This is a genomic window from Phreatobacter sp. (genome assembly GCF_016793595.1).
Lineage (GTDB): Bacteria > Pseudomonadota > Alphaproteobacteria > Rhizobiales > Phreatobacteraceae > Phreatobacter.
The window spans coordinates 1-53,983 of the sequence record NZ_JAEULY010000008.1 but is presented as its reverse complement, the minus strand read 5'-3'; the positions used below and the strand labels follow the sequence as shown (position 1 = coordinate 53,983).

The following is a 53,983-nucleotide window of genomic DNA, read 5'->3' as shown; positions in this document are numbered from 1 at the left end:
GCAGGTTGTCGATCTTCGCCGGCTTCTCCAGTGCGTTGAGCGCGCGCTGGATCGCCTCGTGGCTAAGGTCAGGCCGAATGCGCGCAATGCCATCGGCGAGGAACGTCACGCCCGCCGCGCCGAACCTGCCGATGAGCCGGCCGCGCGTCGAAGCGATGACCGCATCAGGAGCGTCTGCGATGCGCAGGATGACGAGGTCCGTTGGACGAGGCAGGTCGCCGAATGCGCGGCGTCGTCCGGGGTCTGCGAGCACGATGGCCAGCGCGTCGTAGCTTGCCACGACCATCGGTTCGTCGCCGAGACGGGCGAGCGCCCGTGTCGAGCCGAGATCGAATCCCCAGACCTCGCGCAGAACATCGCGTCGAGCGCGCGAGGCGAGGTTGGTCGCGAGCCAGGCATCGACAACGCGGCGACGCTTCTGCATGCCCCGCAGGGCGAGCGCCGTGTAGTGCAGGGTGTGGGCCGGTGCATCGCGCAGGAAGTCGGCGAGGCGAGGCTCGATCTGGCAGAGCTGCCAGAGCGGCCGGCCCGCCCAGTCGTAGCGCTTCTGTAGCGAGGCCAGTGTGAGCGCTGAACGTCGTCGCGCGGAGCGGAGGCTGCGGTTGTTCGACTGAGATTCCGGGCGAGCGAATGCAATCCCTGACATGGGAGGTTTCCTGTTCGATTGTGAGGGAGGTCGGGGCGTCGGCGCTAGCCGAGGCGCTTGTCAGCTCAGCGTGGCAGTTGGTTAGTGGTGCCGCGGTTCGATGCGATAATGCTCACCACTCCTCGATGAGCATGATGGTCATGACGCGCACCGTGACGGAAGCGTCGGCCGGGTTCTCAGAGCCATAGGTGAGCGAGGGATCGTAGCAGTCGATCTTGAACGCGATCGTGGCTCCCGCATGCTCGAACGAGCCGAAGTCGTGCTCGCCATACGGGTCGTTGTCAGTGTGAAACTCTTCAAAGACCCTGATCCTCTCCAGGATGGTCTGTTGCGCTTCGCCGCCGAGCGCGAGAATGCCGCGCGTCAGCATCACCTGGCCGCCGGTGAAGGTCGTGCGGAACGTATCGTTGAGGCAGCGGATGATCGTCGTGCGCGCGGCATCGGCGAGGGAGACCGCATCCTGATCGCCGCCGGTCGTGACGGCGCTGCCGAGATCGTTGTTCATCATATGTTCCTTTCATGGGTTGAGGGAGTGAGGCAATCGAAGCGTCTGATGATCGCGAGCGGAGAGCCGTCTCGACCGTGGAGAACGATGCTGGCATCGGGTCTGACGGCGTGCGGCTCGCGGCGGCCGCCTTGATCGAGATGCGTCTGTGGAACGCCGGCGGCGGCGAGGGGGCTGCGATCGGGATCTTGAGGCAGGGCTTCGTTGAAGTGCGACGCACCGATCACGGGGATGCCGCCAAGAGCCGCCGAGGCGCCTGCAATGCCGTGGCGCTGCCAGTATCCGTCAGCGCCCGGCCGGATGAAGTTATGGATCGCGATGAGAGCAAGGTCCGGTGGGTGCGCTGCCATCAATGCGCGACAGCGGGCAAGGAAATAGCGGCGCAAGGCGATGGACGGCCGGTGGAGCCCGTTCACGCGATCACGAGCGAGGCGCATCGCCGTCAGATCGGCATGGCGTTCGTGGATAATACCGCGCACGCCGAAGGCATCGTAGCAGCCGAGCAAGACCGCACGCCGGCCGCGAGGCAAAACCACCATGCGCGACGGGCTGCTGAAATCCTCCTCGTAGACGGGGTAGACCGGGCCCCAGCCATCGGTGTCGCCGTTCGCAGGGAAGGTCTTGCGCGTCAGCGCGACGAGCTCGCCGTCGCGCCAGGCGGCCACCATCTGGTCGCCGCCGATGCGGCGGTTGAGGGGTTTGAGATCGATACCGACGACCAAAAACGGAGGGCCTGCCCTGCCGGCCAACCGCCGGCTCAGCTCGCCCAGCGCCCTCACCATCGGCCGGCTGAGCAGAGCCTCGCGGCGCGCGGTCTCGTCAAGATGGCCGATGGGGTCTGGCAGCCGGAGGAATCCTCCAGGCAACAACACCGCCTCGACGTCGCCCCAGCCGCTCAGCGCGATCGCATCGATGATTCGTTCGGCCATCGCGACACGCGCGTGAGGGTCTGGCGTCGGGCGGCGGTGGAAGCCACGGATCGAGACGCTGACGATCGAACCGGCCGAAAGGGTAGGGGTAGAGGACGCCGCGCCTCTTGGCCGCCGTCGTGGCATGTTTGGTCGATCACGGTCTTGGACCATGGCGGATAGCTCCCGTTTGCGAGGTGAGAGGTCGTGGGAACGGCGACTGGCCCTGGCCAGGGCAGTCCCGATGCATCGGGGCTCAGATCAGGTTGACGAGCCGGCGCTGTGCATGCGTGTCGCCGTCGATATAGGTCTGCGTCGTCTCGATCGAACGGTGACCGGCAAGAAGCTGCACGTCGCGCAGACTGGCTCCGGCGCGGTGCGCCTGCCGCGCTGCCTGTGTGATAAAGGTCCGCCGTCCCGAATGCGACGAACAGCCCTCCAAGCCGAGCTCGGCATATAGCGCGACGAACCAGTTGACGATCGAGTTCGCCCGCATCGGTCCGCCACGCGCCGAGATGATGACGGGCCGTTCTGGCAGGCAGTCAGAACGCAGCCCATGCCGTTTCAGCTCGCTTAGCGCGCGCTTCAGTTCAAGATGGATCGGCACGCGCCGACCGGATCCTTTCTTCGCAATCGACGAGCGGACGTTGATGACCTCGCCGACGCGGCCGCGATCGTTGAGGACCATCGACCATGTGAGACCGGCGATCTCGCCGGCGCGAAGACCGGCGCGGAGCGATAACAGCACGATCACACGATCGCGACGGGGATAGGCATGCAGACGCACTCTCGCGAGGACGCGCACGAGCGCGCCCTGCGAGAGCACCTTGGCTTGGTGCCCGAGCATGGGGAATGTCTCCAGACGTTGAAGGAGAGCGGGGACTCAGCCGCTTTGAGGCGGCGATCAGCTCAGGACGAGGCAGCGAGACACTGATCGAGGCCTAAAAGACACAGAAATCCTGAGTTTGACGAATATAGCAAATCGTAAGAGAAATGTCAAATTATTCCATATTATCAATTAGATAGCGTTCTTCCACCGCCGCGATGTGCCTAGGCTTAATGCCTGCTGGCGAGACCGCTGCGCTCGCCGTGACAACGTCGGCTACGCGCCAGAGGCGACATTGGCTCGTAGGCTGACAGCGGACGTTCGGCTACGCGCCGCCAAAGCGGAAGTCTACGACTTTCCCAAATGCGGAAACGAACGATGCCCCGTCGTATCGCCAGATTGCAGACGTCGCTTTGGCCGATCGGCGAAGCGGGTTCTCTCCCTTCCTCCTCATCCCCTTGGCAATTCGGGCCCCAACGACCATGGTGCGATGAACCATCAATGCGAGTCGAGACGTGCGAGACCTGGCGACCAACATCATCGATTTGAGCGCCTTTCGCCGACCCTACGTTGGCAACGCCGCCTCTCCGTTTCGGTATCCCGGCGGAAAGGGGTTCCTGACTCCCTTGTTGTCTGCTGAACTTGCGAAGCGATTTGACGGATCCCGGCCCAACTTTGCGGAGCCATATTGCGGGGGGGCGGGTGCAGCTACGAATTTGCTGCTCGCGGGCGAAGTTGAGCAGCTCTTCCTGAATGACGCTGACCGACGGATTTATTCGGCGTGGCGGGCCATGCTGACCGAAACCGACCGCTTTTTAGAGAGGATCATGTCGGTCGAAGTTACGTTGACCACCTGGGACGACGCCCTCATTCGCCTCTATGAAACCTCGCTGCCAGATTACGATTTTGAGCTCGGTTTTGCTACCTTCTTCGTCAATCGGACCAGTCGCTCGGGTGTTGTTATTGGATCGGGACCTATCGGGGGATACTCTCAGGAGGGCCGGTGGAAGATTGACGCGCGCTTCAACAGAGAAGCGCTTGCGAAGCGGGTTCGCGCGCTTGGCGCGCTTCGCGATCAAGTCACCCTATCGTGCCAAGATGGCCTTGAGTTTTGTCGAGAGCTTGCCCAGCATCAAAAGCTCTCCAGCACCTTCCTTTTCATCGATCCACCCTACGTCGGGGCCGGCGGCCGTCTCTATTACGACGGCATGAGCGAGGATCGGCATCGCGATCTGGCGAACTGGCTCAGCGCAGGCAACGCTCCTCACTGGCTGCTGACGTACGACGATCACCCACTGGTACGGGAAAATTACAGCAAGTTCGAGCAAAATCTAATTGACGTTGGCTATAGCCTCAGCAGAAAGCGTTCGGAGAAAGAGCTTCTTTATCGAAGCTCCATCAGCTAAGCGCATGATCCTCAAATTCATGTACAAGTGTGGCCGTCTCCAGGTCGCTTAAAACCAACCGCGACTTGACGCCAACCTTCCTTAAATTTATCGAACGCATCGGAAATTGTAGCATCCCGAGGCCGCGAACGATTTCATCATACGAATAAAGCAAGCAGTCTTTGTCGGCGCATTTCAGCCTAATAAGCGCCGTCTCATCCTGCGGCCTGACGAAAGCACTTTGAAAAGCCGCGGGCTTCTGCCTGAAGAACCGACTGAAACGCTCCCGAGCGTCCACTCCCATGATCTTATGATCTATGTGCGACTCCTGAATGCTGGCCCCGACAAGGGACAGAAAGGCATTGCCCCGATCCTCCGCAGATCCAACACGTACCAGGCAGTCGACACCGCCATCATTCGCCGCCCTTTGCAGTTCGTTCCATTGATCGTAAGCCAGCACTTCGCCTGCGCCAATCGACGCACAGATCGATTTGAGCAGGGCGTGAAGATGCTCCGAGCTTCTGCAGCTCGATGTTAGGAATGCCGAGCCAGAAGTGTGGCCCGCAACAGCATACGCAGCGATGTTTTCGAAGACCCTAGTAAATTTCCGGAGGAATGAGGCCTGAACGGCTTTGGCCTCATCTGAATTTTGTCCATGAAATTCGACAAATCCGGCTTTGATCAAGCGATAGAACTGCAGGCAGATGTAGTTCAGTGCTGCACTTGATAAAGCCGACAGATCCTTGCGTCGTAACTCGGCATCGGCCAACACGAACGGGTAATGCTCACCCAAGGCCGACGACCTTTCCCGCACGGCCTTGGTCAAGGCCTGCGTAAAACTCTCAATCATCTCGCTTTCAGCGGTTTGCCGCTCGGATCGATAATCGTCCCGAGAAGCTTCGTCGACTACGTTGTCGATGTACCAGTCGGTGGCCTCATCAACATCGAGGTCAAGGGCCTCGGCGGATACCGATTTGATAAAGAAGGCAGCGACCTCCCAGTAAGCCAGGACATCCGACGTGACTTTGGGAGAGTTCAACACGGACAGACCGAATTTGATCACGCGTATCACTCCGTGGTGAAAACGGACTTGATCTGCCTCGTTTGAAGTTCGATGCGTTTTATCAAGGAACGCGCTTGTTCAGTGCCCTCCTCTGGAAGCTCGACGGAAACCACTGCCGCGTCGGTGGTGGCCTTCGTAAGAATAGTGGCTGCCTTGGCTAGCATCTCAAGCCAATCGTCACTTTTTAATCCAGCGACCGCTTCCGCAGAACCGAGGTCGCCGGTGACCTTCAACTCCCTCAGACCGGCATCGCTTGCCAAAACACGTTGTAGACGGGGGCGATCCGTTCCCTGCGCCTTGATGACAGACCTTTCCCCGTACAACCATGACATCAGCTGCGCCAATTCGGCGTGGTGAGTGTCCGGGACAGGGTTATCGCGGATCATGCTTTCGCTGAGCGGCGCGCGGGACAGCCCAATGAAAGCTCTGCTATCTGGGTTGTTGATCAGCGTATAAAGATGAGAAAACTCGATATCGCCCTCATCGATATCGAGCCTCTCGAATATGCCAAGGCGGCTGCACTGCAACACTATTTTGTACGCCACCAAAAGCCTGACGATCAGGCCGCGGCTATCGCCGAGCTGCTTCGTTAACGACTTCATCCGCTCATGCGGCGATTGTTGCTGGCTCAGCGACTCGTAGAAATCCACGCCAAACTTTGCTTTGGCAAGAGAAGACCAGCGCGCCGGTCCGTTAACGTGCTTGAACCCGATGTATCCCGCAGCTTCGTCGCGGCTGCGAACGATAATGACGGGCAGATTCTGACAGGTAGCGAGCTTGTCGGCCGGCAGCCGGGGTATGCGACGCCGCGCGGCTTCCTTGTTCAACAGATCGGGGTCAAGCAGGAGCTTGACCGCCGCCAAGCGCCTATTCCCTTCTAGAACGACAAGTCGACCGCCCTCCTCCACGGCGACCAACGGCTCGAAGGGTTCGTAGCCGCGTTCTGCGATCGAGTCCCAAAGCTCTTTGAGATTTGCGGTTTCGGCGAGGATTTCCAACGCCTCTGCCTCGGTGTCAGCCTGCGTCAGGCCAAAGCGTGGATTGGCCTGATCCAACGAGAGTTCGTGGGGAGACTTGTTTACAACCGGCATAATCAAACCCAAAAACAGCTTCGTGGTGCGTAAAGCATCGACAGCCAGAACGCAAAATAGCTGCTCGGCCTTAGCGAAGCGTAGCGATCTTCAAGACACAACCTAGGCCGTCTTGTTGAACCGCCCCGGGTTCGGCGGAAGCGGCTAATGAGAGAGCTCAAGAGCGGACGTTCCAGATGTCAGCTATGGGCCCAAATGCCGACTTTGGGGAGCGTTGAATCGCGACCGATTGTGCAAAAAAGGGGCGAGTCCGGTTCGTTGGCTTTCCGAGCGTGTTTCAGCGCGGAGTATCAGGGATTTTGAAGCGGTCTACGTTTTGTGGGTCAATGCGCATAAAACGCGCTTCAGACTGCAAAATACCTTATTAAATCAAAATCTTACGTGATTTTTTGGCGGACAGGGCGGGATTCGAACCCGCGATACGGTTCCCCGTATACACACTTTCCAGGCGTGCGCCTTCAACCACTCGGCCACCTGTCCGTGGAGGGCGCTGATAAAGGCGCGAAGCGCGTTTGGCAAGGATGCCGGCCGGGGGGCCCGCACCCGTTCGAAGCAGGCCCGTGGCGCGATTACCGTCTGAGGAACCAGTCCGTGAAGAAGCGGTTCGGGTCAGCCGGCCGGGCCGCTGGCTGGATGTGGGAACCGCGCGGCGCGGCATAGGCAGCGCGCGCACCGCTCTGGGGCGTCATGACACGGCCGGAACCGACCGGATGGGCAGCGCGTACTGCGCCCGGCGCGACGGCGCGCGCCTGCGACGGCATCACGGCACGGGCCGTCGCGGGAAGGCGCATCTGCGTCGCGCGGGCGGGGGTCGCCGCGACGCGCGCGGGTCCGCGGTGCGATGCCATGGCCGGCGCCGGCTGGCGGGGCGAGGCGCCTTCGATGACGATGCGGGTCGCGCCGCGCTGGCGGGCGACCATCTCGAACAGGGTGCGCGCATTGCCGGGCGCAAGGCGAATGCAGCCGTGGCTGTCGATCCGGCCGAGGCGGCCGACCATGTTGGTGCCGTGGATCGCATAACCGCCGCGGAAGAAGATCGAATGGGGCATCGGCGCCATGCCGTATTTGCGCGAGCGCCAGTTGCGCTCCAGCCGCTGCGGGCGATAGCTGCCGTTCGGCGTATTGTAGCCGGCGCGGCCGGTCGACACGGCCCAGGTGAAGCGGTGCTCGCCATCGACGACGACGCGCATCGTCTGGCTGGACTTGTCGACGCGGACGACGATGGAGGCCTCCGCCTTCGCGGCCGCGAACAGCCCGGCGACCAGCGCCAGAACGAAACCGAACATGCGCATGGATTCCCCTCCGACGCGAGACAAGACGGCACTTCCTGCGTGTAATGCTCCGAATTGATTCCGTATCGGCCGGCGGCTGTAAAGCTGACTCGGCGATTCACCTTAAGGCCGCGCCAAGGATGCATGACCGCCGGGACGGAAAGCCCGGCAAGGCGGGGCGTGCGGCGTGGCTTCCTCTGGCTTCCGCTTCGTCACGCAAGACCCACTGCAGCCGGGTCCGGGGGACAGAAATGGTTAACGAAAACCTGCATAATCTTGCCAGCCATCGACCCTCACCGGGCACGCCATGATTCGTCTCGCCACTCGCCTCGCGCTGGCCGCCACGCTGTTCGCGACCCTATCCGGGCCGGCTGCGGCCCAGACCATCGGCACGGTCAATCCTCGCCCGCTGCCGCCGCTCGCCAATCCGAACGATCCGAACCTGCCGGCGAAGGAGCTGTTCGGCCGCGCGACGACAGGCGCCCCGATGCAGGCGCGCGCCTTTGGCTTCTATTCGCGCGGCTGCTTCGCCGGCGGCATCGCCCTTCCTGTCAACGGCGAGACCTGGCAGGTGATGCGGCTCTCCCGCAACCGCATGTGGGGCCATCCCGACATGATCGCCTTCCTCGAGCGGTTCGCGCGCACCGTGCCGCGCGTCTCGAACTGGCCGGGCATCCTCGTCGGCGACATTTCCCAGCCGCGCGGCGGGCCCATGCTCACCGGCCACGCCTCCCATCAGCTCGGCCTCGATGCCGACATCTGGCTCACCCCCATGCCGCGCCGCGAATTGACCCGCGAAGAGCGCGAGATGACCTCGGCGATCAACATGGTGCGTTCCGATCGCCGCGACATCGATCCCGCCACCTGGACCGGCCAGCACCTGCGCGTCATCCGCGCGGCGGCGCAGGACCCCGTCGTCGAACGGGTGCTGGTCAATGCCGCGATCAAGAAGGCGCTCTGCCGGGAAGCGGGCTCGGACCGCTCGTGGCTGTCGAAGGTCAGGCCCGTGCCCGGCCACAACTACCACATGCACATCCGCATCCGCTGCCCGGCCGGCAATGCCAGCTGCCGGGCGCAGGATCCGCCGCCCGTGTCGGACGGCTGCGGCGCCGACCTCGACTGGTGGTTCACCGACGCGGTGCTCAACCCGCGGCCGAACCCGAACTGGCGCCCGCCGCCGCCGATCACCATGGCCGGCCTGCCGGACGCCTGCCGGCAGGTGCTCGTCGCGCGGTAGGGCCGGGGTAGAGCGGGACTACTCGGCGGGAACCGCGATCGGCTGGTTCACCGGGCGCTCCTTGATCGGGATGTTGATCAGGCCCGAGCCGATACAGAACAGGATGCTGAGCCACCACATGATCTCGTAGGAGCCGGTGCGCTCGTACATCAGGCCGCCGAGCCATGCGCCGAGGAAGCCGCCGACCTGGTGTGAGAAGAAGACAAAGCCGTAGAGCATGGCCATGTAGCGCGTGCCGAACATCAGCGCGACGAGGCCCGAGGTTGGCGGCACGGTGGACAGCCACAGGAGACCCATCAGCGCCGCGAAGATGATTGCCAGCGGCGTGCTGGGCGGCAGGGCCAGAAGCATCACCACGGCAGCCCCGCGCGCGAAGTAGATCCAGACCAGAAGCCAGCGCTTCGACATGCGCGCCGAGAGCCAGCCGGCCGTCAGCGAGCCGACAATGTTGAACAGGCCGATCAGCGCCAGCGCCCAGCCCGCGACCCAGGCCGGCATGCGCAGATCGGCGAGGTAGGTCGGGTAGTGCGTGGTGATGAAGGCGAGCTGGAAGCCGCAGGTGAAGAAACCGATGACGAGATAGACGTAGCTCGGATGGGCGAAAGCCTCCTTCAGCGTCGTCGAGATGCTCTTCTCCGCGCCTGTTCCGGTGCCGATGCCGGCGGCCGGGCTGGTGGCCAGCGCCAGCGCCAGCGGGAAGATCAGCACCGGCACCGCCGAGAAGATCAGCAGCACGACCTTCCAGCCGAACAGGTCGATCAGGAACGGCGTCAGCGGTGCGAAGACGAACTGCCCGAAGGACGAGGCGGCCGTGCCCATGCCCATCGCCGAGGCGCGCCGGCTCTCCGGCAGGAGCTTGGCGAAACAGGCCAGCACGAGATTGAAGGAGACGCCGGCGAGGCCGAGGCCGACGAGCGAGCCGGAGAGCACGTGCATGACCAGTGGCGGCAGAGGCAGCGCCATGCAGGCGAGGCCCGCGCCGTACATGATCGCACCGGCCCAGAAGACCTTGAGCGTGCCGAACCGGTCGGCAATGGCGCCCGCAAAGGGCTGGCCAACGCCCCACATGAGATTCTGGACCGCGATGGTCATGGAGAGGACGTCGCGCGTCCAGCCGTTCTCGACCGAAATCGGGCTGAGGAACATGCCGACGACGGAGCGCGGCCCGAAGGACAGCAGCCCGATCAGACAACCGCACAGGACAATCACGAAGGGCGTGCGCCAGCCATCCTGCCTTGCGGCGAGCGAAGTCGCATTCATTGGGCGAATCTCCCGAGCATCGTGCAGCTACACGGTCGGCGCCAATGTAGGTGACTGCCCGGGTGCCACAAAGCGAAAAGGCGTGATGCCACCCATGCCGCGGCGCGATGGCCTGCTGACTCAGCCTGTCAGCAGGATGTCAGCTCTCCCCCGGCGCAGCGCGGACGGCCTGGACCTGCGGCCCCGAACCCCAGTTGCGCGGCCGATAGAAGACGTGGACGCCGATCTGCTGAAGACGGTTCATGGAGCGCGCCCACCACGGTCGGACATAGGTCGCGTGGTAGTGCGTGGCATGACCGACCTCGGGCAGCCAGAGCTGGCCCGCCATCATGTCCTTGGCGATGCGCGAGGCGCGCGACCAGGGTTCGGCCTCGGTCGGCGCCAGGCTGCGCCGGCCCTCGCAGGCAAAGGTGAACTGGCAGGCGAGGTAGCGATGGGCGTTCTGGTAGACGACCCCGCAGACATCACGCGGGTAGAAGCCCGACACGGCGCGGTTCAGCACGACCTGCGCCACCGCCATCTGGCCGCGCTCCGGCTCGGAGCGCGCTTCCCAGTAGACGGCTTCGGCGAGGCAGCGCTCGGCACGGGCATGGGCCTGCCCGGACAGCCCGAGGGCGACGGCCGGATGGCTGGCGGAGGGTGCCACGAGGCGTGGCGATGCCTCCGCCGGAGGTGTCTCGCGCGGATTCAGCAAGCGCGCAAGCAGCGAATCCGCCGCGGCACCGCTCCGGTCGGTGGCGAAGGGACCGAGGATCGGGTCGAAACCGGATGCCTGATCTTCCGTCGCGGTCATGCGGAACGGAGCGCTGTCGAGCGGCATGGACGGCGCACCGAACCCTGCCCCGGCTTTGGCGAGCGGGCCGTCGCCCGTGACGGAAATGCCGGCCCGCTCGGCGGATGACGCCGGGGTCGAGGTTTCCGCAGCCGCCGGCGCTTCGGCGATTTCGTCTGCCGGAATATCCTGGGGCACAACCGCGGGTCCGGACAGGCCGAGCCGGGCAGCGGGTGGTCCGTCGTTCAGCATCTGCGCCGGCGCGGCGGAAGCGAGCTGCACGCCGCCGAGTGACAGCGGCGAATGCTCCGTGTCGGTCGCGGCCGGGTCGCGCTCGAAACGCGCGACTGCCGACAGATCCTCGGTCGGCGCCAGCAGGGAGGGGTCGCGCAGGGAACCGATGCTGAGCCGCAGTTGCGGCCGCTCCAGCAGCAGGTCGCCCTTCGCCTCGCGGTTCGGCACGGGATAGACCACGCCGCCGTCCATGCCCGCGCCAAGGGCCGGGCCGGCATTGCGGCCGGCGCGGCGCGGGTCTGCATGGATCGAGCCGGTGGTCAGGCTGGCAAGCTGCAGGCGCGGCATATCCTCGCGCGGCATCGGACTTGAGAAGGCGAAGCTCGCGACCGTGGTCGAGGGGCGCACAAGGCTCGCCACATGGCGGCGCCAGACCTGATCGATGCCGGAGCGCTTGGCGAGATAGCTGGTGAGGTCCGCGAAGGCTGCCTGTTGCGTCGACAGCATCAGGAACGAGGCCGCAAGGCCCGGGACTATCGCAGCCGAAGTCAGGACGGGCGACGACGACCGACGCAACGCACGCATACCGACGCACTCCACGCAAACGCCACGCTACACGCCCGAACAAGGGCACGATGGTCACCCATCGCTAACCTTATCGCCGAGGTAACGTTGAGAGCGGGTTAATGGGGCGCGAAAGCCGCTCATCGGCCGCCTGTGGAGCCTGCGTCTCTTCAGCCGAACCGCGCGGCGAGCCGCGTCATGATGTCGTGCTCGCGTCGAAACGGCCCCTGTCCCAAGGCTGGCCGGATCGCCGCCGTGCCGGCGGTACCAAAGCGCGTGCGGATGGCCTCCTCGACCCACTGGGCTTCCTGCGCGGCCCGACGGGCGTCGAGCCGGCCTTCGCCCAGCCATGCCCTATGGGCCTCGATGGCCCGCGCGAGATCGTCCATGCCCTCTCCGGTCGTCGATGACACCAGAACGACCGGCGCGGGCCACGCGCCGGGATCGCGGGCGACGAGGGTCAGCGCACCCTCGACATCGGCTTTCGCCCTGCGCGCGGGCGCGCCCATGTCGGCCTTGGTCACGGCGATGACGTCGGGGAGCTCCATGACCCCGGCTTTCATGAATTGCAGGCTGTCGCCGGAGCCGGGCTGGATGCAGAGCACGACCGTATCGGCGACCATCGCCACATCGGCCTCCGACTGGCCGATGCCAACGCTCTCGACCAGCACCCGGTCGAACACCGCGCGCATGATGACCATGGCGGCCACGGTCTGGTCGGAGAGGCCGCCGAGCCGGTCGCGCGCCGCCATGGAGCGGACGAAGACGCCGCGATCCTCGGGGTTGGTGGAGATGCGAGCACGATCGCCGAGCAGCGCGCCGCCGGTGCGACGGGAAGAGGGATCGATGGCGATGACCCCGACCGTCTCGCCCGCCGCGCGCCAGCTGCCGACGAGCGCGTTGGTGAGCGTCGATTTGCCGACGCCCGGCGGGCCGGTCAGCCCGAGCGTCGCGCCCTTCGCAGCGCGGCAGGCGGCGTCGAGGAAGGCGGCCAGCTCAGGCGTTCCCGCATTCGTCTCGATGGCGGCGAGGGCGGCTGCAAGTGCGCGCTTGCCGCCTGACCTGACGGCCTCAATGGAGGCAGGAACCATCGTGCCGGCTCAGCCGAGCATGGCAGTGAGGCCGACATGCAGGATGGCGCCCGCGAAGAAGCCGCCGAAGCGCCATGGCATCGACATGGGACCGTTCACCAGACCCTGGAAGGACAGGATGTTGACGCCGACATCGTAGATCAGCGCGACGGCGAGCAACCACATCAGGCCGGGCAGCGCCTGCGTCAGCGCCGGATTGGCCTTGAACAGAAGGGCAAGCACGAGGCCCGCAACCAGCATCACGCCGACGAAAACGATGCCGGCGGGCGGATAGGCGGGTCCGGTCTGGTCGGTCATGGCGGGTTCACGAGGCTCGCTTCGGGGCGGCGAGCCTCGCACAGAAAATTCTGGCCCTCCACCACGACGAAGGGTCCAGATGGCCGCAGGTTCAGGCCTGACTGGCGGCCGCCTTGCCAAGCGCCGCCTGCGCCGCGGCAAGCCGGGCGATCGGTACGCGGAACGGCGAGCAGGAGACATAGTCGAGCCCGACGCTCTCGCAGAAGTGGATCGAGGACGGGTCGCCGCCATGCTCGCCGCAGATGCCGAGCTTGATGTCAGGCCGCGTCTTGCGGCCACGCTCGGCAGCAATCTTCACGAGTTCGCCGACACCCTCCTGATCGAGCGAGACGAAGGGATCGACCTCGATGATGCCCTTGGCGAGATAGGGGTTGAGGAAGCTCGCCGCGTCGTCGCGGGAAATGCCGAAGGTCGTCTGCGTCAGATCATTGGTTCCGAACGAGAAGAACTCCGCGCTTTCGGCGATCTTGCCGGCCTGCAGCGCGGCGCGCGGCAGTTCGATCATGGTGCCGACGATATAGTCGAGCTTGGCGCCGGTCTCCTTGATGACCGCTTCCGCCATGGCGACGATGCGCGCCTTGACGAGATCGAGCTCGGCCTTGGTGGCGACCAGCGGCACCATCACTTCGGGGACGACGGGCCTGCCGCTCTTGCTTGCGGCCTCCACGGCCGCCTCGAAGATGGCCCGGGCCTGCATTTCGGCGATCTCGGGATAGGCGACCGCCAGGCGGCAGCCACGGAAGCCGAGCATCGGGTTGAACTCGTGCAGTTCCTCGGCGCGGGCCTTGAGCTTCTTCGCGTCGGCACCCATGGCGGCCGCGACCTCGGCGATCTCCGCGTCGGTATGCGGCAGGAACTCGTGCAGCGGCGGGTCGAGCAGACGGATCGTCACCGGCAGGCCCGCCATGATCTCGAACAGTTCGACGAAGTCGGAACGCTGCATCGGCAGCAGCTTGGCAAGCGCCGCGCGCCGGCCCTTCTCGTCGTCGGCGAGGATCATCTCGCGCACCGCGACGATGCGTTCCTCGTCGAAGAACATGTGCTCGGTGCGGCAGAGTCCGATGCCCTCGGCGCCGAACTTCACGGCGACGCGCGCATCGGCCGGCGTTTCGGCATTGGTGCGGACCTTGAGGCGACGCGCGGCGTCCGCCCAGCCCATCAGCGTCGCGAACTCGCCGGACAGTTCCGGCTGGAGCATGGCGACCTCGCCCTGCAGCACCTGGCCTGTCGAGCCGTCGATAGTGACGACGTCGCCCTTCCTCAGGGTCGTGCCCGCAACGGTCATTGTCTGCGCATTGTAGTCGACGCGCAGGGAGCCGGCGCCGGAGACGCAGGGTTTGCCCATGCCGCGCGCGACCACTGCCGCATGACTGGTCATGCCACCGCGCGTCGTCAGGATGCCTTCGGCGGCATGCATGCCGTGGATGTCCTCGGGGCTCGTCTCGACGCGCACGAGGATGACCTTGTGGCCGGCGGCCTTCATCGACTCGGCTTCGTCGGAGTTGAAGACGATCTCGCCGCGCGCCGCGCCGGGCGAGGCCGGCAGGCCGGTGGCGATCACCTTGCGTTCGGCCTTCGGGTCGATGGTCGGATGGAGCAGCTGGTCGAGCGAGGCGGGATCGACGCGAGAGACCGCCTCGTCCTTCGAGATCAGGCCCTCGTTCGCCAGCTCCACCGCGATGCGCAGGCTCGCCTTGGCGGTGCGCTTGCCGTTGCGGGTCTGGAGCATCCAGAGCTTGCCGCGCTCGACCGTGAACTCGAGATCCTGCATGTCGCGGTAGTGCTTCTCGAGCGTCGCTGCCACGGCGATGAACTGGGTGTAGACGGCGGGCAGGGCCGTCTCCATGGACGGCTTGTCGGACTTCGCGGCGATGCGCGCCTCTTCGGTGATGTTCTGCGGCGTCCGGATGCCGGCGACGACATCCTCGCCCTGCGCATTGATCAGGAACTCACCATAGAGCTCCTTCTGGCCGGTCGAGGGATTGCGGGTGAAGGCGACGCCGGTGGCGGAGCTGTCGCCCATATTGCCAAAGACCATGGCCTGGACGTTGACCGCGGTGCCCCAGCTCTCGGGGATCGCATGAAGGCGGCGATAGGTGATGGCGCGCTGGTTCATCCACGAGGAGAACACCGCGCCGACCGCGCCCCAGAGCTGTTCGTGCGGATCCTGCGGGAAGGGCTTGCCGGTCTCTTCCAGTACGCGTGCCTTGTACTCGCCGACGAGGTGTTTCCAGTCGGCGGCGGCGAGCTCGGTATCGAGGCTGAAGCCCTTGCGCTCCTTGTAGACGTCGAGGAGCTCCTCGAAATTGTGGTGGTCCAGGTCGAGCACGACGTTGGAATACATCTGGATAAAGCGGCGGTAGCTGTCATAGGCGAAGCGCTCGTCGCCTGCGCCCTTCGCCAGAGCCTCAACCGTCGTGTCATTCAGGCCGAGATTGAGGATCGTGTCCATCATGCCGGGCATGGATGCGCGGGCGCCCGAGCGCACGGAGACCAGCAGCGGGTTGGCCGCGTCGCCGAAGATCTTGCCGGTGAGCTTGCCGATATGGACGAGGCCGGCCTCGACCCCGGCCTTCAGCTCGGCGGGATAGCTGCGCCCGTGATCGTAGTACCAGGTGCAGACGCCGGTGGTGATCGTGAATCCGGGCGGGACGGGCAGGCCCATATTCGACATTTCAGCGAGATTCGCGCCCTTGCCGCCGAGCAGGTTGCGCATGCTCGACTGACCCTCGGCCTTGCCGTCGCCGAAGGTATAGACCCATTGCGTCATCGTCGAAGTCCCGATCTTGCGCTGCAACCGGACGATGGGCCCGGACCCGCGGCGCGTCTGTTTAGGCGCTTTCGCCGCAGCATTTCAACTGCGCGGGTCATCGACCATCCGGCTCCGGCGCTTTCATGACCGCAGGATGAAGGCTGGATGAATGCGGCGCGGCAGGATAATACTGCGTTGCAATAGGATTGCTCCGCGCCCCGTGATCAGCGTCATCATCCCCACGCTCAACGATGAACGCAGGCTCGTGCCGACCCTCGCCTCGCTCGTCTCAGGCGCGGCGGATGGCCTTGTCGTCGAGGCCATCGTGGCCGATGGCGGGTCGAGCGACGATACCGAGGCCGTCGCCGATGTCGCGGGCTGCCGCTTCATGGCCGGCCCGGCGGATCGCGGCGAGCGCCTGCAGGCCGCGGCCCGTTCGGCCAAGGCGCCGTGGCTGATGTTCATCGCACCCGGGACAGTGGTCGACGAAGGCTGGGTCCGCGAGGTGCGCAGCTTTCTCGAGGCGGCCTCGCGCAGGCCGGCCGGTCTCCGGCGCGCAGCGGTATTCGGGCTCGGCAGCGAGGACTACGGAATGGCGCAAAGCCTCGCGGCGGCTGCCGCCAGGATCGCCTTCCTCGTCGGCCTCGGCCCTAACCCGCAGCAGGGACTGTTGATTCCGGCCGAACGCTACCGCGCCCTTGGCGGGCACGCGCCCGGCGCATCGCCGGAGCGCGCCTTCGCGCGGCGGGTGGGGCGGTTTTGCACGACGGTCCTGCGGTCACGGGCTACCGCCATTTTGTTCTGACCGCAGCGCCAAGTTTACCCAACGTTATCGATCAACGGTCATTGTCGCTGGGGAAAGTACCTTCCCCTCCGTACGCGCCATGCTCCCCTCGCTCGAAAACCCGGTCGAACAGGTTCTGGCTGCAGTCGATCAGATGACGCCGCAGATGCAGCAGGCGCTCGTCGGCAGCATCCTTGCCCAATTCGGCCCCGACAGACTGCGGCCGTCCATCCGCGCGCAGGAGCGGCTCGACCGCATCGTCGCCCATCTGCTGCCACCGATGGCGATCGCCGAGCGGGCCCATTTCGCCCGCGCCTTCGGCGCGCTGGATCTCGATCTGCCGCGGACCTTCGCGGCTATCGACAAGGATGAGGAACTCGTCTCGGAAATCTCGCAGAGCCACCGGATCGCGGACGCGGCGACCATCCGGACGCTCGGGAAGCACCGCCGCTTCATCGACATGCGGATCATGGCCGGCCGCGACGACCTCTCGGCCGAGGCAGCCGAGACCCTGGCGGAGGCAGGCGACGCGCGCACGGTGCGTCATCTGGCGGCCAATGCGCGGCTCGAACTGTCACCCAGGGCTCGCGAGCGGCTCGTCACCCGTGCTTCCCACGACCACGCCCTGCAGGAACAACTCTGCGCGAGGCGCGACCTCGGCCTCGATGATGCGCGCCGGCTCGCGGCGGTCGTTCCCGACAGCATGAAGCCGCTTCTCTACGAGAAACTCGACAAGGCAGCTGTCGAAGAGGCCCAGAAGAGCGCTTCGGACGCGATTCCCGCCAAGGTCCGGCGCATGCGGCTGGAACAGGACACGCATATCGCCACCGAGGATGTACGCCGGGCGGTTCAGGCGGGGTCCATGTCGCTCTCGGAAGCGGTGACGCTGCTCGCCGTCACGGATCGGGTCCTGCCGGCGGTCGAAAGTCTCGGCGAGGCGCTCGGCATCACGCGCGATGCTCTGGTGGCGACGCTCGCGCGCGGGCGGCTGGAGCCTTTCGAGGCGCTGGGCCGGGCCGTGGCTCTCAACGAGCATGTCCATGTGTCGCTGGTGGAGGCCATCTGCCGACGCTGGCGCCGCACCGCTCCCGACCGGCGCAGCATTCTCGGTCGCTACGGCCGTGTCACCGAGGCGATGATTGATGCCGAGTTGCGGCCGCTCAAGCCTGCGGCGCCGCGCGCGGCCACGACGACGCGGATCTTCGACATCGCTGCGGAGAGCCCTGCCGCAAGCTGAACGCCCGGCTCACCCTGCATCCCCGTGCGAAACCGGGCGCGCGTGCGCCTTTAGCGGAGATTAAGGAACGTCCAGCAATATCGGCCAAAAGGTCACGAAGAATGACAGCCAAGCTCGACGAAGCCCTGGAACCGATCAATGCCATGATCGGCGCCCTCGCACCGAAGCTGCGCGGTGCGTTGGTGGAGGAGCTTGTCGATCAGGTCAGCCGCGAACGGCCCGATGCCGCCTCGCGCAAGGCGCAGGTCTTCGACAACATCGTCGCGCAGGCTCTGCGGGAAGCTCCGCTGCCGAGCCGTGTCCGCGCCTCGCCGAAGCTTGCGCGCTGTGTCGGGACCCTGCCGGAATCGACCCTGACACTCGCCGTCGACGTCGTCACTGTGGCCGAGGCCATCCTCACGGCGCCGGAACTGACCGACGACCTGCTGATGCGCGTATGCGTGCCCGAGCGACAGGAGCACATGAAGATCATCGCCCGGCGCTCGGCGCTGTCCTCGCCGCTGGCCGAGGTAATTGCCGAACATGGCGAGCCGGGCACCGTCCTGATGCTGATGCGCAATGCCGGCGCGCGGTTCTCGCGCGAGGGGCTCGATCGGATCGCGGAGCTTCACGGCAGCGATCCGACGATCCGATCGGCGCTGGTGCAGCGCGCCGACTGTCCGGCCGATCTGAGCGCCCGGATCGGCGCTGTCGTGCCGAAGGAAATGCTGACCGGCGAGGCGCTCACCGACAAGCTGGTGGAACTCTGCGCCGAGCGGGAGATTTTCGGCGCGATGGACCTGCTGATGCGGTGCATCGGCCGCGACGCCGATGCCGGCCGCAAGATCATCGAGCGCGATGACGAGAAGGCCCTCGGCGCGATCTGCCATGTCGCCGGCATCGACGCCCATACCTACGAGGCGCTGGTGGAAGCCTGGCGCGTTTCGATGGGCAAGCCGACGGCCGACGTCCACAAGGCGCCGGTGCGCTTCCGCCTGATGCGACCCGCCGAGATCGACCGCGTCATCGCGCGCCTGCCGCTGGCGCGCATGCGCGTGTCGCCGGATCTCGCTCCGGCGTGATTGCGGGCGGCTATTCCGCCGCCGCCCGATAGGGCTGGTGCGGCAGGCCGAATTCCAGCCAGACGTCCAGCAGCGCTGCCGCCAGATCGTCGACCATCGCATCGGTATGAGCCGGGCCGGGCGTGATGCGCAGGCGCTCCGTGCCGCGGGGCACGGTCGGGTAGTTGATCGGCTGGATGTAGATGCCGTGGCGACGGAGCAGGAGATCGCTCGCGGCCTTGCACTTCTCCGCGTCGCCCACCAGCACCGGCACGATATGGGTGTCGGACGGCATGACCGGCAGACCGGCCAGCGACAGCACGCGCTTGGCCCGCGCCGCCTGACGCTGCTGCAGGTCGCGCTCGGCGGACGAGGTCTTGAGATGCCGGATCGCCGCCGTCGCGGCGGCGGCGACAGCCGGCGGCATGGCCGTCGTGAAGATGAAACCGGCCGCATGGCTGCGCACGGCGTCGACCAGCGCCGCCGAGCCGGCGATATAGCCGCCCATCACGCCGAACGCCTTGCCGAGCGTGCCCTCGACCACGTCGATCCGGGACATCTGGCCGTCACGCTCGGCAACGCCGGCGCCGCGCGGCCCGTACATGCCGACGGCATGGACCTCGTCGATATAGGTCATGGCGCGATAGCGCTCGGCGAGGTCGCAAATCTCGCGGATCGGTCCGATATCGCCGTCCATCGAATAGATGCTCTCGAAGACGATCAGCTTGTTGCGCGCGGGACCTGCCGCCAGCAGCAGGCTTTCGAGATGGCCGACATCGTTGTGGCGGAAAACCTGCTTCTCGCAGCCGGCCTGCCGCACGCCCTCGATCATCGAATTGTGGTTCAGCGCGTCCGACAGGATCAGGCAGTCCGGCAGGAGCCGGGCGATGGTCGAGATGCCGGCCTGATTGGAGATGTAGCCGGAGGTGAAGACGAGCGCCGCCTCCTTGCCGTGGAGATCGGCGAGCTCGCGCTCCAGTTCGACCACGGGATGGGACGTGCCGGAAATGTTGCGGGTGCCGCCCGCGCCCGCGCCCATGCGGCGCGCGGTGCCGGCCATGGCCTCGATCACGTCGGGATGATGGCCCATGCCGAGATAGTCGTTGGAGCACCAGATGACGACCTCGCGCGCGCCGTCCGGGCCATGCCAGGTCGCGCGCGGAAAGGTGCCGACGGAGCGTTCGAGATCGGCGAAGACGCGATAGCGCCGCTCGTCCTTCAGGCGGGCGACGGCATTCTCGAAATGGTGTGAGTAGGTCATGGCTCGTTCCGGTCAGTTCGAGCCCCGGTGACGTTCGGGGGACGAACCATCATGCCGCCACCCGCCGCTTGCCGGCCTTGATCGGCATCAATCAGATGCCCGCCGTTTAGCACGATTCCAATCTCGGGCGCCATGAGGCCCGCAAAATCGTGATCCCGGCGCATGCTTGGCTGCTAGAGACCATGCAGCCGCATCAGCGCATCGAAGTGCTTGTTGGCCTGATAGTCCAGAACCTGCATCCACTCGCGCGCGGTCTGCTTCTGCTGATCGGGCGGAATGATCTTCAGCCTGAGACCCGTCGACTGGGCGAGGATCTGCTGCCGGCAGGCCCGCTCGAGATAATAGAGATCGTCGAAAGCGACGGCCACGGTCGGCCCGCCGATCGTCACCCCGTGATGCTCCAGAAAGATGATGTCCGCATGCGGATTGTCCTTCTGTGCCTGCGCGATCCGCTCGCCCTCCTCGGCGTTCAGTGCGACGCCGCCGAAGCCCTGGTAGGCGGTGCGGTCGAGAAAGCGGCAGGCGGTCTGGTGCGCCATTTCCAGCTTGCCGCCCTCGACCATGGTCAGCGCGGTCGCATGCGGCATGTGGACGTGCAGGATCGCCTGATGGCGCGGATTGGCGCGGTGGCCGGCGATGTGGATGTTGCGCGCGGTGGCCTCGACCTCGCCCCAGCCTTCGTGGATCGCGCCTTCACCGTCGATCAGCAGCAGGTCGTCCGGCCGCACCTCGCCCCAGTGGATGCCGTAGGGATTGATCAGATAGCGCTCGTCGCGCCCCGGCACGACGACCGAAAAATGGTTGCAGATGCCCTCGTTGAGGTCGAAGCGCGCGGCAAGCCTGAGGGCGGCGGCAAGCTCCCGCCGCAGGGTCGCGATGTCGGTCCGGCGGGACGAGGCGGTGTCGGTCATGGCTTGGGCGTTCCCCGGCTGGCAGCTGACATGCGAACGCCTGCGAGGAGGTCTCGCAGGCGCTGGAACGATGCCGTGGCGCTGGCGCCGGGCACAAGGCTCATTTCGGCGCAAGCACCATGATCATCTGCCGGCCTTCGAGGCGCGATTCCTGCTCGACCTTGGCGATGTTCACCGTATCGACCTTGACCCGGTCGAGAACCTTCACGCCGAGATCCATATGCGCCATCTCACGACCGCGGAAGCGCAGGGTCACCTTCACCTTGTCGCCTTCCTCGAAGAACCGCTTCATCGCCTTCATCTTCGTATCGTAGTCGTGATCGTCGATGCCGGGACGCAGCTTGATCTCCTTGACCTCGACAGTCTTCTGGTTCCGGCGGGCCTCGGCGGCCTTCTTCTGCTCCTGGAACTTGAACTTGCCGTAGTCCATGATCTTGCAGACGGGCGGGACGGCGTTCGGCGCGACCTCGACGAGGTCGAAGCCTGCTTCCTGGGCCATCTGCACGGCATCGCGGGTCGGGACCACGCCGCGGTTTTCACCTTCGGCGTCGATCAGCTGGACCTCGCGGACGCGGATCATGTCGTTGATGCGCGGCCCGTCGCGTTCGACGGGGGCGGCGGCTCTCATGGGCCTGCGAATGGGGCGTCTCCTTCAGACGTTGACTGGGACCGGATCGCCGCGGCGTCTGCCCCTCCTGGAATAAGGAAAGACTCAAGGGACGGCCGACGGGCATTCCGGAAGCTGGGGAAGATCGGTAGAAACACCACGAAAGTCAATGGTTGGCGCGCGGGTCGCGCCTCTCAATCGGCGAGGACGCGCCGGTAGATCGCGACCATCTGGTCCTGAAGGCGGGGCCGGGAGAAACGGCGCGCCCGCGCGGCAGCACGCCCGGACATGGCGATGCGGCTCCGCGGGTCGAGCTCGACCGCCCGGCCGATCGCCTCGGCAAGCGCCATGGCATCGCCTGCCGGCACCCGGAAACCGACCTCCTCGCCCGCCGGAGCCGAGGGCGCCGCCGTCACCAGGTCGCGCAGCGCGCCGATATCGGAGGCGACGACCGGCAGGCCCATGGCCATGGCCTCGACGGCCGAGCGGCCGACCGGATCAGGCGCTATCGACGGTGCGACCGCCAGATGGGCGGAGGCAAGCGCCGCCGGCCCCGCCTCCGCTGCGGCGACGAGCCTGACAACGCCGTCGAGGCCCTGCGCACGGATCCGCTGGTCCAGCATGGCGCGGTAATCCGGCTGGTCCGGTCCGTCGCAGACGATCAGGAACACGGTGCCGTCCAGCCCGCCATTGACCAGCAGCCGCACGGCGTCGACCAGAACCACCTGGCCTTTGTCCGGATGGAAGCGGGCATGGTGGATGATCACCCGCTCGGAGCCTTCGAGCCCGGCGATAGCGCGGAAATCGGCCCGTTCGCGCGCGCTGATCCGCTCCGCTGCGAAGCGCGTCAGGTCGAAGCCCGGCGAGATGCCGGCGATGCGGTCGACGCGCTTGGCCGCCGCCCCCGACCTCAGGACGCCGGCGATATGGCGGGACGGCGCCGTGACAACGCGCGCGCCGAGCAGGGTGCGGTCGAGCCGGCGGCCGGCAAAGCCCTCGGCCGGCGGGCCGTGGAAGCTCGCGATCACCGGAATGCGCGCGAAGCGAGCGGCCAGCAACCCGGACAGCGCCGCGAAGCGCGCATGGGCATGAACGTGGACGAGATCGACCGCCTCCCGGTCGAGCAGGCCGCGCAGATGCGCGATGTTGCCGATGGCGGCGACCGGGCTCCAGCCGTCGAGGTCGAAAGCGACCCATTCGCCGCCCGCCGCCTGCAGATCGCCGACCAGCGGACCTTTTTCCGCCGCGACGATCGGCCGGGCGCCGGCCGCAGCCGCGGCTGCCGCAAGCGCCAGAACGGTGCGCGAAATGCGCCCCTCGGCCAGGGTCGGGACGACATGAAGGATCGTCCGGCCGTCGAGACCCTGACCCTCCTTCTCTCCCGAATCGCCCATCGCCCTTGTCCCAGACCTGCGGCCGCCGCTAAGCAGGCGAGCCCTGCCCGGCGAATCGTTCAAGAGACAGTGTGATGGCGAGCTTGGCCGAACCGCAATTCCTCACCGTTGGCGAAGGCGTCGCCGCGCGCCGCATCGCCTATCGACGTGTCGAGGGTCGCGGACCGACCATCGTCTGGCTCGGCGGCTTCAAGTCCGACATGAAGGGCACCAAGGCCGAGGCGCTGGATGCCTTCGCGCGCGCGGGCGGCCGGGCCTATCTGCGCTTCGACTATTCCGGGCACGGCGAATCCGACGGTGATTTCGAGGCCGGCACGATTTCGCGCTGGGCGGAGGAAGCCGCCGCCATGGTCGCGCTCGCCGGCCCCGCGCCGGTCCTCGTCGGCTCGTCCATGGGTGGCTGGATCTCCCTGCTGGTCGCGCGGCAAATGGCGTCACCGCCCGCCGGCATGGTGCTGATCGCCCCCGCCGCCGATTTCACCGAGGCACTGATGTGGCCGGCCTTTCCCGACGAGGTGAAGCGGCAGATCGAGGCGACGGGCCGCTGGGTGCGGCCTTCCGCCTATGACGAGGGCGGCTATCCGATCACCCGGGCGCTGATCGAGGATGGCCGGCGCAATCTCGTCCTCGGCGGATTGGTCGAAACCGGCTGCCCAGTCCGCATCCTGCAGGGCATGCAGGATCCTGACGTGCCCTGGCGGCACGCCATGCTGCTCGCGGAGAAGATGGCCCGAGACGATGTCGTCGTGACCCTGATCAAGGATGGCGACCACCGCCTGTCGCGCGACGAGGATCTCGCGCGGCTGACGGAAGCCGTTGAGACTATGGCAGAGGCGTATCGTCGCGCTTGATTCCATTATCTGAGAACTATAATCTCGAATCATGGACGATCTGGCGCGACCCGACGACGATCTCGACAAGGTGGTAGCGGTGCGCGTGCGCGACCTGCGCGCCGCCAGGGGCCTGACACTCGACCAGCTTGCCGCCCTTTCCGGTGTCTCGCGCGCCATGATCTCCCGGATCGAGCGCGCCGAGGCAAGCGCGACGGCCGTGTTGCTGGTCAAGCTGGGCGCGGCGCTCGGCGTCACCCTTGGCGAGCTGTTCGAGGCGCCGCAACCCCAGCTGGACCCGGTGCGCCGCGCCAGCGAGACGCCGGTGCGGCGTGACCCGGAGACGGGATACACCCGCCGCAACGTCGCCCCGCCCAACGCCTCGGGAACCAATATCGTGGAGGTGACGCTGCCGGCCGGCCGGCAGGTCGCCTACGACAACCTCGTCACCATGCCGGTCGAACAGTTCGTCTGGGTTTTCGAGGGCACGCTGACGCTGTCCTACGAGGGGCTCGTCACCGATCTCGGCCCCGGCGACTGCCGGGTGATGCGGCTCGACAGCCCGCTGGTTTTCGAGAACCGCTCGGCCAGGCCGGCCCGCTACGCGGTCGTGCTCGTGCCACATTCGGGACCGCATGGGGTGCGCCGATGATCAGAATCGAGACCCTCGACGCGGCGGATGCCGCCCGCCATCTGCCCAGTCTTGCCGCCGTTCTGGCCGATTGCGTGCGCAACGGCGCCTCCGTCAGCTTCATGAACCCCTATTCGCAGGCGGATGCCGAAGCCTTCTTCGCGGGCGTCGCGGAACAGGTCGCGCGCGGGCAGACCGTTCTGGTCGCCGCCTTCCTCGAAGAGCGCATCATCGGCACCTCCCAGCTCGGCCTCGACATGCCGCCGAACCAGCCGCATCGCGCCGAGGTGAAGAAGATGCTGGTCCATTCCGATGGCCGGCGGCAGGGCATCGCGGCCTCGATGCTGCGGAGGCTTGAGGAAGAAGCCATCGCGCGCGGGCGCACGCTGCTTGTCCTGGATACGGCCAGCGACGCGGCCAAGCGCGTCTATGAGCGTGGCGGCTGGTCCCGCTGCGGCCATATCGCCGATTTCGCCCTGCTGCCGGATGGTGGCCTCTGCGACACGACCTACTATGTGAAGGACCTGTCGCCGCCGAAGGGCACGCCGGTATCCAAGGTCGCGGTGCGCGATGCGACCGAGGACGACCTGCCCGCCATTCGCGACATCCTCAACGAGGCGATTCGCACTACCACGGCGGTCTGGACCGACGACCCCGTCGATCTCGACAGCCGCCGCGTCTGGTGGCGGGAGCGGCTCGCCGGCGGCAACCCCGTTCTCGCTGCGATCGATGGCAGCGATGTCGTCGGTTTCGGCTCCTACCTGCAATTTCGCTCGTGGGACGGCTATCGCAATGCCGTCGAGCATTCGGTCTATGTCCGGCCGGATCGACGCGGATCGGGCGTCGGCTCGGCACTGGTCGACGCGCTCATCGCCCATGCGAAAGCGGCCGGAAAGCACGTCATCATCGGCGGCATCGAGGGCCGGAACAGCGCGTCGCTGCGGCTGCATCGCCGCGCCGGCTTCATCGAGGTCGGCCGTATGCCGGGAATTGGCGAGAAGTTCGGCCGCCGGCTGGACCTGGTCTTCGTCCAGAAGCAGCTTGGGTAAAGCGTTTTCGAGCGAAGCGGGCACCGGTTCGCGCGACGAAAACGCGCAAAAAGCAGAACATCGGGTCGTTGCCGCACTTTGGAGAAAAGCGGAACGATCCAGGATCTATTCGCCCGATCCGTATCTGTGCAGGTTCGCGCCGTTGACACGCAGCCAAGCCTTGGCAGGTTCGAGGCTTGGGCAAAGCTCCCGGACGATGCGCCAGAACCGCGACGAATGGTTCATTTCGCGCAGGTGCGCGACTTCGTGGGCGGCGAGATAGTCGAGCACGAAAGGCGGCGCAAGGATCAACCGCCAGGAATAGTTGATCGCCCCGGTCGATGAGGCCGAGCCCCAACGACTCGACTGATCGCGAATGCCGATGCGCGTGACCTTGACGCCGAGGCGGTCGGCATAGCGGCGCGTCGCCGCTTCCAGATCCTTGCGCGCCTCACGCTTCAGGAAGTCCTGCACCCGCCGTGACAGGAAATCGGCCTCGCCAGCGACGAGGATCGAGCCGTTCTCGACCCATACCGTGCCACGTCGATCCGGCCGATGCTGCACGGTATGCGGGACACCACGCAGCGGAACAACCGCTCCGGGCAGGAAAGCCAGCGCCTCGGGGATGCGGTCGAGCCGCGTCGCGATCCAACCGCCATGCCTTTCGGCAAAGGAGACCGCGTCGGAAACGCGCGAGCGGGCGGGCATGGTGAGGATCGCATCGCGCGTGGCCGCGCGCACGCGAAGCGTGAATCGCCGCGCCTGCGGCATGCGGCGCAGCGCAACCGAGTAGTCGACGCCCTCGTGGGAAACGATGATCGCTTCCGGGTCGGGCTCGCGCAGGAAGAACCGGCGAACGACGGACATGACGGAGACCATAGACGAGTCTCATGGCGGAACGCCAGCAACGCCAACGTGATCAGCCGGCTCCGATTGTCCAGCTTGACTCGCGGAGCGCGCAGGCGCCGGCCAACCCCATGGCAGCCATGGGTTTGGTCCGGCCTCAGTCCTTCTTGGGTGCCTGCACGGCGGCCAGCGGGGCCTTGCCGCCGCGAAGCACTTTCAGGGCCGCCGGCTTGTCCGCGGACTTCGGCTTCGCTGCCTGAGCCCTGCGATAGGAATGGGTGCGCATGAAATCCATGACGCGCGGCGCGATATCGGCGCGGAAGCGCGAGCCATTGAACACGCCGTAATGACCAACCGCTGGTTGCAGGTGGTGATGGCGCATGTCTTCGGGGATCGAGGAGGCGAGGCCGTGGGCGGCCAGGGTCTGCCCGCCGCCGGTGATGTCGTCCTTCTCGCCCTCGACGGTGAGCAGCGCGACACGGCGGATCGCCTTCGGGTCCACGGCGCGGTCGCGGTGCATCATGATGCCGCGCGGCAGGTGGTGCTCGACGAAGACGCGCTCGATGGTCTGCATGTAGAATTCCGCGGTCAGGTCCATCACCGCCAGATACTCGTCGTAGAACTCGCGGTGCTTCTGGGCGCTGTCGCCGTCGCCCTTGACGAGGTTGCGGAACAGTTCGCGATGGGCGTCGACGTGCCGGTCGAGGTTCATGGTCATGAACCCGGTGATCTGCAGGAAGCCCGGATAGACCGGCCGCATCATGCCGGGATGCGGAAAGGGAACCGTGGTGATGACGTTGCGGCGGAACCAGTCGGTGCCGCGCTCCTCGGCGAGCTTGTTGACCGCTGTCGGATTGGCCCGCGTATCGATCGGCCCGCCCATCAGCGTCAGCGTGGTCGGCACGTAGGGGTCGTCCTCGGCCTCCATCCGCGCCACCGCCACGAAGGCTGGCACCGCCGGCTGGCAGACGGCCATGACATGGGTGTCAGGCCCGAGGAAATGCAGCATGGAGACGATGTAGTCGACATAGTCATCGAGATCGAAGGCGCCCTCGGCCATGGGCACCATGCGGGCGTCCATCCAGTCGGTGATGAAGACCTCGTGGTTCGGCAGGAAAGCCTCGACGGTGCCGCGCAGCAGCGTGGCGTAGTGGCCCGACATCGGAGCCACGATGAGGACCTTGGGGTCCGGCCGGTGCCGTTCCGGCAGGGCGCGCTGGAAATGGATGAGATCGCAGAAAGGTCGCTTCCAGACGACCTTTTCGGTCACCGCGACCCGTTCGCCCCCGACCAGCGCGGTCGGCAGATTGAAGCCGGGCTTGCCGTAGCGGCGCGTCGTGCGCTCGAACAGTTCGGCGGCGGCGGCGATCTGCTTCGCCACGGGCAGGTGCGCCCATGGATTGATCGGATTGGTCAGCGCAAGCTTGGTGGCGTCCGCCATGGCCCGGTAGGGCGACAGCATGGCGTGGGTGGCTTCATACCAGTGATAAAGCACTCAGATGCCTCCGAGGGAGAGGAGGGCCGGAGCGCCATTCGCGGTATCCCTGGCCGGACCTACAGACGGGCTGGAAAAGACGCCCCGAAGGGCTGCCTGGTTCCCGCCATATTGCTGCACTGCCGAAATCTGTAACAGGCCTGTGACAGATGAGGCAATCAGACGAGGGTGAAGAACCTGTTAACCAGGAGCCGCCGTGGTTTTGGGGTGACATTCCACCAAAGGCGGAGACGGCGGCGCTTTCATTCCCCGCCAGACAGCAGCGATCCCGCGTCGCGGGCGCGGTTCAGCAGCATGACGAAGGCGACGGAGGCCGCGCCTATCCACAGCACGTTCAGCGCCAGCGCCGCGCCGAGATAGTCGAGCCGCAGCACGCCCTCCGACAGAACGGCGCGCATGCCCTCGAAGACATAGGTCGGCGGCAGCGCCAGCGCGAAGGGTTTCAGCCAGCCCGGCAGCACGGCGAGCGGGTAATAGACGCAGCAGAGCGGCCAGAACACGAACATGATCGTCCAGGCGAGGCTCTCGGCGCCGAGCCCGTGGCGCAGGATCAGACCGGCCACGACGATGCCGACCGCCCAGCCGGTGACGACCAGAAGGGCGAAGAAGGCGACGAAACCGACACCGAGGGCCGCAAGGTCAAAGCCGAAATAGGCGACCGCCAGGATGATCGTGGGGGTCAGGCCGACCGCGAGGCGCGCAAGACTCATGACCATCAGCGCCGCGACGAACTCGAAGGGACGCAGCGGGCTCATCAGGAGGTTGCCGAGATTGCGCGACCAGACCTCTTCCAGAAACGAGATCGAGAAGCCGATCTGACCACGGAACAGGATCTCCCAGAGCAGCAGACCCGAGACCAGCGCGCCGCCGACGAACAGCGTGCGGTTGGTCGAAGCCATGGCGTAGTTCTGCAGGAAACCCCAGGTCAGAAGGTTCAGGATCGGCCAGTAGACAAGCTCCAGCAGCCGTGGCCAGGACGAGGCGATGAGGTAGCAGTAGCGCAGGCACAGCGCCCCGACGCGCCGGATCGAGAAGCTCATGCGCCCCTCACCGCCGCCATGAAGGCATCGAGCTTGTCCTGGTCGAGATGGCCGTCCGTGCGCACGCCGGAGCAGAGATCGACGCCAAAGGGCTTCACCGTGGCGATGGCCTCGGCGACATTGCCGGCCCTGAGACCGCCGGCAAGGAAGACCGGCTTTCCCGTGCGCTTCACGAATTCCGCGCTTACCGCCCAGTCATGGGTGCGACCGGTGCCGCCGAGCTCGCGCATCGTGCCCCCCGGCTTGCCGGAATCGAGCAGGAAGGCGTGGATATAGGGCTCGTAGCGCGGGATCAGGTCGAGCGCCTCCGGCCCCTCGACGTGGATCACCTGCACCCGCCGGACCATCGGCAGCGACACCGCCAGCACCGCGAGTTCGGCAGGATCGATGTGATCGACGATCTGCACCGTGTTGGTGCCGCAATGGCGGACGTGTTCGGCAAGGTCCGTGCCCGTCGCGCGCGACGACAGCAGGAAGGTCGCGACAGGCGGCGGCACATCCGCCGTCACCGCGCGGATGGTCGCGTCCGAGACGATGCCCGGCCCCGATGGCATGGCTGCGACGAAGCCGAGGGCGTCGGCGCCTGCAGCCATCGCCATCTCGGCCTCCTTGACGGACGAGATGCAGCAGATCTTCACCCTGGTGCGCGTCATTCGGCGGCCTCCCTGCGCCCGCGGGCGACATCGAGGAACACTTCTTCGAGATTCGAGCGGCCATAGCGGCGGACCAGCTCGGCAGGCGCGGCATCGTCCTCGATCCGGCCCTTCTTGAACATGATCACGCGATCGCAGAGGCGTTCGACCTCCCCCATATTGTGCGAAGCGAGCAGGATCGCGGCCCCTCGGCGATCGCGATAACGCTCGAGATGCGACCTGATCCAGTCGGCGGTATCGGGGTCGAGCGATGCCGTCGGCTCGTCCAGCAGCATGACCTCCGGCTCGTTGATCAGCGCCTTGGCGAGCGCGACGCGCGTCTTCTGGCCGGCCGACAGCTTGCCCGACGGGCGGTCGATGAAATCCTTGAGGTCGAGGTCGGCCGCGAGCGCGGCGATGCGCGCGGCGACATCGCTCACGCCGTAGAGCAGCGCAAAGACCCTGAGGTTCTGCCTGACCGTGAGGCGGTGCGGCATGTCCACATAGGGACTCTCGAAATTCATCCGATGGAGCACGTCATGGCGCCGCGTGACCATGTCGGCGCCGAGCACCCGCACCTCGCCGGAGGTCGGCAGGACGAGCCCCATGACCATGCCGATGGTCGTCGACTTGCCGGCGCCGTTGCCGCCGAGCAGAGCGGTGGTCGATCCCGCCGGAATGGCGAAAGACAGCCCGTCCACGGCGCGTACCTCGCCGTAGTTCTTGACGAGGCTTCTGACCTCGATAGCGGGTGTCGCATCCTGCGTCATGGCGATCAGATGGGCCGCTTTCGCCTCGAGGGCAAATGAAAAGCCGTGATCGGCGCGATCGGCGATGCAGGTCCGACCTGCACGGGCGCCGCGCGCCTGCGGGTTGACCCCCGCCGGCAGTCGGGCGAGCGTTGCCACCCGCGAACCGTTCCCCGCCATGATCATCGTCTTCGGCTCCATCAACATCGACCTCGTCACGCGCGTCGACGCCCTGCCGAAGCCGGGCGAGACCGTGGCCGCGCCCGGCTATGCGATCGTCCCGGGCGGCAAGGGGGCAAACCAGGCGCTCGCCGCTCGCCGGGCGGGGGCCGATGTCGTCCTGGCGGGCGCCGTCGGCCGCGACGGCTTCGCCGATCTCGCGCTCGACATGCTGGCCGCCGATGGCGTCGATCTCACCCGCATCGTCCGGGCCGACGCGCCAACCGGCGCGGCCTTCATCACGGTGGATGCGAAGGGGCAGAACCAGATCGTCGTCGGGTCAGGCGCCAATGCCTTCGCGCGCGCCGCATCGCTGGACGGCCTTGTGACGAGGCCGGGCGACACCCTGCTCCTGCAATGGGAGGTACCGGAGGCCGAAATCTGCGCCGCCGCGCGATGGGCCAAGGCGCGGGGCCTGCGCGTCATGCTGAACCGGGCTCCCGCCGGACCGATCACACCGGAACTGATGGCGATGACCGACATCGTCGTCGTCAACGAACACGAGATCATGGCGCTTGCCGAGGGCCACGGCATCGATGGCGCCGATCCCGAGGCCGTCGCTTCGGGCCTCTCCGCCCGCTACGGCAATGCCGTTTTCGTGACGCTCGGCGCGGAAGGCGCCATGGGCTGGGCCGACGGCATCCGCCATGCCGTGCCGGCCATGCCCGTCGAGGTCGTCGACACGACTGCGGCCGGCGACACGTTCTGCGGGGCCTTCGCCGCCGCCCTCGATCGGCGTCGGGGCTATGAGACCGCCATCGAGTTCGCCTCCGCCGCCGGTTCCCTGGCCTGCACCGTCTTCGGCGCCCAGCCGAGCATTCCCACCCTCGCGACCATCGAACCGGCCGCGGCGATCCTCGCCGAGGGCCGCAATCCCGACCACCGGAGGACAACCCCGTGAGCTACGGCAAGACCGAGACGAAGAGTAAGCCGGCCAAGCCGGCGGCGGGCCCGGTGCGCAATCGCATCAAGCGCCGCCTGGCGGCAGGCGAGAAGCTCCTCGGTGCCTGGGTCTTCACGGGCGCGCCGGTCATCTGCGAGATCTATGCGCTGGCGGGCTACGACATCGTCCTGATCGACACCGAGCACACGCCCCTCGACGTCAAGGACGTGCTGGAATGCGTGCGCGCGGTCGAAGCCGGCGGCGGCGACGCCATGGTGCGCGTGCCAGGCCACGACTTCAGCCATTTCAAGCGGCTGCTCGATGCAGGCATTCATTCGTTCATGGTGCCGATGGTCGATACGGTGGAACAGGCCAAGGCCATCATCAATGCCTGCCTCTATCCGCCGCGCGGGCGGCGCGGTTTCGCGGCGACCGCCTCGCGCTCGGGCCTCTACGGCTTCCACGAGAACTATGCTGATGTCGCGCACGAGGAGACCTTCCTCGCGCTTCAGGTCGAAAGCGGGGTCGCGGCGCGCGATGCGGGGAAGATCGCCGCGCTCGACGGCGCGGACTGCCTGTTCATCGGCCCGAACGACCTTGCCGGCTCGCTCGGCAAGCTAGGCCAGCTGGCCGACCCGGAAGTGCTCAAGACCATCGACAAGGCGGCTGCCGCGATCCTCAAGGCTGGCAAGCTGACTGGGATCATTCCGACGCCGACCCGCGATGCCTCCGACATGGCCGCGCGCGGCTTCTCGATCGTCATCGGCGAATGCGACGTGCCGACGCTGAAAGCCGGAGCGCTCGCGGACCTCGCCCGGCACAGGAAGGCGTTTCCCGGCCGCGCATAGAAAAAGGCGGAGGCCATGACCTCCGCCTTCATTGACGTCGGTGATGGCGGATCAGCACACGCGAACGCGACGGGTGCCGACGACCTCGCCGTAACCGTTGTAGACGGCGCGGCGTTCCACGTGGCAGGTGCGGGCAGAGGCGGCGATGGCCGTGCCGATCACAGCAGCGCCGACCAGGCCGGCGGCAATGCCGACACCGACGCCGCGATGACGGAAACGCGGGCCGGCATCGGCGGCCGAGGTGTTCACCGCGACGGCGGAGATGGCGAGGGCGGTGGCGAGAGCGAGGGACTTCAGCATGGGTCGGGTCCTTTGAGGTCGTTCGTGGCGTCACGGATGATCCGTGGATGACGCCAGACCTATCCGGCCCGCATTGCGCGGCCGCCCCGCCCGCGGAAACGGGCATTTCTGCACGGAAAAGCAGCTGAAACGCGATCAGGCTCGCAATGCCGCTATCGCCAGCCCGGCAATTTCAGAGGGATCGGCGTTGACCGGCACAGTCACCGAATCCTCGTCGGGTTCGAGCGGCTCCAGCGTCGCGAACTGGCTTTTCAACAGGCTCGCCGGCATGAAATGATCCTGCCGTGCCTGCATGCGGCCGTCGATCAGCTCGAACGAGCCGGCGAGGTGGACGAAACGGATCGCGGCGCGGGATGCGCGCAGCCGGTCGCGATAGGCCCGCTTGAGGGCCGAGCAGGCGATGACGACATGGTCGCCGCGGTTCTCGCGCGCGGCAACCTCCGCCGCGATGGCGTCGAGCCAGGGCCAGCGGTCGTCGTCGGTCAGCGGCGCGCCCGAACGCATCTTCGCAACATTCGACGGCGGATGAAAAGCGTCGCCGTCGCGGAAATCCCAGCCGAGCCGGCGGGCGATTTCGATGCCAACCGTCGATTTGCCGCTGCCGGACACGCCCATGACGACGAGGGCCGTGGGCAGGGCGCGGCCGGCGCCGGCCGCCTGTGCGCCGCGCGCCGTCACGATGTCTTCTGCTCCTGATGGCCGCCGAAGCCCTTGCGCATGGCCGAGAGCACCTTTTCCGCGAAAGTATGGTCCTGCCGCGAGCGGAAGCGGGTGTAGAGCGCGGAGGTCAGCACCTCAGCCGGCGTCGCCTGTTCGATCGCCGCCTCGACCGTCCAGCGTCCCTCCCCGGAATCGGCGACATGACCCGAGTAGGCGGAAAGCCCGTCGTCTTCGGCCAGCGCCTCGGCGGTAAGGTCGAGCAGCCACGAAGTGACCACCGAGCCGCGCCGCCAGACCTCGGCGATATCGGCGATGTCGAGGGTCAGGCGCTGATCGGCTGGCAGGCGCTCCGAGGCCGCATTGTTCAGAATGTCGAAGCCTTCGGCGAAGGCCTGCATCATGCCGTACTCGATGCCGTTGTGGATCATCTTGACGTAGTGGCCGGCCCCGCTCGCCCCGCAATGGAGGTAGCCTTCCTCGGCGGTGCCGGCGCGCCCCTCGCGGTGGCGGGATGCCGGAATGTCCCCGCGCCCGGGCGCGAGCGCCCGGAAGATCGGATCGAGCCGCTCCACGGCCGCCCCGTCCCCACCGATCATGAGGCAGTAGCCCCGTTCGAGGCCCCAGACGCCGCCGGACGTGCCGACGTCGAGATAGGTGAGCCCCTTCGCCGACAGCGACCGCGACCGCCGGATGTCGTCCTTCCAGAAGGTGTTGCCGCCGTCGATGATCGTGTCGCCGGGTTCGAGGATGGCGGCCAGTTCGCCGATCATCGCCTCGGTGACCTCGCCCGCCGGCAACATGACCCAGACCGCGCGGGGAGCGCCAAGCCGCAGCCGGAACTCCGCAACCGAGGCGGCAACCTCCGCACCCTCGCGGCCAAGCGCTTCGCTCGTGGCGGGATTGGCGTCGAAGACCACGCAGGAATGGCCCGCCCGCATCAGACGGCGCACAATGTTCGCGCCCATCCGGCCGAGCCCTACCATGCCGAGCTGCATGCACCGCCTCCCGATCGTTCTTCTTCGTGTCGAACCATCCGAACTTGGCAGGGAAGTCAATCACTTGGAATCGAAATGCGCGCGCCTCCGGGCGTTGCCGGATGCGGCTCCAGCGTGTAGACGGCGCGCAAAGCCATACGGAGCCGCCCCTTCATGTCCCAACCCCGCTACGACGTCGCCGGCATCGGCAACGCCATTGTTGATGTTCTCGCGCGCACCGAAGACGACGTGCTGGCGAAGCTCGATGTGCCCAAGGGCGCGATGATGCTGATCGACGAGCCGCGCGCCGAGGCGATCTATGCGGCCATGTCGCAGACCATCGAAATGTCCGGTGGATCGGCTGCAAACACCATTGTCGGCTGCGGCATGCTCGGCCTGAAGGGCGCTTTCCTCGGCAAGGTGAAGGACGACCAGCTCGGCGCCTCGTTCGGCCACGGCATCAGGGCGGCCGGCGTCCACTTCCCGACCGCACTGGCGACCGACGGCCCCGCCACCGCGCGCTCGTTCATCCTGGTGACGCCCGATGGCGAGCGCACCATGAACACCTATCTCGGCGCGGCGCAGAACCTCGCGCCCGAGGACGTGGACGCTGAAACCATCGCCAATGCCGGCGTGACCTATCTCGAAGGCTATCTGTGGGATCCGCCGGCCGCGAAGCAGGCATTCCTCAAGGCGGCGACCATCGCCCACGGCGCCGGCCGCAGCGTCGCGCTGACGCTGTCGGATTCGTTCTGCGTCGACCGCTATCGCGACGAATTCCTCGGTCTGATGCGCGACAAGGTGGTCGACATCGTCTTCGCCAACGAAAGCGAGCTGAAATCGCTCTACCAGACCGCCGATTTCGCCACCGCCCTCGACGCGCTGCGCGCCGAGGTGCGGCTCGCCGTCGTCACGCGCAGCGAGAGCGGCGCGCTGGCGGCCGAGGGCGCGAACCTCGTCACCGCGCCCGCCTATCCGGTGGAGCGCGTGGTCGACACGACCGGCGCGGGCGATCTCTTCGCGGCCGGCTTCCTCGCCGGCTACGCGCGGGGGCTCGGCCACGAAATGTCGCTGCGGCTCGGCGCGCTCTGCGCCGCCGAGATCATCAGCCATATGGGCGCTCGCCCGGAGGCCGACCTCAAGGCGCTGGCCGCCGAGAACGGCTTTTCGCTTTAGGACGACAAGAGGCCGAGAAGACCGAGCGTCGCCCGGTCTTCCTCACCGCCGTAGAAGCGCTCCAGCACCGCGCGGCAGGGGCCAGGCTCATGCGCGGCCCTGCCGAAGAGCGTCATCGACGATTGCAGCTTGCGGGCGTCGATGCCGCCGAAAATGGCTTCCGCAGTCTTGTCCCTCGCATCGAGAACCAGCGCGGTGCACTCCATGAGTCGCGGCCCGAGCAGGGTATGAGCGAGATAGGCGCGCGCCTCGTCGAGCGAGGCGATGGCATAGAATTGCGACCTGGCACTCTCGCCGAGGCCCGCCATCTGCGGGAAGACGAACCACATCCAGTGGCTCTGCTTTCGGCCTGCGGACAGTTCCCGCACGACCTGCGCATAGACCGGGTGCTGGGCATCGACGAAGCGTTGCAGGTCAAAGACCATCGGCCGGCTGCCTAGCGCTCCCACACCATCTTGCCGCCATAGGCGATCATGACCGCGCCCGTGCCGATGCCGAGCGCTCGGCTGAGGCGGCCCGGCCGGCGCGCAAAGGGCAGGGTCTTGAGGGCAAGGCCCAGCAGCACGTAGTAGGCTGCGGACATCGCGACCATGACGCCGACGCCCGCAAGACCGATGCCGATGGGCTGTTCGGCGAGATGGGTCACCGCGAAGAGCGACGACACGAAGACCAGCGATTTCGGATTGCCGAGGGCGGTCGCGATCCCCGTCAGGAAGGCGCGGCGTGGGGAGAGCATCGGCGCGCTGGCGCGGGCGGTCTCGGCCGGCGGCGAGACATTGCGGCGGATGAGGCCGAGGCCCATCCAGGCGAGATAGGCACCGCCTGCCACCTTCACCGCGACGGCCGCGGCCGGAAACAGCTCGAACAGCCAGAACAGGCCGAGCAACCCGGCAAGGCCCCAGAGACAGGTGCCGAGCACGATGGCGGCGGCGACCGCGAACATGGAGGATGGTGGCGACGACAGGCCCACCGCCATGAACAGCACCATGTTCGGACCGGGCGTGATGACGGCGATCAGCCAGAGGCCGGCAAGGACGAGAAGCGTATCCGCCGGGCTCATGCCGAGATGCCGTCCATGCGGACGGGGAGGCCTGCGGCCTTCATGTGACGCTTCACCTGCGGCACGGTGAAAGTGCCGAAATGGAAGACCGAGGCGGCCAGCACGCCGGTCGCGCCGCCCTTGGCCACGCCATCGACGAAATGGTCGAGGGCGCCGACGCCGCCCGACGCGATGACCGGCACCGGTACGGCGTCCGAAACCGCCCGGGTCAGGGCCAGATCGAAGCCGGATTTGGTGCCGTCGCGGTCCATGGAGGTCAGCAGGATCTCGCCAGCGCCCAACGCGACCACTTCGCGCGCATAGGCGACCGCATCGATCCCCGTCGGCTTGCGGCCGCCATGGGTGAATATCTCCCAGCGATCGGCCTCGCCTTCGCCAGAGACCTTCTTGGCGTCGATGGCAACCACGATGCACTGGTCGCCGAACTTGTCGGCGGCACGGCCGACGAAGGCGCGGTCGTTCACCGCCGCCGTGTTGATCGAGACCTTGTCGGCACCGGAGACCAGCAGCGCGCGGATATCCTCGACGGTGCGGACGCCACCGCCGACGGTGAGCGGCATGAAACAGGCCTCGGCCGTGCGGCTCACCACGTCGAACATGGTGCGGCGGTCGTCGGAGCTCGCGGTAATGTCGAGAAAGGTCAGTTCGTCCGCGCCGGCCGCGTCATAGGCCTTGGCCGCCTCGACGGGGTCGCCGGCATCGATCAGGTCGACGAACTGCACGCCCTTGACGACACGGCCGTCCTTGACGTCGAGGCACGGGATGACGCGCACCTTGAAGGTCATGCCGCCTTCGCCTCCCTTATCAGCGCCATGGCTTCGGCCGGATCGAGCCGGCCGTCATAGAGCGCCTTGCCGGTGATCGCGCCTTCGAGCTTCGCCGCGCGGGGCTTCAGAAGCTCGCGCACGTCTTCCAGCGAGGCCAGCCCGCCGGAGGCGATGACGGGAATGGCGACCGCATCGGCCAGCGCGATCGTGCCGTCCCAGTCGATGCCGGAGAGCATGCCGTCGCGGGCGATGTTCGTGTAGACGATGGCCGCGACGCCAGCATCCTCGAAACGCCGCGCGAGATCGTGGGCCGCAAGGCTTGAGGTTTCCGCCCAGCCTTCGACGGCCACCCAGCCGTCGCGGGCGTCGATGCCGACGGCGACCTGCCCGGGGAAGGTCCGCGCAGCGGTTTTCACGAAGTCGGGATCGCGCACCGCCGCCGTGCCGATGATGACGCGGGTGACGCCCTTGGCCAGCCAGCCCTCGACCGTCGTCATGTCGCGGATGCCGCCGCCAAGCTGGACGGGAAACGAAGTCGCGGCACGGATCGCCTCGACGGCGGAGGCGTTCACCGGCTTGCCGGCGAAGGCGCCGTCGAGATCGACGACGTGGAGATAGTCGAAGCCCTGGTCCTCGAAGCTCCTGGCCTGCGCGGCGGGATCGTCAGCATAGACGATCGCCTGCGCCATGTCGCCTTGGCGAAGGCGGACGCAGCGACCTTCCTTGAGGTCAATCGCGGGAAATAGCCTCACGGCCGCCACTCCAGGAAATTGCCGATCAGCGTCAGGCCGAGCTTCTGGCTCTTCTCGGGATGGAACTGCGTGCCGACCATCGTGTCACGCGCGATCATGGCCGTGACCAGCGTGCCGTAATCGGCATCGGCGAGGATCACATCGTTCGCCGTCGCGGTCAGGTGGTAGGAATGGACGAAATAGGCGTGCAGCCCGTCCGGCCCGGTCGGAATGCCGGCGAGCACGGCGTGGTCGCGCCTCACGTTCAGCGTGTTCCAGCCCATATGCGGGATCTTGTAGTTCGCGCCGGTCGGCCGGATCAGGTCGATGTCGCCCGGCACCCAGCCGAGGCCGGCGCTGGTTTCCTTCTCGAGCCCGCGCCCGCCCATCAGCTGCATGCCGACGCAGATGCCGAGAAAGGGGCGGCCACGACCGCGCACCGCCTCCGTCATGGCCTCGACCATGCCGGGCACGCCGACGAGGCCGCGCTTGCAGTCGGCAAAGGCTCCGACGCCCGGCAGCACGATGCGGTCGGCCTTGCGGACGAGGTCAGGATCGGCGGTGACCAGGACAGGCGCATTCAGGCCGCGCTCGCGCGCCATCCGCTCGAAGGCCTTCTGCGCGGAGTGGAGGTTGCCCGAGCCGTAATCGACGATGGCGACGCTCACCTGATGCCCCTCGCGCCGGGCTCGGCCTCTGGGAATAGGCCGATGGGATGCGCTGATGTCGCGGCAAAGGCCGGCACCGGCGCATAGGCCGGGCGCGGTGCGGCCTCCTGCTCGACGAACCAGCGGCGCTCGGCCGCTTCCCGGTTCGCCGCCACGACGACGCCTGCCTCGCGATAGCCGCGCCAGCGCAGGGAGCGTCGCCTGAGGTTGGTCGCCTCGAGGCCGATCAGGAAGCTGATCGCGAAACTGATGGCCATGCGGATCGACGGCGGGAAGCCGGAATAGGTCAGAGCGACGAAAGCCACGGCCATGACGACGAGATAGACGATGAAGGTCAGCCACATGCGGTTCCACAGGAACCAGCCCCAAGGCACCAGGAAAGCGACGAACGAAAAGGAGTCAGGCACGAACTGGACGGCTTCGTCCGCGTCCCGCCCGGGTCTTGCCGGGGCGAGATGGACGGTGAAGCTGGTCTGCCGGGCCATCTAGAGCACGCCCTTGGTCGAAGGGATCTCGTTCGAGCGCCTGGGATCGATGGCGAAAGCCGCCCTCAGCGCGCGCGCGAGGCCTTTGAAGCAGCTCTCGGCGATGTGGTGGGCATTGTCGCCATAGAGCGTCTCGACATGCAGCGTGATGCCGGAATTCATGGCGAAGGCCTGGAGGAACTCGCGTACCAGCTCCGTGTCGAACGTGCCGATCTTGTCGCGCGGAAACTCCGCCCGAAAGACGAGGAAGGGCCGGCCGGACACGTCGAGCGCCACGCGTGTCAGGGTCTCGTCCATCGGCAGGTGGACGTCGGCATAGCGGGTGATGCCCTTCATGTCGCCGAGCGCCTGCCGCACCGCCTGTCCCAGCGCGATGCCGACATCCTCCACCGTGTGGTGGTCGTCGATGTGCAGGTCGCCCTTGGCCTTGACGGTCAGGTCGATCATGCCGTGCCGGGCGATCTGGTCGAGCATATGGTCGAAGAAGCCGACGCCGGTCGCGACATCGGCCTTGCCGGCGCCGTCGAGGTCGACCGAGACGGTGATGTCCGTCTCGCGGGTGGTGCGGGTGATCTGGCCCTTGCGCATGACCCTCTCCGATGATGCCGCGTCTTCTACCAGCGGCGGCAGGCGTTTGGAAAGGCAAAGCGGCGGATGTGGTTGCCGGGCTCACATCCTGCCATCGGCCGGCCTGGATCGTGCCAGAGTGCTGCGGTCAGCCTTGGGGAGCCCGCCATGACCCGCGATGAAGCCCTTGCGCTCGCTCTCGGCCTTCCCGAGACGGCAGCCGCGCCGCACTTCGACCGAACGGCGATGAAGGTCACGAAGGGCCGGATCTTCGCGACCTTCGGCGCTGCCGGCGACATGAACGTCAAGCTGACGCCGGACGAGCAGGAGATGTTCGTGGACAGCGCGCCGGGTGTCGTTTCCGCTATTCCCGGCGGCTGGGGACGGCAGGGCTGGACGCGCGTCGAACTCGCGGGAGCCGACAAGCCGCTGGTTTCTTCCCTGCTCAACGCCGCGTGGCGGGGCGCCGCGCCGGCGAAACTGCTGGCCGCACATCCGCCGGCTACATGATGCGGTCGTCCGGATCGAACTTGCGCACGAAGGGCAAGCCGTTGAACGTGTGGGTGCAGCACGAGCAGCCCGGCTTCATGTGCTCGTTGCGAAGGTCGGGCGCGACGACGGCGAGGCGGTTGTCGTCGTCGACATAGAGACCGGAATAAAAGCTGCTCTCGCCCATGATGACATAGGGCCTCCTGTCCCGCTCCGAGCGCGCCACCATCCAGAAGATCGGCTCCTCCTTGTCGAGACGCGCGACCGCCTCGCTATGGACCTCGTCCCAGTCCCGGCCGACGCGCGACAGGAGAAAGCGGAACAGCGGCGTGTAGTCGAGGCCGCGCTGCTTGCCCTGCGACATGGCGCCCTGCGCGAAACGGTCGTCCCTGGTCCGCGACCAGCGATACTCGCCGCCGGTATTGTGATGGACGCCGCGCGCCGTCGTGTTGACGCGGCGATAGAGCGGCTCCTTGCGGTGACCTTCCTTGCGATGCATGGGCGGGCGACGTCCTCGGCGGGTTGTCGGGGTGAGCAGCCGCCGACGCGGTCAAGGTTCGCAGGGTCGCGCATCGGTGTCGAGGCGGCGGGAGCTGCTCGCTTGCGTCCCGCGCCGATCGGCCTACATCACGGAACATTCCGGAGGTTCCATGACTTCGCCAAACGACAATGCATTTCCCGGCTGGCACGCCACGACCATCTGCTCGGTCCGCAAGGGCGGCAAGGTGGTGATCGGCGGCGACGGCCAGGTCTCTCTCGGCCAGACCGTCATCAAGGCCAATGCGCGCAAGGTGCGCCGCCTCGCCAAGGGCGACGTCATCGCCGGCTTTGCCGGCGCCACCGCCGACGCCTTCACGCTGTTCGAGCGGCTGGAGGCCAAGCTCGAGCAGTTTCCGGGGCAACTCACCCGCGCGGCCGTGGAGCTTGCCAAGGACTGGCGCACCGACCGCTACCTGCGCCGGCTGGAGGCCATGATGATCGTCGCCGACAAGGAGGTCTCGCTGATCCTGACCGGCACCGGCGACGTGCTGGAGCCGGAAAACGGCATTGCCGCCATTGGATCCGGCGGCAACTACGCGCTCGCAGCCGCCCGCGCGCTCGCGGACACCGACAAGGACGCCGAGGCGATCGTGCGCAAGGCCATGCAGATCGCCGGCGAAATCTGCGTCTATACGAACGGCAATATCGTCATCGAGAGCATCGGCTGACCGATGACGGCCTGTGCGTTCAGGTCATTGACGCGCGACATCACGGGCTTCGAGTCCGTGATGTTACGGCCAGCGATCCGTGATCGTCAGGCATGAGCGGGGGTCCATGACTTGCAGCCCCTCGGATGCTAGTCACGGGCCATGACGTCATCGAGCCCCTTCCTGCCGGTTTCCGGTTCTGCCGCCTCGCGCTCGCGCGGTATCCTCGACATGCCTCTCGCCAAGGCCCTTCCCTTCATCATCCTGATGATGGCGGTGCAGGCCGGCGCGCTCTACGCCATGGGCCGCGTCGTCATCTGCACCTGCGGCACGGTGAAGCTCTGGCACGGGCTTCTGGATTCGCAGAACTCCCAACACCTGACCGACTGGTACACGTTCTCCCATGTCGTCCACGGCTTCCTGTTCTACTTCCTCGCCTGGCTGTTCCTGCCGCGCTCGTCGGTCTGGCTGAAGCTGCTGATCGCGGTGTTCCTCGAAGCTGCGTGGGAGATCGGTGAGAATACGCCGGTCATCATCGAGCGCTATCGGGCCGCGACCATCTCGTTCGACTACGTCGGCGACAGCATCGTCAACTCGATGGGCGACACGCTGGCAATGATTTTGGGCTTCCTTGTCGCGGCGATCCTGCCGACCTGGGCGACGCTGGGACTGGCGATCGTGCTGGAGGTCGGGCTTCTGTTCGCCATCCGCGACAACATGACCCTCAATGTCCTCATGCTGATCCATCCGGTGGAGGCGATAAAGCAGTGGCAGGCGGGGGCCGCGCCACCGGGTTCTTGACCCCGGGCACGCAATCGCCATCTCTCGCCTTCAGCCAAGTCCCTTCGCCAGAGACACGATGACCGACTTCTCTCCCCGCGAGATCGTCTCCGAACTCGACCGCCACATCATCGGCCAGAAGGATGCCAAGCGCGCCGTCGCTATCGCGCTGCGCAACCGCTGGCGGCGCCTGCAGCTCGACGAGACGCTGCGCGAGGAGGTGCTGCCGAAGAACATCCTGATGATCGGCCCGACCGGCGTCGGCAAGACGGAGATCTCCCGCCGGCTGGCGAAGCTCGCCAATGCGCCGTTCCTGAAAGTGGAGGCGACCAAGTTCACCGAGGTCGGCTATGTCGGCCGCGACGTCGAGCAGATCGTCCGCGACCTCGTCGAGGTCGGCATCGGCCTCGTGCGCGAGACCAAGCGCAAGGAAGTGCAGGCCAAGGCCCATCTCGGCGCGGAGGAGCGCGTGCTCGACGCGCTCGTCGGCAAGACCGCCTCGCCCGCGACCCGCGAGAGCTTCCGCAAGAAGCTGCGCGACGGCGAGATGGACGACAAGGAAATCGACATCGAGGTTGCCGCCGGCAACCCGCAGGGCATGCCGATGATGGACATTCCGGGCATGCCGGGCGGCCAGATCGGCATCGCCAACCTCAACGACATGCTCGGCAAGATGATGGGCGGGCGCACCAAGCAGCGCCGCACCACGGTCAAGGAAGCCTACGAACCGCTGGTGCAGGAAGAGGCCGACAAGTTGGTCGATCAGGACAACCTCGTCCAGGAGGCGATCCGCATCGTCGAGAACAACGGCATCGTCTTCCTCGACGAGATCGACAAGATCTGCGGCCGCGAGGGAATGCGCGGCGGCGAGGTCTCCCGCGAGGGCGTGCAGCGCGACCTGCTGCCGCTGATCGAGGGCACGACGGTCGCCACCAAGCACGGTCCCGTAAAGTCCGACCATATCCTGTTCATCGCCTCGGGCGCGTTCCACGTGGCGAAGCCCTCGGATCTGCTTCCCGAGTTGCAGGGCCGGCTGCCGATCCGCGTCGAGCTGAGCGCGCTCAGCCGCGAGGACTTCCGCTCGATCCTGACCGAAACCGAGGCGAGCCTCACCCGCCAGTCCATCGCGATGCTGAAAACCGAGGGCGTCGACCTCATCTTCACCGACGATGCCATCGACGCCATCGCCGACCTCGCCGTGGACGTGAACGCATCCGTCGAGAACATCGGCGCCCGACGGCTGCAGACCATCATCGAGCGGGTGCTGGACGAGATTTCCTTCACGGCTCCCGACCGTTCCGGCGAGACGATCACCATCGACGGGGCCTATGTGAAGAAGACCGTCGGCGATCTCGCGAAGAACGCCGACCTCAGCCGGTTCATTCTCTGACGGGGTATTCCGCGCCTCACCCGAACAGCTCGGGCCGGTATTCGAAATGCATGGTGTCGTAGTGATACCATTTGCCGCCCCAGATGAATTTCTCGGCCTCGAAGACCTCCACGATCTCGTAGGGGATGCGGTTGCGGTAGGGGATGTCGCCGCGCGAGCGCGCCCAGCGCCAGTAGTCCGAATGCTGCACGTTGAGGTCGATGGCCGCGGCGAAGGCATGCATGCTGAGGAGGCCGGTATCGGCCACGGTCCGGCAATTGAATGTCCCGGCTGACGGAACGAGATAGGCCCTGAAGCGGTCCGGCAGACCTTCCAACCCGCCGATCACCCGATCCAGCCGGCCGGCGACATCGTTCACCGCCGTCACCGGCAGGTCCTGCGGCCGCGTCCGCGGCATCCAGGTCACGAATCTGTGCCTGCCGGCGGCGGCCGCACGCCGGCAATCGCCATACATCTTCACGAAGAGAGCCGTGTGGCGCAGCCGGCCGGGGCTGTGATCGCGGGGCGGCGGCCCATCGGGCCGGCCAGACGAATAGTCCTGCCGGAGCTGGTCGGCGATCGTCGCATCCTTCAGCATGATGTCGAAGGGGCGGGCCGGGTGGTCCGCGCCGGTCGGCATGCGCGTGCCGTCCGTCCAGATGAGCGTATCGTCGTCGATGCCGGCGAGATGGTCCGGATAGGCCGCGACGAGGCGGGTGAGCCTCTCGCGCATCGGCACCTGCGCCCGCACCACGCGCGGCGCGGCGAGGACGGCCAGCGCGCAGAGGGCGGCGGCCCGGCGGTTCACCCGAACCGTCCGCTCAGTCGGCGCAGCCCGCGAATCGCTCGACCCGTACGATTTCCGCGATGATCCGGCGCTGGTTGGCCGAGAGCGGCACATCGGCCTGCCGGTCGTACATGCAGCCGGCATTGCCGAAATAGCGCACCGCCCGCTGCGTGTTGAAGCAGTAGCCGGCGTCCTTGAAGATCCGGTTCCGCTCGACCCAGAGATCGCGGCAGGACCATCCCCGATAGTCCTGCGCGACGGCGGAGGCGGCTGTCGAGACGACGAGGGCGGCGGCGAGGGCTACGCGGGTCATTCGGCCGGTCATGGCGGGCTCCCGTTGATGCGCAGGATGGGCGAGCCGCCAGTCTAATGCCCGTGTGTCGCGGCTGCTATCGGGGAAGGTCCTGTCGCCGGACCGGGCGATTACGAAAAATGGCCGGGCTTTCGCCCGGCCATCAGTTTCTCAGGAGGTCTTCATGCACTCGGGAGAAAGCGAACCTCAGCGGGCCGCATGAGTGGCGCGCGACAGATGAGCGGCGCCGGCCGTGCCGAGGACGGCGCGCGGCGGCATCCGCGTGCCGCCATCCTGGGCGGTGATGAAAGTGGCGATGGCCTGGGTGCGGCGCTCGACCCCGAGCTTCCGCAGGATCGAGGAAACGTGGGACTTCACGGTGCCCTCGGAAATTCCGAGGTCATAGGCGATCTGCTTGTTCAGCCGGCCGCGGCTCATCAGGTCGAGAACCTTGAACTGCTGCCCTGAAAGCGCGTCGAGACGGCGCGACGAGGACATGGTGCCCTCGGGATCGGCGGCGGCAACGGCCGGCCACCAGTTGCGTCCGGCGAGGACCGCATCGAGCGCCGCCCGCAGATGATCGGCTGTCAGGTCCAGCGGCAGCGCGGCGACGGCGCCGCGGGCGCGGGCTTCCTGAACGGGGCGGCGGTCGGCATGATCGATCAGCACCGCGACGCGAGCATCGGGCGCCAGGTCGAGACCATCGATCTCGCCCAGCGTCGCGATGACGAGCGCCGCCTTGGACGGATCGGACGCGATCGCACCCGGCTGGATGGCGCGGACCAGCGCTTCCAGGGTCTCGGCAACGATCGGAAATGCGTGGTGGACGGCAACGCGCAGCGGTTCGCGGTGGTTCGCGGACATATCGACCGGCATCATGACTTCCTCCTTGTCACTTGGTTCGTCCGCTGATCGCAGATCTTGCTTGGGACGAAGGCTAGCACCGCGGGCGCGATCGTCAAATTGCGAAAGACCATGCAGCGAAATTGCGAAATTTTTGCACTTCTACCCTATGGCTGATATAGTTCGACCTAGGCCGAACGCGCCTTCATCTGTCTTACGGAGGATGCAATGTCGCGGAAGGTGTTCATCGGGCCCGCCCTGCGCCGCCTGAGGGAGGATGCTCGCCTCACTCAGACGGCCTTCGCCCAGCGCCTCGGCCTGTCCGTCAGCTACCTCAACCAGATCGAGAACAACCAGCGCCCGGCCACGGCCGGCGTGCTGGTGGCGCTCGGCCAGACCTTCGGCGTCGATCTCGCCACCTTCGCGGCCGACGATACCGACCGTCTCGTCACCGACCTGCGAGAGGCCGCCGCTGATCCGATGCTCTCCGACAGCGCGCCGAGCCTTCAGGATCTCAAGCGCGTCGCGGTGGACAGTCCGGCCTTCGCCCGCGCCTTTCTGCGCATGCACCAGACCGCCCGGCGGCTCGGCGAGCGGTTGCAGGCCGCCGGCGACACGCCCTACCTGCCTCCCTCCGAGGAGGGCGAAGCGGCGCTGCTCCCCTACGAGGAAGTTCGCGACTATTTCCATTATGTCGATAACTACGTCGACGATCTCGACCGCGCCGGCGAGGACCTTGCCGAGCGCCTCGGCCTCGCCGCCGCCAGCGACCGGCTGCAGGTTCTGGCCGGCTATCTCGCGGCCCGGCACGGTCTCAACGTCGATGCCAATGCCAATCTCGGCGACGACGTGCTGGAGCGCTACGAGGCCGGCCCCAATGTCGTCGCGCTCGACGGCTCGCTGGATTCGGCGACCCGCGCCTTCCTGCTCGCCAACCGCATCGCCCGGCTGGAACAGTCGGAAACCATGGCGCGGATCGTGTCGCAGGCGGGCTTCCGCTCGAGGGCGGCCGGCGACATCGCGCGGGTGGCCCTCGCCAACTATTTCGCCGGCGCCCTGCTGCTTCCCTATCGCCGCTTCCTCGCCGCGGCCAAGGAGACGCGCCACGACCTCGACTGGCTCGGTCGCATCTTCGGCGCGAGCCTCGAACAGATCTGTCACCGGCTCTCGACGCTGCAGCGCCCCGGCCAGCGCGGCATTCCGTTCTATTTCGTCAAGGTCGACCGGGCCGGCAACGTCATCAAGCGGCACTCGGCAACGCGCTTCCAGTTCGCCCGCTTCGGCGGCGCCTGTCCGCTCTGGAACGTCCACGAATCCTTCGAGCAGGCCGGCCGGACCTTCGTCCAGGTCGCTGAAATGCCGGACGGCATCCGCTATCTCTCGCTCGCTCGCGCGGTGACCAAGGGCGCCGCCCACTGGCGCGCGCCAGTCAGGCGCTATGCCTTCGGCCTCGGCTGCGAGATCTCCTATGCCGGCGACATCGTCTATTCGGAGGGCCTCGATCTCAAGGCCGAGGCCAATGTCGCCAAGATCGGCGTGTCCTGCCGCATCTGCGAGCGCGCGAACTGCCACCAGCGGGCCGTGCCGCCGATCGACCGGGAGATCCGCGTGCCGACCGACCGTCGCAAGGTCGTGCCGTTCGACCTGATGTAAGCCGGTTCAGCGCCGCGTCAGCGTGCGCTCCACCGCATCCTTCCAGCTGGCGAGCTTGGCATCGCGGGCGGCCGCATCCATCGCGGGCGCGAAACGCCGCTCCAGCTTCCAGCGCTTGGCGAAATCCTCCGGCGGCGGCAGCAGGCCGGCCGAGAGACCCGCGAGATAGGCCGCGCCGAGAGCGGTCGTCTCCTTGACGTGCGGGCGGTCCACCGGAGCATCCAGGATGTCGGCAAGGCGCTGCATGGTCCAGTCGGAGGCGACCATGCCGCCATCGACCCTGAGCACGGTTCCCGCGTTCCCGGCGGCGGGCCAGTCGGCCTTCATCGCGGCAAGCAGATCCGCGGTCTGGAAGCAGACGCTTTCCAGCGCCGCGCGCGCCATTTCCTTCGGCCCGGTGCCGCGGGTCAGTCCGAAGATCGCGCCGCGGCAATCGGCATCCCAATAGGGCGCGCCGAGGCCGACGAAGGCCGGCACGAGGATCACTTCCTGTTCCGGATCAGAGGCCGCGGCGAGCGCGCCGGTCTCCCCCGCCATCTTCACGATGCCGAGGCCGTCGCGCAGCCATTGCACCGCCGCACCCGCCACGAAGATCGAGCCTTCAAGGGCGTATGTGCGCTTGCCCGCCAGCTGATAGGCGATGGTGGTGAGCAGCTTCGCCCTGGACGCCACCGCCTCGCTGCCGGTGTTGAGCAGGGCGAAGCAGCCGGTGCCATAGGTCGACTTCATCATGCCCGGCTCGAAACAGGCCTGCCCGACGGTGGCCGCCTGCTGGTCTCCGGCCATCCCGCCAATAGCGATCGCGCCGCCGAACAGTCCCGGATCGGTCGCGCCGAAGGCCGCGGCGCAGTCCTTCACCTCGGGCAGCATGACCATGGGAACGCGCAACAGCCGGCAAAGCTCCTCGTCCCAGACACCGCGATGGATGTCGAACAGCATGGTGCGCGCGGCATTGGTCGCGTCGCTCGCATGGACCTTGCCGCCGGTCAGCCGCCAGAGCAGGAAGCAATCGATGGTGCCGAAAGCCAGTTCGCCGCGCTCCGCGCGCGCCCGGGCGCCTTCGACGTTGTCCAGTATCCACGCGACCTTGGTGCCGGAGAAATAGGGGTCGATGACAAGGCCCGTGCGTGCCTGAACCAGCGCCTCCTGGCCCTCCGCCTTGAGCCGCGCGCATTCGGCCGAGGTGCGCCGGTCCTGCCAGACGATGGCGCGATGGATCGGCAGGCCCGTCGCGCGATCCCAGACCACGACGGTCTCGCGCTGGTTGGTGATGCCGATGGCGGCGACGCCCTGCGCCAATACGCCGGCTTTCGCCATCGCCCCGCGCACGGTCTCGACAACCGTGGTCCAGATCTCCTCCGGGTCGTGCTCGACCCAGCCGGAGGACGGGAAATGCTGGGTGAATTCCCGCTGCTCCACCGCGCGCACCGCGAGGTCCTGCCCGAACACGATGGCGCGCGACGAGGTCGTTCCCTGATCGACCGCGACGATGACCGGCTCCATGCGCTGCTCCCCGAAATGCGCTTCCCGATGCTTCTTGGCCGGCATCCTGCCATCGCCGGCCCTTGCGGCGGAAGCCAAAAGGCGTCAGACCCATCGGACAAGGCATCTTTTCCGAGGAATCGCATGGCCGGCGAAGCGGTCGACCTTCTGGTGGTCGGCGGAGGCATCAACGGCGCGGGCATCGCCCGCGATGCCGCGGGGCGGGGGCTTTCCGTCACGCTGGTCGAACAGGACGACCTCGCCAGCGGCACCTCGTCCTGGTCGACGAAACTGATCCATGGCGGCCTGCGCTATCTTGAGCACTACGAGTTCCGGCTGGTGCGCGAGGCTCTGATCGAGCGTGAGGTGCTCTGGGCGGTCGCGCCGCACATCATCCGGCCGCTGCGCTTCGTGCTGCCGCATCATCGCGGATTGCGTCCGGCCTGGCTGCTGCGGCTCGGCCTGTTTCTCTACGACCATCTCGGCGGCCGCAAGCGGCTCTGGCCGACGAAGACTCTGGATCTCCGCACGGACACGGCGGGGCGGCCGCTGAAAGCCGGCTATGCGAAGGCTTTTGAATATTCCGACTGCCGTGTGGACGATGCCCGGCTGGTGGTGCTCAACGCCATGGACGCGCGGATGCGCGGCGCAACCATTCTTACCCGCCATCGCGCTGTCGCCGCGGAACGGGCGGAGGGTCTCTGGCGTGTCACCGTCGAGAACCGCCGCACCGGCGAGACGCAGATCATCGCCGCGCGGGCGCTGGTCAATGCCGCCGGCCCCTGGGTGGAAGCCTTCCTGACCGGCCCGGCCAGGAGCCGCGCGCCGGCGCGGGTTCGGCTCGTTCAGGGCTCCCACATCGTCGTGCCCCGGCTCTACGACCACGACCGCGCCTATATTTTTCAGAACGCCGACAACCGTATCATCTTCGCCATCCCCTACGAGGATGCCTTCACGCTGATCGGCACGACCGATCAGGACTATGAGGGCGACCCGGCCGCTGTCGCGGCGACGGAGGCCGAGATTCGATACCTGTGCGCGGCGGCGAGCGAGTATTTCGCCAAGCCCATCGTGCCCTCGGACGTTGTGTGGACCTATTCCGGCGTCCGGCCGCTCTATGACGACGGCGCCTCCGCCGCGCAGGAAGCAACACGCGACTACGTGCTGCACAAGGACGGCGCGGCCGGCCAGGCGCCGCTGCTCTCCATTTTCGGCGGCAAGATCACAACCTATCGCCGGCTCGCCATGAGCGCGCTCGACGAACTTGCGGAAGACCTGCCGGCGCTCTCCGGCAAGGCGGGCTGGACGGCAAGTGCGGCACTGCCGGGTGGCGACATTTCGCTCGACAGCCCGGTCTCCGCCGCCGAGAGCCTGTGGCGCAGCCACCCGTTCCTCGGTCAGGACCTCGCTTCCCGCCTCGCCCGCGCCTATGGCACGCGGGCCAAGGTAATCATCGGCGAGGCTACCTCCATGGCCGATCTCGGCAAGCATTTCGGCGCGGGGCTCACCGAGGCCGAGATCGACTATCTGAAGCGGGAGGAATGGGCCGAGACCGCCGACGATGTGCTCTGGCGACGCTCCAAGCTCGGCCTGCACCTCCGCGAAGCCGAACGCGACGCGGTGCGGGCGCATCTGGGCGCATGAGCGCCGGGCGTCCGCGTGCCCTGATCGTCGGCGCCGGACCGGCGGGGCTCCATGTCGCCGGCAGGCTCGCGGCCGGCGGCGCTGCGGTGACGGTCTATGACCGCATGCCCTCCCCCGCCCGCAAGTTCCTGCTCGCCGGCCGCGGCGGGCTCAACCTGACCCATTCGGAGCCTCGTTCATCCTTTCTCGCCCGTTACGGCGAGGCGAGCGGCTGGCTGACCCCGGCGCTGGACGGCTTTCCACCGCCGGCGCTGCGCGCCTTCGTGGCAGGTCTCGGCGAGGCAACCTTCATCGGCTCATCCGGCCGGGTCTTTCCCCGATCGTTCAAGGCTTCGCCGCTGCTGCGCGCCTGGCTCGCCCGGCTTCGCGATCAGGGTGTGGCGTTCCGCTTCCGCCGCCGGTTCACCGCCATCAGATCCGACGGCTCGCTCGCCTTTGACGGGCCGGAGGAAGCGGAAGCGGCTACCGGCGATGTCGTGCTGCTGGCGCTCGGCGGAGCGAGCTGGCCGCGCATGGGTTCGGACGGCGGGTGGGTCCCCGTTCTCGAACGGACCGGCATCGGCGTCCGGCCGCTCGCGCCGGCGAACATGGGCGTCGAGATCGACTGGTCGGCGGATTTTGCCGCGCGCTTCGCCGGGAGCCCGCTGAAGCGTATCGTTGCCCGTTGTGGATCGCGCTCGGCGGCGGGCGAGGCCGTCATCACGGCCGAGGGGCTGGAGGGAGGCGTCGTCTATGCGCTGTCGGCGACTCTGCGCGACGAGGTGGCGGTCCATGGCGCGGCGCGCCTGGCCATCGACCTCAAGCCCGACCTGACCGAGGCTGCGCTGGCGATGCGGATCGCATCGGCCCGCTCCAAGGACTCCCTGTCGAGCGTGCTAAAGAAGAAGCTCGGCCTCGCGCCGCAGGCCGCAAGTCTCCTGCGTGAAGCCAGCGCCGAACCGCCCCGCGATCCCCTCGCCCTTGCCACCCTGATCAAGGGCGTGCCGCTGACGATCCTGGGTGTGCGTCCGCTGGACCGCGCCATTTCCAGCGCCGGCGGGATAAGGCGCGATCAGGTCACCGCGGATTTCGAGCTTAGAGCGCTACCCGGCACATTCGTCGCCGGCGAGATGCTGGACTGGGAGGCGCCAACGGGCGGCTACCTGCTCCAGGCGACCTTCGCCACCGCCGAGGCCGCGGCACAGGGCATGGCCCGGCATATCGGGATCACGTTGCCGCCTGTCGCCACGGAGCGCTGGTGATCAGATGCAGCCCGTGCCCTGGTTCGGCGTGCGGCTGACCGTCTCGCCGATGCGCGGACGGGTATAGAGCCGATCGGACAGCGTGACCGTTCCGGAGATCAGATAGGCGATGGTCGGCGTGTAGGCGTACTTGACCTCCGCCAGCACCAGAAAACCGGCCGTGCCGAGCAGCGGCTTCAGCTGCGCCGGCACCGCGATAGGCTGGCCGCAGGTGTAGCGCGTGCCGTTGCGCGTGTCGCTCCACACGACGCGCGAGATACCGAGGATGTCGGTCTGGATGCCGGTGACGACCACCTGCGCATTGGCCATCGGGAACGGCGCGAGGACGTCGGCGGTGGCGTCCAGGATATTGGTCATGTCGGCATTGGCGATGATCGTCGCCTGCGAGGCGAGGTCCGACAGGGTGCGTGCGGCGATCGAGACCTTGCGATCGGCCTGCAGACCTTGCGTCGTCTCGACGCTGGCGAGGAACAGCGTGCACATGACCGGCACGATGAGCGCGAACTCGACGGCGGAGATGCCGCTCTCGTCACGGCCGGCCCGCGACAGGAATTGCCGGACGCGGTCGCCAATGCGGTGCAGGGCGGTGATCCGAACAGTGCCCATCGCGCGCCTCTCAGAACGGCTCGTTGCGGAAGGCGGCGGTCGCCATCAGCAACCGCTTGCCGTTGGGCAGGTCGCCGACGGTCAGGCCGAAGGACGGCATCAGAACCGGCCATTCGTAAACGACGCGGACGACGACGATGTCGCCGCCGGAACCCTGATTGTAGCTCATGCCGCTGTAGTTCACGGCGCCCGTGCCGGTGGTCGGCTTGCCGGTCGCGGCCGCGCCGAAGCTCGCATAGGTACGGACGTCCACGGCGATGCCGGCGCAGGTCATCAACACGTCGGTGCGCTGGCAGACGGCGTTCTTGAAGGCGGTCTGGTCGAAGTTCTGGGTCTGGGCCTGGCCGGTCATGATCAGGCGCGAGGCATTGGCCGTCGCCGTCTCGAGAACCTGGCCGGCGAAGAAGACCATGGCCACCTCGATGATGGCGAAGAGCAGGAACAGGAACGGGCCGGCGACGAAGGCGAATTCCAGCGCGGCCGTGCCGTCCTTGTCGCGGTTGAAGCGCGAGACGATCTTCGGGCGGACGAAGCCACGGGCCACGAGGCCGCTGCGCACCTTGCGCAGGGCTTCGGCGGCCCGCCACCGGTTCAATGACGCTACAGACATGCCCCCGCCTCCCTGGTCCCGAGCATGGACCATCGAGCTTTGCATTGGCCTGTCTTAGCGGAAACCCGTTGACGAACCGTTGCCCGGATCGCGCGGATTCCGGGGCAGTTTCACGCGCTTGGCAGGGACGCGGCGCTACCGGGCGGCGGCGGCCCCGCGCGTGGACGCGGCTCCGTCTCGCGATCTCGAATTGCCGAGCGCCGTGTCGAAGAAGGGCTTGGAGTCGCCGATGGCGATTGTGCGCTCGCAGTTCGGCGTGCAGGAATAGGTCTCGCGCTCGACGCCGCGATAAACCTGCACCACGGCGTCGTTCTGCGGACGGACGCGGATCTGCACCGACATGAGCTGCTCGCCGCGCTGGTCGAGGGCGATGAGATTGGTCGAGCCGATGCTCTTGCCGGTGAGCACCATCAGGCCGCCGCTCTGCACGGTCGCGTCGGCGATCAGGGGATTGCCGATGACCAGGGTCGTCACGCGCGCGGGCAGGCGCACGATGCGCGCCTGATCCATGGTCACCGTCAGCCCGTGGGCCAGCATGTCGGCGACGGCCGCCTGATGGGCCGAAGGCGGGGCAGCGGCAAGCTGGGGCTCGTTGGCGAGCGCGCCCGTGCCGGCGAGAAGGCCGACGGCCAGCAGGGAGAACCGGAAACCGGATAGCGTCGCCATCGTCTTGGCCGCCATGATCTTGCAAGCTCCGGACTTGGGGAACTGGGACAAATCGTGCGGCAGCCTAACCAGAAATTGGTGAACGAATTGCCAATTTTCCCGCTACGGCTTTTTCGATCCCTGCACGAGGCGCGATCTTCTTTCCCCCTACTCGTCATCCCAGCGTCTTAACGCAGGGAAGATCAACTAGCACTCTTGTATTTATTCCAGTTCATTTGAACTATTAATGACTATTCGAACACCGTTTCCAATTCAGAAACCAGCAACTACACGGCTCAAGAGCGAATTAACCAAGTCCAAGACCTAGCGGCATTTAACGAAATCAAGGGGTCGATTTAACGAACCTGCAAGAGGTGACTGCTAGTGTCGCGACAGTTCGAACGGGCCAGCAACAAGCACCGGCGGACGACGCCGACGAGGCGCTAACGTGGACACTAGGAGTCAGTCATGAAGACCATTCTCGCTCGTTTCGCCAAGGACAACTCGGGCGCCACCGCCATCGAGTACGGCCTGATCGCCGCCGGCATCGCCGCCGTCGTCATCGTCGCGGTCAACACCATGGGCACCAACACGCTCAACGCCTTCAACAAGGTCAACACGAACTTCAAG

General features: G+C 66.8%; 58 protein-coding genes, 1 tRNA gene and 1 pseudogene (1 of these 60 cut by a window edge). 20 read left to right on the top strand and 40 right to left on the bottom strand.

The window, feature by feature from the left end; genetic code table 11:
- The 4 genes from JNK84_RS10790 to JNK84_RS10775 all read right to left on the bottom strand — a co-directional run.
- On the bottom strand, nt 1–646 hold the 5' portion of the coding sequence (locus JNK84_RS10790; protein WP_293423911.1) for a hypothetical protein. 377 nt of this gene lie to the left of the window's left edge; the window shows 646 of its 1,023 coding nt (coding positions 1–646); it begins with the start codon at nt 644–646; its stop codon lies off the left edge, out of view.
- 112 nt (nt 647–758) lie between these two features.
- Nucleotides 759–1,151, bottom strand: coding sequence for a DUF3768 domain-containing protein (locus JNK84_RS10785; RefSeq protein WP_293423909.1), 393 nt, complete (start codon nt 1,149–1,151; stop codon nt 759–761).
- The gene (locus tag JNK84_RS10780; protein ID WP_293423907.1) at nt 1,151–2,080 is read right to left on the bottom strand and encodes a hypothetical protein; all 930 of its coding nucleotides are present in this window, start codon (nt 2,078–2,080) and stop codon (nt 1,151–1,153) included. Before JNK84_RS10780 ends, JNK84_RS10785 begins: the two co-directional genes overlap by 1 nt.
- Before the next feature lie 235 nt (nt 2,081–2,315).
- Complete coding sequence (locus tag JNK84_RS10775) at nt 2,316–2,906, bottom strand: tyrosine-type recombinase/integrase (protein WP_293423905.1); 591 nt, start codon at nt 2,904–2,906, stop codon at nt 2,316–2,318.
- Nucleotides 2,907–3,400: 494 nt separating this feature from the next.
- Here JNK84_RS10775 and JNK84_RS10770 point away from each other — a divergent pair, with 494 nt between their 5' ends.
- On the top strand, nt 3,401–4,291 hold the full coding sequence (locus tag JNK84_RS10770) for a DNA adenine methylase (RefSeq protein ID WP_293423903.1): 891 nt from the start codon (nt 3,401–3,403) through the stop codon (nt 4,289–4,291).
- On the opposite strand, the gene JNK84_RS10765 is transcribed toward JNK84_RS10770, so the two are convergent.
- From JNK84_RS10765 to JNK84_RS10750, 4 genes are all read right to left on the bottom strand, one after another.
- Entirely contained in the window at nt 4,284–5,333 is a 1,050-nt protein-coding gene (locus JNK84_RS10765; RefSeq protein WP_293423901.1) for a hypothetical protein, read from the bottom strand. The two genes, JNK84_RS10770 and JNK84_RS10765, sit on opposite strands and share 8 nt — an antisense overlap.
- 5 nt (nt 5,334–5,338) lie before the next feature.
- A complete protein-coding gene (locus JNK84_RS10760) occupies nt 5,339–6,388 on the bottom strand; it encodes a ParB N-terminal domain-containing protein (protein WP_293423899.1) in 1,050 nt (349 codons plus the stop codon).
- A 426-nt stretch (nt 6,389–6,814) separates the two neighbouring features.
- Nucleotides 6,815–6,904: transfer RNA gene (locus JNK84_RS10755), tRNA-Ser, on the bottom strand.
- Nucleotides 6,905–6,993: 89 nt separating this feature from the next.
- Entirely contained in the window at nt 6,994–7,716 is a 723-nt protein-coding gene (locus JNK84_RS10750; RefSeq protein ID WP_293423897.1) for a L,D-transpeptidase, read from the bottom strand.
- A gap of 286 nt (nt 7,717–8,002) precedes the next feature.
- On the opposite strand from JNK84_RS10750, the gene mepA reads away from it, so the two are divergent.
- Nucleotides 8,003–8,932 (top strand): penicillin-insensitive murein endopeptidase, encoded by a 930-nt coding sequence (mepA, locus tag JNK84_RS10745; RefSeq protein ID WP_293423895.1) that lies wholly within the window; start codon nt 8,003–8,005, stop codon nt 8,930–8,932.
- An 18-nt stretch (nt 8,933–8,950) separates the two neighbouring features.
- Here the strand turns inward: mepA and JNK84_RS10740 are convergent, their stop codons facing one another.
- The 5 genes from JNK84_RS10740 to ppdK form a co-directional block, all read right to left on the bottom strand.
- On the bottom strand, nt 8,951–10,192 hold the full coding sequence (locus JNK84_RS10740) for an MFS transporter (RefSeq protein ID WP_293423893.1): 1,242 nt from the start codon (nt 10,190–10,192) through the stop codon (nt 8,951–8,953).
- A 139-nt stretch (nt 10,193–10,331) separates the two neighbouring features.
- A complete protein-coding gene (locus JNK84_RS10735) occupies nt 10,332–11,705 on the bottom strand; it encodes a cell wall hydrolase (protein ID WP_293423891.1) in 1,374 nt (457 codons plus the stop codon).
- A 227-nt stretch (nt 11,706–11,932) separates the two neighbouring features.
- The gene (locus JNK84_RS10730; RefSeq protein ID WP_293423889.1) at nt 11,933–12,853 is read right to left on the bottom strand and encodes an ArgK/MeaB family GTPase; all 921 of its coding nucleotides are present in this window, start codon (nt 12,851–12,853) and stop codon (nt 11,933–11,935) included.
- 9 nt (nt 12,854–12,862) lie between these two features.
- Complete coding sequence (locus JNK84_RS10725) at nt 12,863–13,150, bottom strand: hypothetical protein (RefSeq protein WP_293423888.1); 288 nt, start codon at nt 13,148–13,150, stop codon at nt 12,863–12,865.
- Between the two features lie 91 nt (nt 13,151–13,241).
- Nucleotides 13,242–15,920 carry a pyruvate, phosphate dikinase gene (gene ppdK, locus JNK84_RS10720; protein WP_293423886.1) on the bottom strand — a complete coding sequence of 893 codons (2,679 nt, stop codon included), beginning with the start codon at nt 15,918–15,920 and terminating at the stop codon, nt 13,242–13,244.
- 202 nt (nt 15,921–16,122) lie between these two features.
- Here ppdK and JNK84_RS10715 point away from each other — a divergent pair, with 202 nt between their 5' ends.
- The 3 genes from JNK84_RS10715 (at nt 16,123) to JNK84_RS10705 (ending at nt 18,984) form a co-directional block, all read left to right on the top strand.
- Nucleotides 16,123–16,707: a glycosyltransferase gene (locus tag JNK84_RS10715; RefSeq protein ID WP_293423884.1), complete on the top strand. Its 585-nt coding sequence runs from the start codon at nt 16,123–16,125 to the stop codon at nt 16,705–16,707.
- Between the two features lie 79 nt (nt 16,708–16,786).
- Nucleotides 16,787–17,923 (top strand): DUF2336 domain-containing protein, encoded by a 1,137-nt coding sequence (locus JNK84_RS10710; RefSeq protein ID WP_293423882.1) that lies wholly within the window; start codon nt 16,787–16,789, stop codon nt 17,921–17,923.
- A 101-nt stretch (nt 17,924–18,024) separates the two neighbouring features.
- Entirely contained in the window at nt 18,025–18,984 is a 960-nt protein-coding gene (locus JNK84_RS10705) for a DUF2336 domain-containing protein (protein WP_293423880.1), read from the top strand.
- Nucleotides 18,985–18,994: 10 nt separating this feature from the next.
- Here JNK84_RS10705 and hemA read toward each other — a convergent pair whose 3' ends face one another.
- The 4 genes from hemA to JNK84_RS10685 form a co-directional block, all read right to left on the bottom strand.
- Nucleotides 18,995–20,224, bottom strand: a complete 1,230-nt coding sequence (gene hemA / locus JNK84_RS10700) for a 5-aminolevulinate synthase (RefSeq protein ID WP_293423878.1) — start codon at nt 20,222–20,224, stop codon at nt 18,995–18,997.
- A gap of 173 nt (nt 20,225–20,397) precedes the next feature.
- On the bottom strand, nt 20,398–21,135 hold the full coding sequence (locus JNK84_RS10695) for an aldolase (RefSeq protein WP_293423876.1): 738 nt from the start codon (nt 21,133–21,135) through the stop codon (nt 20,398–20,400).
- Between the two features lie 100 nt (nt 21,136–21,235).
- Nucleotides 21,236–21,775, bottom strand: coding sequence for a translation initiation factor IF-3 (gene infC / locus JNK84_RS10690; RefSeq protein WP_293423959.1), 540 nt, complete (start codon nt 21,773–21,775; stop codon nt 21,236–21,238).
- Nucleotides 21,776–21,936: 161 nt separating this feature from the next.
- The gene (locus JNK84_RS10685; RefSeq protein WP_293423874.1) at nt 21,937–23,136 is read right to left on the bottom strand and encodes a glycosyltransferase; all 1,200 of its coding nucleotides are present in this window, start codon (nt 23,134–23,136) and stop codon (nt 21,937–21,939) included.
- A gap of 74 nt (nt 23,137–23,210) precedes the next feature.
- On the opposite strand from JNK84_RS10685, the gene JNK84_RS10680 reads away from it, so the two are divergent.
- The 4 genes and pseudogenes from JNK84_RS10680 to JNK84_RS10665 all read left to right on the top strand — a co-directional run bounded on the left by JNK84_RS10680 (nt 23,211) and on the right by JNK84_RS10665 (nt 25,646).
- Nucleotides 23,211–23,987 (top strand): alpha/beta hydrolase, encoded by a 777-nt coding sequence (locus JNK84_RS10680; protein ID WP_293423872.1) that lies wholly within the window; start codon nt 23,211–23,213, stop codon nt 23,985–23,987.
- Between the two features lie 31 nt (nt 23,988–24,018).
- Complete coding sequence (locus JNK84_RS10675; RefSeq protein WP_293423870.1) at nt 24,019–24,618, top strand: helix-turn-helix domain-containing protein; 600 nt, start codon at nt 24,019–24,021, stop codon at nt 24,616–24,618.
- A pseudogene (locus JNK84_RS10670) lies at nt 24,615–25,043 on the top strand (GNAT family N-acetyltransferase); the annotation flags it as partial. The gene JNK84_RS10675 and the pseudogene JNK84_RS10670, both read left to right, overlap by 4 nt.
- Nucleotides 25,044–25,160: 117 nt before the next feature.
- Nucleotides 25,161–25,646 carry a GNAT family N-acetyltransferase gene (locus JNK84_RS10665; protein WP_441343228.1) on the top strand — a complete coding sequence of 162 codons (486 nt, stop codon included), beginning with the start codon at nt 25,161–25,163 and terminating at the stop codon, nt 25,644–25,646.
- A gap of 105 nt (nt 25,647–25,751) precedes the next feature.
- On the opposite strand, the gene JNK84_RS10660 is transcribed toward JNK84_RS10665, so the two are convergent.
- The 5 genes from JNK84_RS10660 to JNK84_RS10640 all read right to left on the bottom strand — a co-directional run bounded on the left by JNK84_RS10660 (nt 25,752) and on the right by JNK84_RS10640 (nt 30,408).
- On the bottom strand, nt 25,752–26,492 hold the full coding sequence (locus JNK84_RS10660) for a M48 family metallopeptidase (RefSeq protein WP_293423868.1): 741 nt from the start codon (nt 26,490–26,492) through the stop codon (nt 25,752–25,754).
- A gap of 136 nt (nt 26,493–26,628) precedes the next feature.
- Nucleotides 26,629–27,966: a polyhydroxyalkanoate depolymerase gene (locus JNK84_RS10655; protein WP_293423866.1), complete on the bottom strand. Its 1,338-nt coding sequence runs from the start codon at nt 27,964–27,966 to the stop codon at nt 26,629–26,631.
- A 242-nt stretch (nt 27,967–28,208) separates the two neighbouring features.
- The gene (locus JNK84_RS10650; RefSeq protein ID WP_293423864.1) at nt 28,209–29,006 is read right to left on the bottom strand and encodes an ABC transporter permease; all 798 of its coding nucleotides are present in this window, start codon (nt 29,004–29,006) and stop codon (nt 28,209–28,211) included.
- Nucleotides 29,003–29,659: a phosphoribosylanthranilate isomerase gene (locus JNK84_RS10645; RefSeq protein WP_293423862.1), complete on the bottom strand. Its 657-nt coding sequence runs from the start codon at nt 29,657–29,659 to the stop codon at nt 29,003–29,005. Before JNK84_RS10645 ends, JNK84_RS10650 begins: the two co-directional genes overlap by 4 nt.
- The gene (locus tag JNK84_RS10640) at nt 29,656–30,408 is read right to left on the bottom strand and encodes an ABC transporter ATP-binding protein (RefSeq protein ID WP_293423955.1); all 753 of its coding nucleotides are present in this window, start codon (nt 30,406–30,408) and stop codon (nt 29,656–29,658) included. Before JNK84_RS10640 ends, JNK84_RS10645 begins: the two co-directional genes overlap by 4 nt.
- Nucleotides 30,409–30,565: 157 nt before the next feature.
- Here JNK84_RS10640 and JNK84_RS10635 point away from each other — a divergent pair, with 157 nt between their 5' ends.
- Together JNK84_RS10635 and JNK84_RS10630 are read left to right on the top strand one after the other, a co-directional pair.
- Nucleotides 30,566–31,507 carry a ribokinase gene (locus JNK84_RS10635; RefSeq protein WP_293423860.1) on the top strand — a complete coding sequence of 314 codons (942 nt, stop codon included), beginning with the start codon at nt 30,566–30,568 and terminating at the stop codon, nt 31,505–31,507.
- Nucleotides 31,504–32,337, top strand: a complete 834-nt coding sequence (locus tag JNK84_RS10630) for an HpcH/HpaI aldolase family protein (RefSeq protein ID WP_293423858.1) — start codon at nt 31,504–31,506, stop codon at nt 32,335–32,337. Before JNK84_RS10635 ends, JNK84_RS10630 begins: the two co-directional genes overlap by 4 nt.
- A 51-nt stretch (nt 32,338–32,388) precedes the next feature.
- Here the strand turns inward: JNK84_RS10630 and JNK84_RS10625 are convergent, their stop codons facing one another.
- The 3 genes from JNK84_RS10625 to gnd all read right to left on the bottom strand — a co-directional run bounded on the left by JNK84_RS10625 (nt 32,389) and on the right by gnd (nt 34,292).
- A complete protein-coding gene (locus JNK84_RS10625; RefSeq protein ID WP_293423856.1) occupies nt 32,389–32,637 on the bottom strand; it encodes a hypothetical protein in 249 nt (82 codons plus the stop codon).
- A 135-nt stretch (nt 32,638–32,772) separates the two neighbouring features.
- A complete protein-coding gene (locus tag JNK84_RS10620; RefSeq protein ID WP_293423854.1) occupies nt 32,773–33,315 on the bottom strand; it encodes a gluconokinase in 543 nt (180 codons plus the stop codon).
- On the bottom strand, nt 33,312–34,292 hold the full coding sequence (gene gnd, locus JNK84_RS10615; protein ID WP_293423852.1) for a phosphogluconate dehydrogenase (NAD(+)-dependent, decarboxylating): 981 nt from the start codon (nt 34,290–34,292) through the stop codon (nt 33,312–33,314). Before gnd ends, JNK84_RS10620 begins: the two co-directional genes overlap by 4 nt.
- A 153-nt stretch (nt 34,293–34,445) precedes the next feature.
- On the opposite strand from gnd, the gene JNK84_RS10610 reads away from it, so the two are divergent.
- The gene (locus tag JNK84_RS10610; RefSeq protein ID WP_293423850.1) at nt 34,446–35,447 is read left to right on the top strand and encodes an adenosine kinase; all 1,002 of its coding nucleotides are present in this window, start codon (nt 34,446–34,448) and stop codon (nt 35,445–35,447) included.
- On the opposite strand, the gene JNK84_RS10605 is transcribed toward JNK84_RS10610, so the two are convergent.
- The 7 genes from JNK84_RS10605 to hisB are packed head-to-tail and all read right to left on the bottom strand — an operon-like array spanning nt 35,444 to nt 39,746.
- Nucleotides 35,444–35,872: a DUF1810 domain-containing protein gene (locus JNK84_RS10605; RefSeq protein WP_293423848.1), complete on the bottom strand. Its 429-nt coding sequence runs from the start codon at nt 35,870–35,872 to the stop codon at nt 35,444–35,446. The two genes, JNK84_RS10610 and JNK84_RS10605, sit on opposite strands and share 4 nt — an antisense overlap.
- 11 nt (nt 35,873–35,883) lie before the next feature.
- A complete protein-coding gene (locus JNK84_RS10600; RefSeq protein WP_293423846.1) occupies nt 35,884–36,507 on the bottom strand; it encodes a LysE family translocator in 624 nt (207 codons plus the stop codon).
- Entirely contained in the window at nt 36,504–37,292 is a 789-nt protein-coding gene (gene hisF, locus JNK84_RS10595) for an imidazole glycerol phosphate synthase subunit HisF (RefSeq protein ID WP_293423844.1), read from the bottom strand. Before hisF ends, JNK84_RS10600 begins: the two co-directional genes overlap by 4 nt.
- Complete coding sequence (hisA, locus tag JNK84_RS10590) at nt 37,289–38,035, bottom strand: 1-(5-phosphoribosyl)-5-[(5-phosphoribosylamino)methylideneamino]imidazole-4-carboxamide isomerase (RefSeq protein ID WP_293423842.1); 747 nt, start codon at nt 38,033–38,035, stop codon at nt 37,289–37,291. Before hisA ends, hisF begins: the two co-directional genes overlap by 4 nt.
- Entirely contained in the window at nt 38,023–38,673 is a 651-nt protein-coding gene (gene hisH, locus JNK84_RS10585; RefSeq protein WP_293423840.1) for an imidazole glycerol phosphate synthase subunit HisH, read from the bottom strand. The genes hisA and hisH overlap by 13 nt, the downstream gene beginning before the upstream one ends.
- Entirely contained in the window at nt 38,670–39,158 is a 489-nt protein-coding gene (locus tag JNK84_RS10580; RefSeq protein ID WP_293423838.1) for a DUF2628 domain-containing protein, read from the bottom strand. Before JNK84_RS10580 ends, hisH begins: the two co-directional genes overlap by 4 nt.
- Nucleotides 39,159–39,746, bottom strand: a complete 588-nt coding sequence (gene hisB / locus JNK84_RS10575; protein WP_293423836.1) for an imidazoleglycerol-phosphate dehydratase HisB — start codon at nt 39,744–39,746, stop codon at nt 39,159–39,161.
- A gap of 147 nt (nt 39,747–39,893) precedes the next feature.
- Here hisB and JNK84_RS10570 point away from each other — a divergent pair, with 147 nt between their 5' ends.
- Nucleotides 39,894–40,235: an MmcQ/YjbR family DNA-binding protein gene (locus JNK84_RS10570; protein ID WP_293423835.1), complete on the top strand. Its 342-nt coding sequence runs from the start codon at nt 39,894–39,896 to the stop codon at nt 40,233–40,235.
- Here JNK84_RS10570 and JNK84_RS10565 read toward each other — a convergent pair.
- Nucleotides 40,228–40,713 (bottom strand): hypothetical protein, encoded by a 486-nt coding sequence (locus tag JNK84_RS10565; RefSeq protein ID WP_293423833.1) that lies wholly within the window; start codon nt 40,711–40,713, stop codon nt 40,228–40,230. The genes JNK84_RS10570 and JNK84_RS10565 overlap by 8 nt on opposite strands.
- Nucleotides 40,714–40,864: 151 nt before the next feature.
- Between JNK84_RS10565 and hslV the strand changes: the two genes are divergently transcribed.
- The 3 genes from hslV to hslU all read left to right on the top strand — a co-directional run bounded on the left by hslV (nt 40,865) and on the right by hslU (nt 43,571).
- Nucleotides 40,865–41,422, top strand: coding sequence for an ATP-dependent protease subunit HslV (gene hslV / locus JNK84_RS10560; RefSeq protein WP_293423831.1), 558 nt, complete (start codon nt 40,865–40,867; stop codon nt 41,420–41,422).
- 141 nt (nt 41,423–41,563) lie between these two features.
- Nucleotides 41,564–42,202 (top strand): DUF2585 domain-containing protein, encoded by a 639-nt coding sequence (locus JNK84_RS10555; RefSeq protein ID WP_293423829.1) that lies wholly within the window; start codon nt 41,564–41,566, stop codon nt 42,200–42,202.
- Nucleotides 42,203–42,260: 58 nt separating this feature from the next.
- On the top strand, nt 42,261–43,571 hold the full coding sequence (gene hslU / locus JNK84_RS10550) for an ATP-dependent protease ATPase subunit HslU (RefSeq protein WP_293423827.1): 1,311 nt from the start codon (nt 42,261–42,263) through the stop codon (nt 43,569–43,571).
- A gap of 16 nt (nt 43,572–43,587) precedes the next feature.
- On the opposite strand, the gene JNK84_RS10545 is transcribed toward hslU, so the two are convergent.
- The 3 genes from JNK84_RS10545 to JNK84_RS10535 form a co-directional block, all read right to left on the bottom strand.
- On the bottom strand, nt 43,588–44,358 hold the full coding sequence (locus tag JNK84_RS10545) for a M15 family metallopeptidase (protein WP_293423825.1): 771 nt from the start codon (nt 44,356–44,358) through the stop codon (nt 43,588–43,590).
- Nucleotides 44,359–44,371: 13 nt separating this feature from the next.
- Nucleotides 44,372–44,662, bottom strand: a complete 291-nt coding sequence (locus JNK84_RS10540; protein WP_293423823.1) for a YARHG domain-containing protein — start codon at nt 44,660–44,662, stop codon at nt 44,372–44,374.
- Nucleotides 44,663–44,836: 174 nt separating this feature from the next.
- A complete protein-coding gene (locus tag JNK84_RS10535) occupies nt 44,837–45,508 on the bottom strand; it encodes a response regulator transcription factor (protein WP_293423821.1) in 672 nt (223 codons plus the stop codon).
- 192 nt (nt 45,509–45,700) lie between these two features.
- Here JNK84_RS10535 and JNK84_RS10530 point away from each other — a divergent pair, with 192 nt between their 5' ends.
- Nucleotides 45,701–47,125 (top strand): helix-turn-helix domain-containing protein, encoded by a 1,425-nt coding sequence (locus JNK84_RS10530; RefSeq protein WP_293423819.1) that lies wholly within the window; start codon nt 45,701–45,703, stop codon nt 47,123–47,125.
- A 6-nt stretch (nt 47,126–47,131) separates the two neighbouring features.
- On the opposite strand, the gene glpK is transcribed toward JNK84_RS10530, so the two are convergent.
- The gene (gene glpK / locus JNK84_RS10525) at nt 47,132–48,628 is read right to left on the bottom strand and encodes a glycerol kinase GlpK (RefSeq protein ID WP_293423953.1); all 1,497 of its coding nucleotides are present in this window, start codon (nt 48,626–48,628) and stop codon (nt 47,132–47,134) included.
- Nucleotides 48,629–48,751: 123 nt separating this feature from the next.
- Here glpK and glpD point away from each other — a divergent pair, with 123 nt between their 5' ends.
- Together glpD and JNK84_RS10515 are read left to right on the top strand one after the other, a co-directional pair.
- Nucleotides 48,752–50,251, top strand: coding sequence for a glycerol-3-phosphate dehydrogenase (glpD, locus tag JNK84_RS10520; RefSeq protein ID WP_293423817.1), 1,500 nt, complete (start codon nt 48,752–48,754; stop codon nt 50,249–50,251).
- Nucleotides 50,248–51,492: a TIGR03862 family flavoprotein gene (locus tag JNK84_RS10515; protein ID WP_293423815.1), complete on the top strand. Its 1,245-nt coding sequence runs from the start codon at nt 50,248–50,250 to the stop codon at nt 51,490–51,492. The genes glpD and JNK84_RS10515 overlap by 4 nt, the downstream gene beginning before the upstream one ends.
- Here JNK84_RS10515 and JNK84_RS10510 read toward each other — a convergent pair whose 3' ends face one another.
- The 3 genes from JNK84_RS10510 to JNK84_RS10500 all read right to left on the bottom strand — a co-directional run bounded on the left by JNK84_RS10510 (nt 51,493) and on the right by JNK84_RS10500 (nt 53,389).
- Complete coding sequence (locus tag JNK84_RS10510) at nt 51,493–52,098, bottom strand: TadE/TadG family type IV pilus assembly protein (protein ID WP_293423813.1); 606 nt, start codon at nt 52,096–52,098, stop codon at nt 51,493–51,495.
- Nucleotides 52,099–52,108: 10 nt separating this feature from the next.
- Nucleotides 52,109–52,708 carry a TadE/TadG family type IV pilus assembly protein gene (locus tag JNK84_RS10505; protein ID WP_293423811.1) on the bottom strand — a complete coding sequence of 200 codons (600 nt, stop codon included), beginning with the start codon at nt 52,706–52,708 and terminating at the stop codon, nt 52,109–52,111.
- Nucleotides 52,709–52,843: 135 nt separating this feature from the next.
- Entirely contained in the window at nt 52,844–53,389 is a 546-nt protein-coding gene (locus tag JNK84_RS10500; protein WP_293423809.1) for a pilus assembly protein N-terminal domain-containing protein, read from the bottom strand.
- A gap of 432 nt (nt 53,390–53,821) precedes the next feature.
- Between JNK84_RS10500 and JNK84_RS10495 the strand changes: the two genes are divergently transcribed.
- Nucleotides 53,822–53,983 (top strand): Flp family type IVb pilin (locus JNK84_RS10495; protein ID WP_293423951.1); only part of this gene is annotated, 162 nt, incomplete at its 3' end.

What these genes read in the sequence shown, in the direction of transcription:
- JNK84_RS10740 (WP_293423893.1), bottom strand. Translation starts at nt 10,192, where the DNA reads ATGAATGCGACTTCGCTCGCCGCAAGGCAGGATGGCTGGCGCACGCCC.
- JNK84_RS10625 (WP_293423856.1), bottom strand. Translation starts at nt 32,637, where the DNA reads ATGCTGAAGTCCCTCGCTCTCGCCACCGCCCTCGCCATCTCCGCCGTC.
- JNK84_RS10580 (WP_293423838.1), bottom strand. Translation starts at nt 39,158, where the DNA reads ATGGCCCGGCAGACCAGCTTCACCGTCCATCTCGCCCCGGCAAGACCC.
- JNK84_RS10660 (WP_293423868.1), bottom strand. Translation starts at nt 26,492, where the DNA reads ATGTCCGTCGTTCGCCGGTTCTTCCTGCGCGAGCCCGACCCGGAAGCG.
- hisB (WP_293423836.1), bottom strand. Translation starts at nt 39,746, where the DNA reads ATGCGCAAGGGCCAGATCACCCGCACCACCCGCGAGACGGACATCACC.
- JNK84_RS10780 (WP_293423907.1), bottom strand. Translation starts at nt 2,080, where the DNA reads ATGGCCGAACGAATCATCGATGCGATCGCGCTGAGCGGCTGGGGCGAC.
- JNK84_RS10610 (WP_293423850.1), top strand. Translation starts at nt 34,446, where the DNA reads ATGTCCCAACCCCGCTACGACGTCGCCGGCATCGGCAACGCCATTGTT.
- hslU (WP_293423827.1), top strand. Translation starts at nt 42,261, where the DNA reads ATGACCGACTTCTCTCCCCGCGAGATCGTCTCCGAACTCGACCGCCAC.
- JNK84_RS10750 (WP_293423897.1), bottom strand. Translation starts at nt 7,716, where the DNA reads ATGCGCATGTTCGGTTTCGTTCTGGCGCTGGTCGCCGGGCTGTTCGCG.
- JNK84_RS10565 (WP_293423833.1), bottom strand. Translation starts at nt 40,713, where the DNA reads ATGCATCGCAAGGAAGGTCACCGCAAGGAGCCGCTCTATCGCCGCGTC.
- JNK84_RS10730 (WP_293423889.1), bottom strand. Translation starts at nt 12,853, where the DNA reads ATGGTTCCTGCCTCCATTGAGGCCGTCAGGTCAGGCGGCAAGCGCGCA.
- JNK84_RS10600 (WP_293423846.1), bottom strand. Translation starts at nt 36,507, where the DNA reads ATGAGCCCGGCGGATACGCTTCTCGTCCTTGCCGGCCTCTGGCTGATC.
- JNK84_RS10685 (WP_293423874.1), bottom strand. Translation starts at nt 23,136, where the DNA reads ATGGGCGATTCGGGAGAGAAGGAGGGTCAGGGTCTCGACGGCCGGACG.
- mepA (WP_293423895.1), top strand. Translation starts at nt 8,003, where the DNA reads ATGATTCGTCTCGCCACTCGCCTCGCGCTGGCCGCCACGCTGTTCGCG.
- JNK84_RS10500 (WP_293423809.1), bottom strand. Translation starts at nt 53,389, where the DNA reads ATGGCGGCCAAGACGATGGCGACGCTATCCGGTTTCCGGTTCTCCCTG.
- JNK84_RS10710 (WP_293423882.1), top strand. Translation starts at nt 16,787, where the DNA reads ATGCTCCCCTCGCTCGAAAACCCGGTCGAACAGGTTCTGGCTGCAGTC.
- ppdK (WP_293423886.1), bottom strand. Translation starts at nt 15,920, where the DNA reads ATGACGCAATGGGTCTATACCTTCGGCGACGGCAAGGCCGAGGGTCAG.
- JNK84_RS10605 (WP_293423848.1), bottom strand. Translation starts at nt 35,872, where the DNA reads ATGGTCTTTGACCTGCAACGCTTCGTCGATGCCCAGCACCCGGTCTAT.
- gnd (WP_293423852.1), bottom strand. Translation starts at nt 34,292, where the DNA reads ATGCAGCTCGGCATGGTAGGGCTCGGCCGGATGGGCGCGAACATTGTG.
- JNK84_RS10735 (WP_293423891.1), bottom strand. Translation starts at nt 11,705, where the DNA reads ATGCTGTCGACGCAACAGGCAGCCTTCGCGGACCTCACCAGCTATCTC.
- JNK84_RS10635 (WP_293423860.1), top strand. Translation starts at nt 30,566, where the DNA reads ATGATCATCGTCTTCGGCTCCATCAACATCGACCTCGTCACGCGCGTC.
- JNK84_RS10515 (WP_293423815.1), top strand. Translation starts at nt 50,248, where the DNA reads ATGAGCGCCGGGCGTCCGCGTGCCCTGATCGTCGGCGCCGGACCGGCG.
- JNK84_RS10555 (WP_293423829.1), top strand. Translation starts at nt 41,564, where the DNA reads ATGACGTCATCGAGCCCCTTCCTGCCGGTTTCCGGTTCTGCCGCCTCG.
- JNK84_RS10540 (WP_293423823.1), bottom strand. Translation starts at nt 44,662, where the DNA reads ATGACCGGCCGAATGACCCGCGTAGCCCTCGCCGCCGCCCTCGTCGTC.
- hemA (WP_293423878.1), bottom strand. Translation starts at nt 20,224, where the DNA reads ATGACCTACTCACACCATTTCGAGAATGCCGTCGCCCGCCTGAAGGAC.
- JNK84_RS10640 (WP_293423955.1), bottom strand. Translation starts at nt 30,408, where the DNA reads ATGACGCAGGATGCGACACCCGCTATCGAGGTCAGAAGCCTCGTCAAG.
- JNK84_RS10705 (WP_293423880.1), top strand. Translation starts at nt 18,025, where the DNA reads ATGACAGCCAAGCTCGACGAAGCCCTGGAACCGATCAATGCCATGATC.
- JNK84_RS10510 (WP_293423813.1), bottom strand. Translation starts at nt 52,098, where the DNA reads ATGGGCACTGTTCGGATCACCGCCCTGCACCGCATTGGCGACCGCGTC.
- JNK84_RS10725 (WP_293423888.1), bottom strand. Translation starts at nt 13,150, where the DNA reads ATGACCGACCAGACCGGACCCGCCTATCCGCCCGCCGGCATCGTTTTC.
- JNK84_RS10645 (WP_293423862.1), bottom strand. Translation starts at nt 29,659, where the DNA reads ATGACGCGCACCAGGGTGAAGATCTGCTGCATCTCGTCCGTCAAGGAG.
- JNK84_RS10570 (WP_293423835.1), top strand. Translation starts at nt 39,894, where the DNA reads ATGACCCGCGATGAAGCCCTTGCGCTCGCTCTCGGCCTTCCCGAGACG.
- JNK84_RS10675 (WP_293423870.1), top strand. Translation starts at nt 24,019, where the DNA reads ATGGACGATCTGGCGCGACCCGACGACGATCTCGACAAGGTGGTAGCG.
- JNK84_RS10530 (WP_293423819.1), top strand. Translation starts at nt 45,701, where the DNA reads ATGTCGCGGAAGGTGTTCATCGGGCCCGCCCTGCGCCGCCTGAGGGAG.
- JNK84_RS10695 (WP_293423876.1), bottom strand. Translation starts at nt 21,135, where the DNA reads ATGACCGACACCGCCTCGTCCCGCCGGACCGACATCGCGACCCTGCGG.
- JNK84_RS10650 (WP_293423864.1), bottom strand. Translation starts at nt 29,006, where the DNA reads ATGAGCTTCTCGATCCGGCGCGTCGGGGCGCTGTGCCTGCGCTACTGC.
- glpD (WP_293423817.1), top strand. Translation starts at nt 48,752, where the DNA reads ATGGCCGGCGAAGCGGTCGACCTTCTGGTGGTCGGCGGAGGCATCAAC.
- glpK (WP_293423953.1), bottom strand. Translation starts at nt 48,628, where the DNA reads ATGGAGCCGGTCATCGTCGCGGTCGATCAGGGAACGACCTCGTCGCGC.
- JNK84_RS10680 (WP_293423872.1), top strand. Translation starts at nt 23,211, where the DNA reads ATGGCGAGCTTGGCCGAACCGCAATTCCTCACCGTTGGCGAAGGCGTC.
- hisF (WP_293423844.1), bottom strand. Translation starts at nt 37,292, where the DNA reads ATGACCTTCAAGGTGCGCGTCATCCCGTGCCTCGACGTCAAGGACGGC.
- hslV (WP_293423831.1), top strand. Translation starts at nt 40,865, where the DNA reads ATGACTTCGCCAAACGACAATGCATTTCCCGGCTGGCACGCCACGACC.
- JNK84_RS10785 (WP_293423909.1), bottom strand. Translation starts at nt 1,151, where the DNA reads ATGAACAACGATCTCGGCAGCGCCGTCACGACCGGCGGCGATCAGGAT.
- JNK84_RS10505 (WP_293423811.1), bottom strand. Translation starts at nt 52,708, where the DNA reads ATGTCTGTAGCGTCATTGAACCGGTGGCGGGCCGCCGAAGCCCTGCGC.
- JNK84_RS10535 (WP_293423821.1), bottom strand. Translation starts at nt 45,508, where the DNA reads ATGATGCCGGTCGATATGTCCGCGAACCACCGCGAACCGCTGCGCGTT.
- JNK84_RS10775 (WP_293423905.1), bottom strand. Translation starts at nt 2,906, where the DNA reads ATGCTCGGGCACCAAGCCAAGGTGCTCTCGCAGGGCGCGCTCGTGCGC.